The following is a 57,671-nucleotide window of genomic DNA, read 5'->3' on the forward strand; positions in this document are numbered from 1 at the left end:
CGCAATCCTACATGGATTCGGTACCGAACTTTGCCAAGATTGCCGAAGCCTACGGCCATGTGGGCATTGCTATCAGCCATCCTGACGAGCTGGAAAGCAAACTGGCTGAAGCAATGGCGCTGGAAGATCGTCTGGTATTTGTGGATATCAGCGTTGATGAAACCGAACACGTCTACCCGATGCAGATCCGTGGCGGTTCTATGAGTGATATGTGGTTGAGCAAAACGGAGAAATGCTGATGAAACGCCGAATTATTTCTGTATTGATGGAAAACCAACCTGGCGCTTTGTCTCGTGTAGTCGGCTTGTTTTCCCAACGTGGTTATAACATTGACACACTTAATGTAGCACCAACCGATGATGCCACGCTGTCACGTCTAACCGTGACCGTATTTGCCGACGAGTCAATTCTGGAGCAAATAGAGAAACAACTGCATAAGCTGATCGATGTACTCAAGGTGTCTAATATCACTGAATCTGCTTATGTGGAACGTGAATTGGCGATGATCAAAGTGCGGGCTGTTGGTGAGATGCGCGATGAAGTCAAACGCATGGCAGATATCTTCCGTGGACAGATTGTAGACGTTACGTCTAACCTCTATACCATCCAGTTAGCCGGAACATCTGAGAAATTAGACTCATTTATCAGTGCAATGGCAGAAGCCACTAAGGTCATAGAAGTGTCACGTTCAGGTGTTGTTGGCTTGGCGCGTGGCGATAAGGCCATGAAAGCCTAACTGTCATAAACATGTCACACTAACAAGACGCCACTGTGCGTCTTGTTTTATTTTTGATAAATAACAAATAGTTAATAAAAAACTAAAGCTATCTTCCAGCAGTTACCCGCCCCCTTTTCACAAAAAAATCGCAAAATATTTCGTCATATTTCATCTTTGTCACATAGCTGTCATTTAACGGTGACAAACTGCTTCGCGTCAACTAACCAACGACTGGAATGTCAAATTTTAGGATTGATATATGAATAACTTGCTTAAGGGCGCGCTGTTTGGATGTGCCATCGTTTGTTCAACTTCAGCATTCGCTGACACAGTAATCAACGGTGCTGGTGCTACCTTCCCATACCCAGTGTATGCAAAATGGGCAGAGCAGTATAACAAAGAAACTGGCGTCAAACTGAACTATCAAGCTATCGGTTCTGGCGGCGGTATCAAGCAAATTATCGCAAAAACTGTAGATTTCGGTGCATCTGATGCGCCACTGAGCAAAGATCGTCTGGACAAAGAAGGTCTGGTGCAATTTCCTGCAGTTATGGGCTCTATCGTTGCTGTTGTAAACCTGCCAGGTGTTAAAGCGGGTGAACTGAAGCTGTCTGGTGAGCTGTTAGCAGACATCTATTTAGGTAAAGTGAAAAGCTGGGATGACGCAGCAATCGCTGAATTGAACAACGGCGTTAAACTGCCTCACACGCCTATCTACACTGTACACCGCTCTGACGGTTCAGGTACTACTTACAACTTCACTGATTATCTGACTCGCGTTAGCGCTGGTTGGAAGAGCGAAATCGGTGTTGGTAAAGAAGTAGCATGGCCAAAAGCGGCTAACCAATTGGGTGGTAAAGGTAATGCTGGTGTGGCTAACTTCGTAAAACGCACCAAAGGCGCTATCGGTTATGTTGAGTTTGCGTACGCAAAAACCAACAACCTGTCTTACACTCAGCTGCAAAACAAAGCAGGTAAGTTTGTACTGCCAACTATGGGCGCTTTCCAAGCTGCTGCAGCTAACGCTGACTGGGCAAACGCTCCTGGCTTCAAACTGATTCTGAATGACCAACCAGGTGCTGAGTCATGGCCAATGACTGCTGCTACCTTCATCCTGATGCATAAAGAGCAAGCTAACGAAGCAACAGCTAAAGAAGTGCTGAAGTTCTTCGAATGGTCTTACGCAAATGGTGATGACCTAGCTGCTGGCCTGGAATATATCCCAATGCCAGACAACGTTGTGAAAATGGTTGAAACCATGTGGCACAGCGATATCAAAGCAGATGGCAAAGCGATTTACTAAGCCACTGTAATGACCCTAGCCCTCGCGGTAAGTTTGCGAGGGCTAAGCCATTTCTGAAAAGTTGAGATTTATGAGAGCAATTTCAATCGTGGATTTTCCTTGGCAAGGTGACAACCTGTTCCGTCGCGCATGTTTCGTCAGTGCTGGTCTGATATCAGTACTGATGTTTTGTATTATGTTGTCGCTGATACTCGGCGCATGGCCAGCGATGGAAAAATTTGGCCTGTCATTTTTTACCAGTACTGAATGGAACCCTGTGACCGAAGAGTTCGGCGCCCTAAACGCCCTATACGGAACTGTGGTGTCATCCATTATCGCGGTAATGCTCGCCCTCCCTGTTGGGTTAGGCGTTGCCATCTTCCTATCTGAACTCTGCCCCGCCGCAATTTCCAAGCCTTTATTTATCGCTATCGAGCTGTTAGCTGCCGTACCGTCAATTATCTACGGTATGTGGGGCTTGTTTGTGTTTGCACCTTGGTTTGCGGATGGATTTCAGATTTGGGCAAGTGACAATCTCTCAGAAATACCAGTGATCGGTACCATGTTCAGTGGTCCTCCGATGGGCGTTGGTTTGTTGACCTCGGGCATCATCTTAGCCTTTATGATTTTGCCTATTCTGACATCCCTGATTAAAGAAGCCCTGTCAACAGTACCGAAAGTATTGCGCGAAGCCACGTATGGAATCGGTGCAACCCAATTTGAAGTGATTGTGAAAGTGCTACTCCCCGCGATTAAAGGCCCTATTTTTGGCGCTTTGATTCTGGCATTGGGTCGCGCACTCGGTGAAACCATGGCGATTACCTTCGTCATCGGTGGCGCGCAGAGCATCGACACGAGTTTGTTTATGCCAGCGACGTCTATCTCGGCATCGATTGCTAACCAATTCAATGAAGCAACCGGTGATATGCACATCTCCGCCTTGATAGGACTTGGTTTAGTACTATTCATGATCACCTTTATCGTGATGGGCACCGCCCGCGTACTGCTGCGGAGGAAAGCAAAATGATCCGCAAGTTTAAAAATCAGTTATTCAAATTACTGTGCCTCGCTTCTACTGCTATCGGTTTAGGTATTTTGGTGCTCATTCTGTTCACCCTATTCCAAAAAGGGTTAGCGGGTATGAATTGGGCACTATTTACCGAAGTCACTCCAGGCCCTGGCGGTGAAGGTGGTTTGCTCAATGCCATCGTCGGCAGCGTCATCATGACGGGGCTCGGTATTTTAGTCGCTACTCCGATTGGGGTGTTGGCAGGAACCTGGCTGGCAGAGTACGGTCAAAACTCTAAGACTGCAGATACCATTCGCTTTCTGAACGGTATGCTGATGAGTGCGCCGTCAATTTTGATTGGCCTATTCGTCTATGAATTAGTGGTAGTGACTATGGGTCACTTCTCTGGTTGGGCAGGTGCAATTGCGTTAGCTATCATCGCCTTACCTGTGATTATCAGTACTACTGAAGAGATGTTAAAACTGGTACCTACTCAATTACGTGAGGCGGGTGCTGGTTTGGGTACTCCTAAATGGCGCGTGACAATGCAACTTAGCTATCGCGCCGTAGGCACAGGTATTGTGACTGGAATTCTGCTGTCAATTGCCCGTATCAGTGGCGAGACAGCACCGCTACTATTTACAGCGTTAAATTCCAGCTTTATGTCTGTAAACCCGAACGAGCCTATGGCAAACTTGCCGGTGACAATCTATCAATACGCAATGAGCCCGTACGAATCGTGGAACCAACTGGCCTGGTCCGGCGCATTGTTAATTACCATGGCCATTTTGTTCCTCAATGTTCTTTCAAGAGCATTACCACAACTTAAAAAGCGGAGGTCCTGATGAATCAGGTAGCCCAATTGAAAGATTACCAACAACCTAATGTAAACCCGTTGGTTAAGCGTATGGACATCAAAGACTTGAACTTCTTCTACGGAAAAGACAAGCGAGTGTTATTCGATGTCACCATGCCAATCTACGAAAATCACGTTACTGCGATGATCGGTCCGTCTGGTTGTGGTAAATCAACGCTATTACGTTGTTTAAACCGTATTTATGAACTGTATCCAGGCCAATATGCCGAAGGTGATGTGACCCTTGGCAGCGATATCAAAGTGCTGGATAAGAAAGTCGATTTGAATGATCTGCGCGCCAAAATCGGTATGGTGTTCCAAAAGCCAACGCCGTTCCCGATGAGTATCTACGACAACATCGCTTTTGGCATCAAGCTGTACGAAAGCCTGTCACGTAAGCAGATGGATGCGCGTGTTCAAGAAGCGTTGGAAAAAGCGCAACTGTGGAACGAAGTAAAAGACAAACTGCACACTGACGCCTCAGGTTTATCAGGCGGTCAGCAGCAACGTTTGTGTATCGCCCGCACTATCGCATTGAAACCTGATGTGATCTTGATGGACGAACCAACGTCAGCACTGGACCCAATTGCGACCCAAGGTATCGAAAAGCTGATCACTGAACTGCGCCGCGATTACACCATTGTGATTGTGACGCACAATATGCAGCAAGCGGCACGTATCTCGGACTACACCGCCTTTATGTACTTAGGTGAGTTGATTGAATTTGGTGAGACTCAACAGGTGTTTAACCAACCTAAAAATCAACGTACCCAAGACTACGTTAAGGGTACCTTCGGTTAAGTTAAGTTGGCTTGTCGATCGCGTTTTAGAAAAGGGGCTTTACGCCCCTTTTTCATTTTTTAGGCGCAGATAACGCCGATTACAGATACTGCTCATAATTGGCAATCTTTGCCATTAAGCGATTAGCGAGAAATGCATTAGCGTCTCCAAGATGATCGAGAATCATTTGGGCTTCTTGCTGATACGCCTTAATTTTTGCACTATCCCAATGCGCTGGCGGCGCTTGCAGATTAGTAATGCGGTCGGACAGTTTCACCATCCACACCGCTTTAGGCTGTTGTTTGATCCGCGCCAGGCTGTCTTGCATCTGCGTTTCTTTGCTGCCGAGCCTTGTATCTTTGGTTAACGCCAATACGCCATCCGCAATATCTTGGCCAAACTCAGCCAGAATCTGCTCGTAAGTGGTCGGCGTGTCTTCAATAGCATCGTGCAATAAGGCACATATCACCAGAATATTGGGCTGTTCCACACCACCATTCGCCACTGCGGCCATCGCTTCCATGGCGACCAAGCCAAGATGATTGATGTAGGAGATATCACTGCCGGGTAGCGTCTGACCATTGTGAATCCTAGATGCAAAATTCCATGCTTGCTGATATATATCTTGATCCCAAAGGTTCATCAATTTCTCCCTTTTATTAGTGGCATTAGCTGATGCGCAATCGAGGCATACAGCGAGCTAAATTTTCGGCGTTACACAACTGATAATCTGACAAAGTTTATCAAAATATAGCGGCCCCGCCGTGACTTGGGTATCGCGATGAGTCCCTCCTTTTATCACCACTAACTCCAGCAAAGACTCATCGGAAACTGCTCGCTGCAATGGTTGCAGTGGTGTTAGCGCATCTCGGTCACCCTGAAAAATCACGACAGCAACACCTGCTAAGCGCCGGAGCTGATCTGTGAGTTTCGGGTTATACGCGAGCAATTGCGCAATAGGCAGCAGTTGCAGCGGCTTTAACCAGATGTTGCCTTTCAATTTCTGACGTACCGTCGCCGCTAATGAGGGAGAAACACCATCCAGCAGCAACCCTCTTGGCTTATTGTTCAAGGCATTTTCAATCGCAATAGCGGCGCCTAATGAGCGACCGATAAACACTGAATCAGCAATACGGCATGCGCTGTGTTGCTCAATATAGCTAACAGCATGTTGAGTGACCGCCTTAACATTGGCGAAATTTGCCGTCCCTTTAGCCCCCTCATATCCCGGATAAGAGATGGCGTAAACCGAAATACCACGACGAGAGAGATGAGCGAACACGTCATTTTCATAGCGGGCAATATCGCCATGTTGACCAGGGAAAAACAGCACGCAACCTGTTTGAGCTGGCGCAATATACGCCCGAATGAGAGACTCAACCCCGTCCGTTGCGACGACATAACGTTGGGTTTCGTGAGTGTTACTTGAGGGGACCTTGATAAAAATCAGGGCCGATAAAAAATAGTGCAGCACGACGACTGCCATCAGGTAATAGATAGCGGCAATCACTAGCGTGCCGAACAAAAATTTTTTAATCACGACGCGATAGCAACTGCCCTTCTTGCACATGGGACGTTAATTAAATGTTGAGTTAACGCCTTAACATAACGTGCCTAAATCAGCGTACTAAAACTCAAACAGCTTATCCGCGACAAACGGGTTATGTTTGCGTTCTTCGGCAAAGGTCGACATCGGACCATGACCAGGAATAAAGCTCACATCATCCCCCAGTGGCCATAATTTTTTACGGATAGAATCCAGCAACGCCTGATGGTTAGAGCCGGGGAAGTCAGTACGGCCAATTGAACCACGGAACAACACATCTCCCACCCAGGCAAGATGGTCTTCAGAAGAGAAAAATACGATATGTCCCGGTGTGTGCCCCGGACAATGTAGCACTTCTAGCGTGATATTCCCGACGCTCACACTATCGCCCTCTTGCAAGTATTGGCTCGGCGTAAACTTTTCGATGGTGGGGAAACCAAATTTCTGACTTTGCATTGGCAAATTATCCAGCCAGAAAGCATCTTCCTCATGCGGGCCAATAATCTCAACACCGGTGGCAGCGGCAAGTGCGGTTGCGCCACCAACATGATCGATATGCCCATGCGTTAACAAGATTTTATCTAAGGTTAAACCATGCTCGGCAATGGCGGTTTGAATGCGTTCAATATCACCGCCCGGGTCGACTACTGCGGCCTTATTGGTTTGTTCACACCAGATCACACTGCAGTTTTGCTGGAACGGTGTTACAGGAACTATCTGATATTTCATCTTGTTAACTACTCATCTGCTTTCACTTAAACGGTAATCGCTTGGTTACCGCTAGGTTCTGTGCAAGCAGTCTACCGCCTTTCGCCACAAAGATCTGCCTAGCGAATGGCGTTCTGGACTGCATTGCATCACAAAATTCAGGTAACATGCGCCAATATGATGAAATCGTTAAGAGCCTCCCCATGGACAACATGATGCAGATTGCAGGCGCGCTCGCCCGCAAACATTTCTTCGATTTACCGCTTGATTATCAGTCACCTAAAACAACAATTCGGATCTTTGCCCGCGAAATTATCGGCCGTCAGGACGGCGCTGAAAACTTGCCGCTGCTACTGTTTTTTCAAGGAGGCCCAGGCTTTGGCGCGCTACGTCCAGCAGCAAATAGCGGTTGGCTCAAACGTGCCTTAAAGGAATTTAGGGTACTGCTGCTGGACCAACGCGGTACGGGCTTGTCCTCGCCCATCAGCTTTGCCAGCTTGCAACATCTGACGCCTACCGAACAAGCGGAGTACTTGGGTCATTTTCGCGCCGATAATATCGTTCGCGATGCTGAAGCCATTCGCCAGCAGCTATCACCGAATACGCCATGGTCAGTGTTAGGCCAAAGCTTTGGTGGATTTTGTATTCTGCGCTATCTCAGTGCTGCGCCTGAAGGCTTAAAGCAAGCATTTATCACCGGTGGCATTCCATCGCTCAATCGTAGTGCAGAGGAAGTTTATCAAGCCACATTTAAACGTGTCGCCCAAAAAAATGCAGATTTCTTTTGCCGCTTTCCCGATGTGCGCGACATTAGCCAAAGATTGGTAAGCTACATTAATGAGCATGAAGTGTTGCTGGCGAACGGCGATAAACTCAGCGTAGAAATGCTGCAACTACTGGGTATTCACTTAGGCATGGAGCAAGGTGCAGAAAGTCTTTACTACTTGCTCGAACAAGCACTGATTGATACGCCTAGCGGCACTGAGCTTAATCCGCTGTTTTTGTCACACTTCACTGAGATGCTGAGTTACCACACTAACCCGATTTATGCGATTTTGCATGAATCGATATACTGCCAACAGCAAGCATCCCGTTGGGCGGCGCACCGAGTTAGGCAAGCAATGCCTGAATTCGCTAACAATGCAGATGAAGTGATGTTTACCGGTGAAATGGTATTCCCGTGGATGTTTGACCAGATAAAGTGGCTACAGCCGCTCCAGCAAGCAGCCGAACTACTCGCAGCTAAACAAGACTGGCCAGCACTTTACGATCTCGATGTCCTTGCCAACAACAAAGTGCCAGTTGCAGCTGCAGTCTACAGTAACGATATGTATGTGGAACGTGAATTTAGCGAAGAAACGGCCGCAGTAGTGCCCAATATTCGCACGTGGATCACCTCTGAATACGAACACAACGGCCTGCGCATGGATGGCGAACATATTCTGGATCGCTTGATCGCGCTAAACAAAGGCAATTGCATGCGCTAGTCTCACTAAAAATCTGAGGCGCGAGCAGTAAACTCGCGCTTCATTCTAAACGTTTGTTGAAACGTTTCGCCGCCACTAATACGCCAACACAGGTGAACCCCAACAGCCATAGTGCATCCTTGCTGAGCGAAAACACATCAGCATCACGCAATACAATGCCACGCACCATGCGCATAAAGTGGGTCGCTGGCAGCACCTCCGCAATCCACTGCGCTGGAATTGGCATTGCATCGTACGGGAACATAAACCCCGACAATAGAATCGATGGCATTAAAATAAACACTGTCATCTGCATGGCTTGTAACTGATTTTTTGTGAGTGTGCTGATCACCAGCCCTAAGGTTAAGCTAGCAAAAATGAACAACAGTGAAGCAATCAATAGCGAATCGAGGCCTCCCCGCACAGGCACAGCAAAGACCCAATGCCCGACTGACAGAATAATGCTTGCCTGCACTAATCCCACAAACACATAAGGCACAATCTTGCCAACCATAAGCTCAACGGGCTTCACCGGCGTGGCAATCAGAAACTCCATATTGCCCTGCTCGCGCTCTCGAACGATAGCGGCGGAGGTAAACATCACCATGGTCATGGTGAGAATGATCGCCAACAACCCCGGCACTATGTTCACCACTGAACGTTGCTCGGGGTTGAAATACTGCACCACTTCAAAACTCGGCGCTGTCAGCGTGACCCCTTTAGCCGTCAACTCGGTCAGCGGCATATTGCGGAGCGAGCGCATCGCGGCGGCCACCATAGTATCGGCGCCATCTACCAGCCATTGCGCCACAGGTCGCGTTAATGGTGAATATTCTCGGTTGTGGTCAAACGCAGGGTGCAAGACTAAGCGAGATGAAAAATCGGCGGGAATAAGCAGCACCGCTTTGACTTCACCGCGAGTAATAGCCTCGTCAGCCGCTTGGGCGGAATAATAGCGTTGGGTAAAATCTACGACTTGCGTGGCGCTGACCATCTGGAACAACTGACGGCTGTAACTGGTTTGGCTTAAATCGACAATCCCCGCAGGTACGTGGCGCACATCGGTATTGATGGCATAGCCAAACAGCATGAGTTGCATCAGCGGTAACATAACGATCATGCCAAAGGTCATGCGATCGCGCCGTAATTGCTTCAGTTCTTTGGTAACAATCGCCCACAGTCTAGCCCACATGGCGACCTCCGGTGCAACTGACAAACACATCTTCAAGGCTTGGTCGTACTAAGGCTAGGTCGTAGTTATCGCTGAATGGTGTTAACAAGCCGATGGCATCATCCACCGATTTACTGACTAATACTCGCAGATGATTACCGACTTGGGCTGCCGAAATCACGTCAGGCAGCGCCGATAAACGCTGTTTGACTTGTCGTAGTGAATCACCCGAAATCTCGACCACATTGGCCGACATGGATTGCATCAGCTCGCGCGGCGCGCCGTCAGCGCGCTTGATACCGTGCTCCAAAATAGCTAAGCCGTGACACCGCTCCGCTTCATCCATATAGTGAGTTGACACCAAAATGGTGGTTCCTGCAGCACTTAAATCAAATAGACGTTCCCAAAAATCGCGCCGATTTTCAGGGTCAACCGCAGACGTAGGCTCATCTAAAAACAGCAACTCCGGATGATGGATAGTGGCACATGCCAGCGCTAACCGCTGTTTTTGCCCACCACTCATCGTCCCGGCAAGCTGTTGTTGCCTTTCACTCAAACCATAGAGTTGCAGTAGTTCATCAATGCGCTTCTTAGCTTGCACGCCTTTTACGCTGTAAATTGCCGCCACAAAGCGCAGGTTTTCCAATACGGTAAGATTCTCAAACAGCGAGAACTTCTGCGTCATATAACCGATACGGCTTTTCAGCGCTTCTTCATGGCCGGCAAGTGGTTGTCCAAGAACCGTCACCTCGCCTTCATCGGCAATAAGCAGTCCCGTGAGTAAGCGGATAGCAGTAGACTTTCCGCAGCCATTGGGACCAAGAAAGCCATATATTGCGCCGCGCTCAATGGATAATGACAGTTGGTTAACCGCGGTTAACTGACCAAAACGCTTAGTGAGTCTATCTGCTTTTAGCGCTATCTCCGCGTGAGTCATGGCAAAGACACCTCGACAGCAACACCGGCAGGCACGTTGATATTTTGTGGCAAATCAATATCGGTGAGATACATCAACCGCGCCCGATCGCGTTCATTGAGCGCATAAAATGGTGTAAACGCTGGCTGGCTGCGAATATGCCGCACAACGCCGCTGACGACGCCATCACGACCATCAACTTTGACATCAATCGCATCTCCTTGATGTATTTTGCTCAACGCTGTTTCCGGTAAATAGACGCGCGCATAGATACGCTCACTGGCTAACAAACTGACCAGTTGCGCACCTGCTGGCACTCGGTCACCGTTTTTCCACGGCAGGGTGTCGACAATGCCAGCTTTAGGGGCTCGCAAGGTAAGATCATCCAATGATTTTTCAGCAGACTGCAGTGCGGCCTCAGCAACATGCACCTGTTGCTCGGCTTGGGCAATTTCTTCAGGACGATTGCCGTTTTGTAGTTGTAGCCATTGCTGATATAGCTGCTGTTCAGACGCGGCCGTTTGGTCGCGACTCGCCAGCGCGTTATCAAGTTCCGCTTGACCGATCATCTGCTGTTTAAACAGTTGCTGACTGCGCAGATATTGACGCTGTGCTTCAATCGCGTTGGCTTTGGCGGCGAGATAGGCCGAATTTGCCGCCGCAATGGTTTCCTGACGAGCACCTTTTTGCAGCAAGCTAAATTGTGCTTTCGCTTGCAATAACTCAGCTTGACGCTGTGCCACCAAAGCGTTCGCGATACGGTTATCAAGCTGGACTAATACTTGTCCTTGTTTAACCTGTTGCCCTTCTTCAACAGCTAACTCGGTGATTTGAGCATTGACTGGTGCACTGAGTAGCATGCGATCACGCTCGACGGTTCCCATTGCGACTGAGGTTTGCTGCTCGCACCCGCAAAGCCAGCACAGCAGCAAGGTTCCCAAAATAAATCGATTCATTATTTTCGCTCCTGCGTTGTGCTATCTAAGGTATCGCGGCTGAACAAGCCGTTCTGCATCACTTGATGATTATGCTGCAACAGCGTGGCTAACATCTCGTCACTCAAAGTGAACCCAAAATGTTGCATCACCGCCTTGGGGGCTATCAAGGGAAACACCATCAAGCTAATGAAGCTTAATCTCACCAGCTTAGGATCGAGTCCGGTGTTAAGTTGTTGATGCTCAGCTAATTTCTGTACCCAGCTTGTTGAATGCTCGAGGATCTCCAGAAACACACTCGACAAGGCGTCAAATGCCTCATTACTACTTTGATTATTCATGACTTGATAGATAAGACGTGGTAACGCTGGATTGGCCGCCATCATCTGATAATAGGCGTGCATCAGTTCAATCGGCTGGTGCTGATCGTTCATTAGGGTGTTACGTAAAATATCCAGCACGGGCGCCATCGTATCGCGCACCATGGTTTCAAACAGCCCCGCTTTAGAGCCAAAATAGTAGCGGATCATCGCCGCATCTACGTTTGCACGCCGTGCAAGTTCACGAATAGACACCCGCTCGTAGCTATTGTTCAAAAAGCAGGCTCTCGCCGATTCAATGAGCGCCGCTCGCGTTTGCGATTCGCCACTAGGTCGCCCAAGCTTGTTCGTCGTCATACTGCCATCCGATTAATTCCTCTACTGATGAATATAACCAATAGACCGCAAAACATCAGGGAGAATAATTCCGCAAAATGACCTACGACGCTGAATTAGCCCAAATCGCAGGCAAAAAAATCCCCCATGTTGAGATGGGGGAAATTTAACAAACCGAAGAGAATGACGCTTAGGTCGCGCTTTCATATCCTGAGCGAACGGTGACATCGTCCTTGATGGTAATTGTTGTCGTCATAACTTCGGCATTTTTGCTTGATTTGGTGTCTTTATTTTATGAATGCTGCGCTGTTGTGTCCGCAGTGCCGCAATCAATTGAGCCAACCGCCAATACCGATAAAGGGGCAAAACGACATTAGAGGTTTTACTCAACGCGTTTTAGTCTATCAGTATTTGTTCACAGTGGTTACAAAAAACTTTCAGTTATGACCATCCAAATCAAAAAATAAGCAGATTTTTCGCCATTTTCTGAAAGAAAACCTGTAAGCCTTTCAGTTGTAATCGAGTTAGACTGTTTTTTCGGCTTAACTTAATTGATATCTACGCGATTCACTGGCTTGCCAATAAAAATCCTTAACCTAAGCCTATTGATTGTTAGCAGAATATTTTTTATAAAAGTCAGTAAGTTGAAAAACATATGGCCAATACGCGCAGAATGACTGTATCTCTCGTCGTGTTTGATCTGGATTTTACATTGTGGGACTGTGGTGGAACTTGGTGTGATCATACCCGCCCACCATATCGTCGGCGTCAGCACCACATAGTGGATGCAGATGGCCTGATCATCCGCCTCTATGACGATGTGCAACAGATACTGTCCGTGGTTAAAACCCAGCAATTGCCCGTCGCAATAGCATCAAGGACATATGAGCCAGGTTGGGCAAAAATGTTGCTACAGTTATTTGAGATTAACGATGTTTTTGTAGAGCAACAGATATTCCCTGACAGCAAAGTACATCACTTCAAACTCTTGCAAGAGGCAACGGGTGTCCGCTACGAAGAGATGGTGTTTTTTGACGATGAAATGCGCAATATTCGAGATATCAGTGCGCTTGGCGTAACCGCCGTGCATGTAAAAAACGGCATTAATTGGCAATTATTTCAACAATATGTATTGCATGCTCAGCAAGGAAGTGAAATTCAATATGCGTAAATTACTCCACGGGATCGCTTATAGTCTGTTGTTATGTACGACGGTACAGGCAAACGATATTACTCAACTCGACAGCAGCATAGATTTTCGCGCTGTTTATTGGCACGGAAATCAAGTGTGGGCATCAGGTACTGCAGGAAGTGTTTACATGTCGGCCGACAATGGCAAACATTGGCAACAGATAACCGCCCCACAGAATACTGAGCAACTCGAATTCCGTGACATCCAGCCTCTGGGTGATGGCAAAGTGTTGTTGATGAGCGCAGGCCCTGCCGATGCTTCTCGCATTTACGCTACCGACAATAATGGCACCGACTGGCGTCAAGTGAGTAGTGGTGCCAACCCGCAACAGTTTTATGACTGTTTGCAAATGATCGACAGTCAAACAGGTTATTTGTACGGTGATGCGGATGAACAGGGTCTCTTTGTGTTGCAAACTCAGGACGGTGGTAATCGTTGGCAGCGTGTCGACCTACCAATGCAGGCGCAAGCCGCAGAAGGCGGGTTCGCATCCAGTGGCACCTGTGTCAATCGCGGCAACAGCAATATAAAAGTCGTGATAGGTACAGGTAATGCGACAACGGCACGATTACTGTTACGCGATGCATCTGGCTGGATGGCGATTGATACGCCGTTTTCTGGCGGTCCATCCGCAGGCGTGTTCTCGGTACAACTTAGCGGTGATGATATCTATGTTGTTGGTGGTTCATTGAAAGCCCTCGATAAACCAGCAACGGCCTGGCGCTATAATCTCACACATAAACGATGGATAGCATTGCCGACAGTGCCGCTTAAGGGTGCAGTCTACGGCTCGGCAATCTATCGTAACGGTGAAGATGAGCAACTGTGGATTGCCAACCCCAACGGTGTCGCCTCGCTCGACATCAAGCAAGCTGATAAGCCTGACCACTACCTCTGGCAAATGCGCAGTAAATTAAATATTTGGAGTATCGCCTGCCGCGAAGGACAAGGATGTATCGGCGTCGGACAACAAGGCACCATTCAACGCTTTAACAATAAGCCAGCACCTTCACCTAGCCATTAGTGTCCACATAGCATCAATTAAAGCGCAGCTCGATGGCATCTTGCCTCGAGCTGCCAGCTCTCTCTTGGCTTAACCCGCTTTATCTACGCTGATATCCGCCGCCTGATAGCGATACACCAACACTTTTAGTGCGCGCTCGACATCGACATCGGCAAACACCGCGGGATTGGCGATTTGCTCAATAAACGTTAATTGCGGTGCCGCGTCAGCCACCTGCTGCATCAAGAACTCACGGCCGAGTTCCGGTGCATTTAAACACAGTAGCACCTTGGCGCCATCGTTCAGCAACTCAGGTAAGCGTCGTAACAGTCGCACATAATCTTTGGTCGCAACAAAACTGCCTTTTTGATTACTGGGAGGATCTGCGATTAATAAATCGTAAGGTCCCAGCTTTTTGAGTTTGCCCCACGACTTAAAAATATCATGCCCCAGAAAACGGGCGCCTGAAGCCAATTCATTCAACATATGGTTCTGCTTGCCAATCGACAGTGCGCCTTTTGCCATATCGATATTAACCACCTCATCAGCACCACCACTCAGCGCCGCCACTGAGAATGCGCAGGTATAGGCAAACATGTTCAACACTTTTTGATATTGAGCGTTGTCTGCCACCCACTGGCGCCCATTACGCATATCGAGAAACAGACCATGGTTTTGACCGCGCATTAAATGCACATAAAACTGGCGACCATTTTCGCTAACGACATGCGCATCTGGCAGTTCACCTTGCAGCAATTCGGTTTTAGTCTGGCCGCCAGCGCGATATTGATACACCAGATTAAGCGGCAGTCCTAAGGTTGCAAATCGCTGCGCCAAACCTTGCTGCAAAGTGCTGAGGTCATCGGCGCTCAATTCGCGAAACGAGGTCAATAACAAGGCTGGCGGAAACCAATCTAAGCACAGATGCTCGCAACCGGGCAGTAAGCCACCACGACCATGAATGAGACGTTCTGCATCTGTCGCAGGGAGAATTGCGTCAATTGCCGTAAGAAAAGGTTGCAGTGAGTCTTGCATAGAATTACGAGTTCTCTTCCTCAGAAGCAGCAGTACGCTGCTGCGCATTTTGATGAATATCTTCAGCACTGGCATCATCAGCCAGTAAAATTGCCAGCTTGCGCGAACCTTCGTTAGCCTCTAACGCGATTTTGACAATCATCGTCAGCGGCACAGATAGCAGCATACCGACCGAGCCCAATAACCAGCCCCAGAAAATCAATGAGAGGAACACCACCAGCGTTGATAATCCCAACCCACGCCCCATAAAGCGTGGTTCAACCACATTGCCCATCACCATATTGATAGCGACATACAAAATGGCAACGCCACCAGCGCCTGAAGGGCCAAACTGCACAAACGCCAGCAATACCGGCGGCAGTGCTGCGATAACGGAACCTATGTTCGGAATGTAATTAAACAGAAAGGCGACCACAGCCCATAGCAGCGGATAATCCACCCCCATCAACCACAGCCCCAAACCAGCAATTGCCCCGGTCGCTAAACTCACTAAGGTTTTGATCACCATGTAGCGGTTAACTGACTTCATAAAGCGGTCGATCTGCGACAAACGCATATCGGGGTCATCTAAGGCTAAATGTAATTTGCGTGGCAATGACTCTGCTTCAAACAACATGAACACGATGGTTAAAATAATCAGGAACAGGTTAGCCATGACATTACCCACCCCCGATAAGGTATTGGTGGTCATCGACAACGCCATGCCTGGATCGAAATAGGCCAGCACTTTATCTTTAGAAATCTGAATGTTAAATTCACGCAGCTTATCGAGGATCCAAGAAAATTGATCCACTAACTGAGCACGATAGAGCGGCAAATGTTTAGTAAAGTCATTGATCGAACTGCCGACCACAGACGCCAGCCACAGTCCTGCCAGTAAAATCAGTCCCATTAATAAAAATACTGCTAACCAACGCGGTACTCGGTAACGGACAAAGGTACTGATCGCCGGACTACAGATCATCGCAATAAACACCGACAACACGAATGGCACCACGATTGCGCTCGCTGCCTTAATACCAGCAAGCACAATCACCACAAATGCCATTACTGCAAATCCGCGCACAGTCATAGAGGGACGATAGCTTTGCTGCATCAACAAATTTCCTTCTGGTTCTTAGACAAAATTGCTAATCTTAAAGAATAAATTCCCAGCTCAAACAATAAGTAAGCTTATGATTAATCCAGAACTGGCTATTATACGCATTAAAAATCTTAGATTGCGCACTTTTATCGGTATTAAAGAGGAAGAAATCAACAATCGGCAAGATGTCATTATTAACGTGGTAATTCACTATGCTGCCGACAGAGCCTACCAAACCGACGAGATGGAACATGCACTCAACTACCGTACTATCACTAAAGCGATCATCGCGTTAGTGGAAGATAATCGTTTCTCTCTGCTTGAGCATCTTACCGGCAAAATTTTGGAGATTGCCAGCGAACACTCTTGGGTAGAATTTGCTTCAGTCGAAGTCGATAAACCTCATGCGCTGCGCTTTGCAGATTCGGTGTCGCTACAACTGAGCTGGCAAAAACCGCAGTGATCCTTGCCCCCGTTTTGTTACGTATAAGCTGTTATCTTCTATAGTTAATTTATGTTCAACTCACAACGGTTGCCGTTATGAAAATTCTGCTTACTGGTGCAACAGGTCTGGTCGGAAGCGCGTTAGTTACCTTACTGGCGCCCGAGCATGAATTAATGATTGTTAGCCGTGATCCAAGCCGTGCACGGCAACAGCTCGGCCATGAGCATCAGTATTTAGCTTCTCTCGACCAATTACATAATCTCAATGAAGTCGACGCTGTCATCAATCTCGCCGGGGAGCCAATAGTCGCCAAGCGTTGGAGTGAAGCCCAAAAGCAGAAAATCTGTCACAGCCGTTGGGATATTACCGAAAAACTCAGTAGCCTTATTGCCGCATCAAGCACGCCTCCCCACACCTTTCTGAGTGCTTCCGCCGTTGGTTATTATGGACGTCAGTCAAGTAACCCGATTGATGAGCAAGGTGTTCCACACGACGAATTCAGCCATCAAATCTGTAAGGTATGGGAAGAAAAAGCTCTCGCGGTTGCTGATAAGACGAGAGTCTGTATCTTTCGTATCGGTATTGTGCTGGCAGCTCATGGTGGCGCGCTCGCTAAAATGCTGCCAGCTTTTAAATTGGGTTTAGGCGGCCCGATTAGTGATGGGCAACAGGGCATGAGCTGGATCCATCTGCAGGATTTACTCAGGTTACTAAATTTTCTGCTGACTCATGCAGAATGTCGTGGCATCTATAACGCAACCGCCCCAAATCCGGTCAGTAATGCGATTTTCACTAAAGCGCTGGCGCATGCATTACATCGTCCTGCGTGCTTACCTGCCCCCGCTTTTGCGCTTAAAGTTGCGCTAGGAGAGATGGCGGAACTGTTAACCGAAGGGCAATTTGTGCTGCCTAAGCACGCGCAATCCGATGGTTTTGAATTTCGCTTTACCGACATCAATGATGCAATGGACGACCTGTTCAACCGTTGAAATCTGCGGCTAACTCAGATAGCAAAAAGCCCACTACAGTGGGCTTTTATCTGCAACTAGAAAATTACATCTTGGCCATAATCCAGTAGTTGAGGCGTTCTTGAGGATTACTGAGGATCTGCTGACATTTGTCTTTATATTGGCGCATTAATGCCCCCATCCCCTGCCCGCCCGTCGAGGCCATCATCTGCTCTTTCGCCTTTTCAATAGCGCTCGCAGCCACCTCTTTTGCCTCATATTTATCAGCTAACTGTTGCGCTTCGCTGGCCGATTTTTGCAGACGTTCGCCCACGGCCGCCATTTGTGGTGCGTTCATTGCGGCCACCATCTGCGAGCCCAATTCGTAATAAGCGGCACACTGATGTAACTCGTCGGCAAACGCGTTTTCCGCTTCGCCCGCTGACGCGTTAATACTCACCAACAAAACCGGCGCACCCAGCCAAAATCCTATCTTCTTCATTCGTCACTGTTTCCCCTGTGCTTGAATGGCTTAAAACTACTTTAGCCATTTCTTAATTTCAAGCAGCAGGATAAACAAATAAGGCAGCCGCAGCTGCCTTAACACTATGTTTACTGACTCACGTGTCAGCATATTGCGACAACATGCGCTTGAGGTTGGCTTTCACCTCAGGCCACTCACTGTCGATAATCGAATACACCACTGTGTCGCGTACCGTACCATCTTTTAAAATGCGATGGTTGCGAAGAATGCCATCTTGCTTGGCGCCCAAACGCATAATCGCTTGCCGGCTGGCTTCATTATTAAAATGGGTCCGAAACTCCACCGCGATAACATCCAGAGTGCTAAAAGCATAGTTGAGTAATAACAACTTACATTCTGTGTTAACCGCACTACGTTGCACGCTCTTGCTATACCAAGTGTAACCAATCTCGATATGGCGATTGGGTTGATCCCAGTGACATAAGCGCGTACACCCCACTATCGTACCGCTAGCACGATGGCGCACGGCAAAGGCTAAGCTCTCACCGCGTTTTTCCTCAGCCATTGCGGTCAAGATATAATCCTTCATCTCTTCAGGACGCGGTACGCTGGTGTACCATAAATTCCACAATTCACCGTCCGCCACAGCAATCGATAGTGCTGCCAAATGGTCCAATGTTAGGGGTTCGAGAATGACGTATTCTCCGGACAAACTACCATCCATTTGCACGAAGCCTCTCCTTTTCAACGTTCCAATCTTATTAACCCCAACAACAACTTATAGGTTTGTTAAAACCACAAGGGTCTATCGAACTATCGCGAAAATAGCGGCAAAGCGCAAGCAACTGAGTGGATTTATTTAGTGCTTGGTGAAGCGGCGGCAAGCCAGCATGAGCAACGGTTTAGAAACCATAATTGCTGTTGCTGACACGAAACCACCCAGCAATACTGCCGCGACCGCGGGCTGTGGGGCGAACCTCATGTGGGAAACGCTCACTGAGAAAAATCACTAATGTGCCAAACTCAGGCAATACTGTTTCCAGCAGATTATCGGCTTCATCGTAAATGATCAGCTCACCGCCCTGCTGCTGTTGCCAGTCTGGGTTGAGAAAAAATACTGTGGTGAGAATACGGTTTTGACTGCCTCGCAGCGCGTCCAAGTGCTTTTTATAGAAAGCCCCCGGCCGATACCAAGCATAATGACTTTCATAGTCGAATAAGCCCATGAATAGCCGCTGATTAAGCCCTTCGCGTAATGATGACATAAAGCTTAAGTAGCGCATATCTGGCTCACTGTCAGGTGTTAGCCATCGAATTCGGTCAGAACGGATTTCGTGATTCAGTTGCTGCTCACTACCGCGGCCGATAGCGGCAAAACGAAAATCTTCCACTGGCGCATCTTCAACGCGATGCCGCAAAGCCTCTGTGAGCTCTGTCGGCAAAACGTCTCGCAGAATCAAATAGCCATCGTCCACTAATTTATCAGCAATGGTATCAAGCAAGTGTGAATCGAAGACGTGAGGCATTAATGTTCCGGCGCAATAGGCCAAAGCGAAAGTCTTGAATGACTGACAACTTTGGGAAATATCCACTAAAAAAGGCCTTCGCAAAATAATGCAAAGGCCTTTATCTACATGCGCGGATTCTAGGGTTGGAAATCAGCAACAACAATGAGTTTCGATTCGTATACAAATCATTAGCATACAAATTATTTCATTGGCAAATAAAGAAATCGGTTTTAGCTTTTATTTGAACGAGTTACGTTCGCATGATGGGCGGTTGCGTTTTCGTGGAATATGTCAGCTAAGTAGCTGGCTAAATCCTTGTCAGACAGTTCTGCGGGGATCACAACCTCATAAACTCTCGCCCGCAAGCCCGTTCCTGAGTCCCGAAATAGTAACCACTCGCCGTTTTGACGTAGCACAGACATTGGAGTACCAAACACATCAAATTTTAACCACATGCTGTAACTCCAAAGTTGCTACTTACTTATGTAAAAACACCACGAATAGATTTTTTGCTTGGCCCCCTGTTCTTGCGATAAACAGGCACAGAAAGAGAGTAAATCATCGCGGTTTCAAATAGCCAATCAATCACTTAGCCAACCCATGTCGACCGCATATTCCAGTTTAACCATGAACCATGCAAAAATTTCCGGGCTTTCGTGCTCAATGAACTTATGCATTTTTAACACCTGGCTTTTACGTATACTGTTCTCCTGCCAAGCCCGTCCTTGACTGGCAATATTGTGAAGAAAAGGAAGTAAGCGGTCGATCACCTTCAGCAATTTTGCTTCCTTACTGGCACCAGACTCCTGCTCTTCCCAGAGTTCAACCATGTTGTGAATTGAATTGCCGTGATGAGATGCCAGCAGTTTGACGCTAGCGCGCTCTTTAATGTGAGCTGAGTTTCGTTCATCGCTGTAAAGAAAGGTATCACCTGCACCTATCTCACCAATATCATGCAACAGCGCCAACTTTATCAGCTTGGCAACATCATAATCATCTTGTAAAAGCTCAGCGAACGCCCAACATGCCATTGCCAAATGCCATGAATGTTCCGCCGAATTTTCAAGTCGCTCTCCGCCGTTGATGTAGGTACGCCGATTCACTGATTTCAATGCGTCTAGTTGAAGCATAAACTCTGATATCGCTGCAAACTTATCGCTCACGTAACACTCCTATAGCAATCGTCATCCCTCAAAATACTGTGTCGCATTACCCAAGTTTGATCAACATGAAGTCACGAGAAGTTCAAAAACATGAATATGGCGCAAGACACAAAAAAGCCACTGCAACTCAATGACAGTGGCTTTTTTGAAAGCGCATTAATTACAGATAGCGGGCGAACTGACTGCCATCTTTTTGTGGTTTCAGCGGCATATCAATTGCTGGAGTGCCGATGTAGAGGAATCCTACGATCTGGTCGTCAATTTCCAAGCCTAATTCTTTATTGACAGTTTCATCAAAGGCAAAGCTGCCGGTACGCCATATTGCCCCAAGCCCTTGCGCAAACGCAGCCTGCTGCATAGCCATCGCTGCACATCCTGCGGCAAGTTGCTGTTCTAACTCAGGTACCTTTTTAATATCACTACGGGTTTTGGCCACCACGGTGATGATCATCGGTGCACGCTTGGGCATATTAGCGGCTTTCTCAATAAAGTCGTCATCTGCGCCTTGTTGGCTGGCGGCAGCTTCAAAGATGTCAGCTAACTTACTCAAGCCATCGCCTTCCGCGATGATAAATTCCCACGGGGTAAGACCGCCGTGATCTGGAACTCGGGCCGCTGCATCTAAAATCACCTTCATTTGGTCGGCGTTAGGTGCAGGCTTAGTTAATCGAGGGCAGGATTGGCGAGTTAGCAGCAGTGTTAATGCATCCACAATGTTGTCCTTAATCTTGTTGGCCGATGGCTAACAGCATAACAAAGTCAGCCAATCGGAAAACCTGTTTTTGTTGCTAATAATTAATCACTCTCGGCCGCCAGCTCGTCAAGATCCTCAATCAGATCATCAAGCTTTTTCAGCAGATGATAACGTTGTTTGGCGGTTAAGGTGGGCCGCAATTGCACTAAGAACTCACCGAATTTCTGTGTGTTACGCTCAAGTTTTTGACGGTAGTCTTCACTGCGTAACTGTTGTGGTGAGGTCAGTAACATACGCAACTGTTGTTTCAGCTGTGGGGTATTGTCGCGCTGCTCAAGGGTTTGTTTAAACTGTTGATACCAAGCGTGACGATATTCCAGCCACATATCCGTAGTGAATTCTCGCTCGCTATTATACTGGTGTACAAGCTGTTTTTGCGCTTTGGTGACACTGCCAAGCCACTCATCTAACCGATCGCTTAAACGTTCGTCAGCTTCCGTTAACTGTTGCTCAGCCGTCTTATCGGCGAACTCGTCATCGAGTTCTTGTTGCTCTTCAGTGAGCTTTTGGTTGATTTTCGCGACTTGCTCATCGGTCAACGATAGTACTAATGGCCACATCTCATCAAAATACTGCTCAAAGATATGAAACCAATGGCCACGCAACTGTTCAACAAACGTTTGCCAGGTTTGGGGAGATAGGCTGCCATCATCAATCTGGTGACGGAATTGGCGCAGATCAGCGCTGTATTTAGGCAGTTCACTTTGACGATGCCACTTGAGAAAGCTGTTGAGCAAATTATCAAACTGCGCTTCCTGCTCATCATTGAGGCTAACGTAATCATCCAAGCCCCACTCAATGGCCCAATCCATAAAGTGATAACTCATCTTGGTGGAACAGGCTGTTAGGCCGAACATCAGTATCGCGATCGCTAGCAGTCGTTTCATCCTTTCTGGCTTCCTTGTCGAAAATTAACGGCATTCGGTGAGTATTGGAGCGCACAATTCGGGCAAAAGTTCAGTGCAGCATTATGTGAGACAGCTCACTAAACCATCACTTTCCGACAAGTTGCAGATAGTTGTCAAACCAAGCAAACAACTCTCGGCCATCTTTACATTGGCCATCGGCCATCTGCAATGCCCAGGCACAGGAATACAACCAGAAGATATCGAATGCTGCCGGCATAGCACGGATAGCATCAGCGGTAACACATGGATGCTGTTCTAAGTAACGCCACATGAGCTGTTGTCTAGCGACTGGAGAGAAACGATGAGTCGCCACTACCCCGGCGAGTTCAAATAGCGGATGCGAACTACAACAATACTCAAAGTCGATACAGAACAGTTGCTTATCGCGTAATAATAGGTTGGTAGCGCTTAAATCACGGTGACAATATTGATGCTGCAGCAGTACCCGATTGAGCGCGTCAAAAATGGGCTGCACCTTAAATTGCTGCAAGGTTCGCAGTCGTGCTAACCACTCTGCGGCATCCGCTTGGACAAAGTTTTGTTCCGTCGCCATTTGTTCTAAGCGTGCCAAATAAATATGCCACTGCAATTCAATGCTGATATCGAGCGCGGGTGCTGGTAGTTGTCTGAGGCCAAACAGCAAATCGAGCAACATATCAACCGCAGCCTGTTCGGTAGGCTCTACTGCTGCGAGAGATACAGCGCTATTATTGGCGCGTTTGGTTAATGCGGCGATTTCGTCACTGCTAACCCGTTCACCGTTGGATGCAAACTGTTGCCACGGCTGCAGTTGCGAATACGCAGCGCAGTCTTCATCAATCCATTCTGCCAGATAAAAACGTTTGTTCTCATCAATCCAATACAGTTTAGGGGCAAGCCCTGCACCTTCCGCGGCGCGCCAACAGGCAATTTCATTGTCGCGGTTGCAGATAACATCGGTCACAGGGGAATTGATCCGCAACAGGTAGTCACATTGAACATCTTGGTTGTTCAACGTGGTCAGCTTAACGCTATGATTACTAAGCCCCTGCTCGATCTCAGTGACAGCAACAAGGGTAAGCTGCTGTTGTGTTAGTGTATTTTCTAATCGTGCCAATTCATCCTGACGGCAAAATGCTAATAACTGGGATAACATTAACGGCTCTCAACCTCAGCCAATTGCTGCGCGCGCCAGTCGGAACGCCATAACAGATAGCCGCCGATCGCCATGCCAACATACAACACAGATAACAGTGATGTCAGCATAAGTCCTTTGCTGAAATAAAGATAAATAGAGACAAAATCAATCACCACCCAATACAACCAATTTTCTAACACCTTTTGCGCAACTAAATAGGTCGTCAGGACCGCAAAACACGTGGTTGCTGCATCAAGATAGGGAAAGGCAGCTTGGGTGTTATTTGCCATCAAATAACCGACTGCAACGGAGATAGCAGTGGTCAATGCGATTACCCGAGCATGTTTGTAAAGCGGCCAAGTACACACGGATAATCCTTGCTGATCATCTCCGCCACGGCGCCACATCCAATAACCGTATACCGCCATCGCCATGTAATAGACATTAAGCACCGATTCCATCAGTAACGAAACTTTCCAGAACAACACGGTATAAATGGCGGTACTGGCGAGTGCGGCGCCCCAACACCAGGCGTTGGCTTTCATTGCCAATAGCAGATAGGCCAATGCCAGCAAGACAGCCAAGCCTTCCCACAGGTTCATACCCTGCATTTCAGAGGACGCTTGTGTCAGTACCTGCCACAGTTCAGTCATACTTGAATACTCTTATACGTTAACAACAGGCTTAAGTGCGGCGGTTTAAATCAAGTTCACCTTCGACAAACTTGCAAACGAACATTGCCTTGCCCCATTTTTCATCGGTGGCTTTCATTTCTGTTGCCAGAATCTGCATAATTTCATCACAATCACCGCTAATTTGGGTTGCTAGCGAATGGGTCACCCGCTGGATATTTGGGTAACTATCAAGGCGTTTAATCAACCAACGGATCGGCTCTTTGTAATCGCTTTCGGTTAGCGGATACATGCTAATTTCGGCAGTTAATTTCATGGTTAATCTCCTGTTCAGCCCCGTTTTCACAGGGCTATTTTGTCTCGACGTCAGCCTCTGTCAATTACAGAAAGCGTAATTGAAACGTCACCCCTAACTGGCGCGGATCGCCGTAACGAATATATTGTTTGTCAGCCCAGCTTTGATCGGGTTCGTTGCCAAAGTAGAAGCCTCGCACGCCATATTGTTTATCCGTGAGGTTACGTCCCCACAGATACAGCGCCCAACTGTCTGCATCATAGCCCACTTTGGCGTTGACGATAGAATAAGGTTTTGACTGTGAGTCATTGCTGTCGGAGTAGTAGAACTTGCTTTTGCCGCTACCATTAATGTTAACAAACCAGCCCGTGTCGCTATGCCAAGTGCCGCCTAAGCTGTAGGTCCAGTGAGGAGAATGAGCCAAATCTCGGCCACTTAAGTCCACCGTGGAACCATATTTGTCCTGATACTGATAATCACCATATTCAGCCTGCAGATAACCAACACTGGTATAGAGTTGCACACTTTCGGTTGGATACCAGTTACCTTCAAATTCAGCACCATAGTTGTTTGAGCTGCCCGCATTTTCGGTGAATAGAATAAAACGTTGTGGATCGTCGGGATTCTGTAATGAAGCTGCAACCTGCTGCTTCTGTCTGTCCATATAGAACAGTGATAGACGGCTGTCAGCAGCTCCATCAAACCAATGCGACTTCAGACCAATTTCGTAGTTATACAAAATTTCAGTATCAAATTCTTTTTTATCAGACATGGTCGCTGGCAGTGTCATATTAAAGCCACCCGCTTTATAACCGCGCGCCACTCGAGCGTAGGCTTCTTGGGTATCACTCAAACTTTTGGTAAGCGCGATATGCCCCCCCCACATGGTTTCACTGGGGCTGAAATTATCTTGGTTGGTATCGCTGTAATCGCTACTGCGGCGCTCAATACGAGCCCCAACTGACAACTTATACCCCCCGCTAAATTCGGTATCTAATTGGCCAAACACCGCATAGTTATCGGCATCATAGTTTGACACCAACACTTCATCAGGCCAGCCGTTATATTCAGAATAGAGATCATTGTCTTCGCTTAAATCCATCAAATAGAGGCCAACCAACCAATCGGTTGAGCCAGCAAAGATTTTCCCGGCGTCCTTTGAGCTGAGTCGTAGTTCTTGTGACAGGGTTTTGCGCTTACCTTGCTGATCCCAGAAGTAATTGTATTCACAGGCGGCACCGTCACAATCACGGCTGGCCCAATAGTCTGGGTTTGCCCAATCACCATCAAAACTATAAAGATGATCGGAATTAGCAAAGCTGATCAGTGACACCAATTTCGCTTGCGCAAAACCATCATAAGTGAGTTTGACGCTGGCGCCTGTGGTCTTCTGGGAGTCCTTACCTGGCTGATCGCTCAGGCTAGTTTCGCCGTTATTATCCAACGTCCACGCATCGTATCCATTGTCAAAATCAGCAAACATTAACGTGGTATCGATCTGCAGATTATCGGTCGCAAACCAACGCAGTTTGAGGCGAGCGCTCAACTCATCCCGTTGATTCGTATCATCACGCTTAAGGTAGCTGTTATCCATGTAGCCGTTTTGCTGGTGTTTTTGCAGTGCAACTCGATACAACAATTTATCGCTCAACGGGCCAGAACTAAAACCGCTAATGGTGCGCAGGTTATCGTCACCCAATGACAGCTCAAGACCATGCTCAGGGGTATCGGTAGGGTCATTACTTTTGAGGTAAATCAACCCCGCCAATGCGTTGGCACCATACCGTGTTCCTTGCGGTCCGCGCAGTACTTCAAACTGCTGCAGATCGTACATACTCGACACCATGCCAAGCCCAGAAAGGTCAATATCATCAATGATAAAGCCCACTGATGAGTTAGGTGCACCTTTGTATTCTTCTTGCTCTCCTACCCCACGAATTTGGAAATAACGCGGCCGCGAACTGCCACCAGACCAGTTAAAATTGGCAATATTATTGAGCATATCTTCAAAATGCTCAGCTCCTTGGTCTTCAATACGTTGCTGGCCGATTACAGTGACACTAGCGGGCAGTTGGTCAACACTCGTCTCACGAAAGTCTGAGCTAACGACCAAGTGCTCCATAGGCGCAGCATCAGGTGTACTGATGTGTGTTGGTGTAGCGTCATCGGCTAAAACAGGTGTAACAACAGCCTGCGCTATCGCGCTGGCAAGCAAGGTAGGTAGAAAAACTTTGTTCATTTGGACCTCAAATTTATACGTTTGAGATCCGGCATGCTGATTAGCGAGTGGATAATGTGCGAATTGTGGCCCATTCCTACGCCGGTACTAGCCGGATCAGGTTCTAAGGGTTCGCAATTAAGCGTCTCAGTTGGCTGAATCATTCAGCGAACACCCCTTGGCGCGCTCAAGTATACATAATTTTACGAGCAAGAAAATAGAGAAGACTTTATTTGTAATATAAATCACGCATCACCCGTGTGCTCTGTCACTCTCGCATTTCTCCATGTTGACAGCCAAAACAGTTGTTAGGTACAGGGTTAGCGGATAAGCATTCTTAGGACGATTTAGTTCGTTATTGTGTTCGCTAAATCATCAAATGATACAAAGTGACGAGACTAATCTTTCCCCATCACTTCAGTGTATTTACTCGCAAAAATACCATTATCGATTCGTAAGCAAGGAATATTGCCCACAATAGGGTAAACGGTTAACGCTTCAGGACTAAATAACATGCCTTCAATATCTTCCAACGGCGTTTTAAATTGAGGGCAAGCAAGTACGTGTGTAGGTGGGATAAAATCAGTTTGTTTCTCAATAATGGTGATGGCTGTTGGATTGAGTGAATTCGCGGCTAACGGGAATAACGCGTGCTTTAACACACGATATCCCAGTTGTTCTGCTATTCCCTTTAAATTTTTGCAATAGCCGTGAGAATCCATTCTTTGTTGCGCTTCTGCTGACGCCAATTCATATCCTGGCTCCAGCAATATGAGAAAGCGACCTGCGACCCGATATAGCTCCTCTAAAATCTGTTTTTCTTTCCCACCATTAGGTTCAACAGAATGCGCTGTATATACAACATCAATCGAATTGTCCGCAAAAGGCATATTGAGCAGATCGCCAGTGCAAATCGTTGTGGAATGAATGGCTTGAGAATCCAACCAGCGTTTTGCATAAGCCGCTCGAGACCAGCTCAAATCAAAGCCATAGCTGTCGATATCAGCGCCTAGATGTTGAAGAACTCCTGATAGCGTTGTCGCCTCCCCTACACCTGCTTCTAAAATCGATTGGGGATTACAAAGCTTAAGGATGGTGTTTGCCAGTTCAGTCGAAAACGCTGTTCTACGAGCTTTCCACTCGGCATTTCCCATTGCCCGAACATAGCTTCCAGTTTGCAAATCGTAAGCGATTTCTATAATTTCTTTGGTGTTGTGTTGTAGCCCAAGGTCACTTCTTAATGTTTGACTGATATTTTCGCCCTGATGATACAGCGCTTGAAGCTCACGGGGAGTTCGCATGTTATTTACTGTCCTTTAAAGCGAATAATCCAACGACTACACAACTCAAACTTACGTACATCTTTCAATGTTATTCAATATGTTAGATGAATTTTACTGCGCTGTCATTTTGCAATTTCGAACATTAGTTCGCATCTAGGCTCAACTGTGCTTGTGCTTCCGCTTTATTCAGTTGCGTTTTGCTATCGAGTAAAAATACGCGTTCTGGCGCAACGGCGGCGCTATCGACCAAATACGCTTTAACCGCTTGGCTGCGTTCTTGAGCTAGGCTACCCAAGTCATTATCGGTGACGGATTCCGCGTTCAACAGCTGGTTATACAGGCCGATATGCCACAAGGTCGTTAATGTCGCCTCATCCAGCTTACCTTGGTCATTGGTTGCCGCCTTCTCGGAATGCACTTTTTGAGTTGCTGGGTCTACCTTGAACTGCTGCTGATATAGGGCGAGCAATGCATCGGTCAACTTACCAGTAGCAGGAATTTGGCTGGCGCTAAAATCTTGTGGCAGACCATCTAAACCACTTTGCTGCAAAAGTTGCCCGTGCAATTTACGCTCTGCGAGGGCCTGGCTATCTTGCTGAGCATTTACTGACGCCTCAATACTCAAGGTTAACTTAGGACGATCTGCTAGCGCCTTAGCCAAGGTTTGTAGCTTCTCCTTTTCAGCACTGCTTAGCTTGGCTGACCCCGCATCGAACGCCACCAGATTGAGTTCTTCGTCACTACTAATTAAGCCAGCTAAAAATGAAAACGGCGCAGTAACCGCTTTAGTAATCACGTTGGAAAACGCCGTCCAGATAATGCCCCCAATGCTGAAATCTGGATTATCGAGATCGCCAGACACAGGCAAACCTAAATCAATCACACCATGGCGGTCTTGCAACAACGCAATCGCCAAGGTAACCGGTAAGCTAGTCGCAAGCTCAGAATCCGTCGCATTACCTAGTTTAAGTTGGTCAATCACCACATGGTTATTGCCATTGAGTTTGTTATTTTCAAGTTGGTAATTCAGCGCTAATGTGAGCTGACCTTTATCGATGTAATAGCCCGCATATGTTCCCGAGTATGGGTTAACACTGGTCAACTCGACACTCTTGAACAACAAATCTAAGTCGAGATAAGGCTGCGGTAACAGTGGGTTAATTTCGCCCTTGAGCGACATCGGTGCATAGCGATCGATCTTGCCCGCAATATCAACCGTCGCTTTAGTGCCTGGCACTGAAGAGAGACTGCTAATTTTGCCGTGCAACTCTTCAATTCCGGTAGCGAAATTAGGCGTTAACGAATTGTCGGCAAAGAACGCTGAGCTGTCGTTAATGGTAATACTTGCCACACTGACCTTAAATGGCGAGGCGGATGTCACCTCGTCTTGAGCCTCAGGTTTAGCTGCTGCAGACACTGCAACATCGGCACTGTTATCACTGTTCTTGGTCACCACAAGTTCACCAATATTGGTGCTACGATCTTGATTAATCGTTACTTTGGCAAAAAGTTTATCCAGCGTGACATTGCCAAGTAATAGTTGCTGCTTAGCGAGATCAAAATCGACGCTATCAACCGCAAGTTGTTGCCACTTCAGGAGTGGTCGATGCTGCTTGGCATCTTTAATTTCCAAATCAGCTAACGCGACATCCCCTTGGTAAATGGCATGACCATTGGCATCAGCGCTGAACTTGCCACCCGTGCTCAGCAATCCTTTGGGCAATTCAATGTTTAAATATTGGCTAAGATAGGGTTGAAACTGTGGCAGCAATAAATCACTGAGTTGCAATGAGCCACTCGCCTGTTTAGCCGCAATATCGATGCTACCATCACTGCTCAATGTGCCACCTGACTGGGCACCTGATTGTGATACTGCGAGTGACACCTGATAAGCTAACGGCGCAGATAACTGACTATCAATACTGCCAGTGGCAATATTGAGTGGATAAACGCGCCAATCTACCCCTTGAGTTAACTGCTGTTCGCGTAGGTTAATGTCTGCCTTATTCAGTTGAAATTTACTCAGTTTCACCTGCCATTGAGGAGCCGTTTGCGCGGGTTCTGTCGCTGTATTCGTCGCGGCCGTTGTCGCATTGTCAGTTGCAGTAGCGTTAGCAGCATCTGTCGCCGCGGCAGTTTTCGGAGTAAACAATGCAGCCAAAGACAAACCCTGTTGGTCGAATTGGCTGCTCAGCCAAAGATCATCAACCGCCACGGAGGCGATAGCGACTTGCTGCGACGCACTACTGAGCGACACACCGGACACACTGAGCTTAGGCAATTTGACGACTGGGTTAGCTTCGTCGGCAAATTGCACGTTATTCAGGGTAAGGTCACTATCTTTGATGGCATAAACTAATGGTTGCTGTGGCGCTTGCGTCATTGTGTATTGCGTATCAAGCGACAGCGCACCGTCTGTAAGTTTGGCTTCCAGCATTGGCGCCACATAGCCCCAGAATGGCAGCAAGGTGATGTTATTCAGTTGCAGTGAGCCGGAAACATCCAGCGGCGCCAGTAACACTTGCCCCGCCGCGGTTAAGTTACCCTTATCTTGTCCGGTCAAACTGAGGTGATATTGGTTTGGCGTTACATCTGCACTTGGCGGGTTGTTAGTCGACTCAGCATCGACGGCAACACTGCGAGTAGCAAAATTTTCCAAGGCAAAATTGATGTCATGGTAAGCCAGTTGGACATTAGCGGTGTCATCATTGAACGCAAATTCAGTCGCATTAATATGAACGCTGCCAACACGGATATCCGCTAACTGAGTATCCGTTGCTGCTGTATTACTCTCGCCGCTGGTCGGTGTTTGCAAACGTGTTATTACGTCATCAAAGTTAAACGCCACGTTCCCGTTTGCATCCGTCAGACGAGTGACCTGGCTTTGCAGGCCATTCAATGTCAGGTGATCCACACACCAAGCTTGATTAAAAAGCGACTGCCACAGGTTAAACTCGGTTTCTAAATGCTGAAATGCCAGCAGCGGCTTTTCACCCTTATTACCCGCAACTGCAACATCATTCATTCGCACCCGCAGCAAAAAGGGGTTAATGCTGAATTGCTGCAACGATACTTGCCGACCGAGTAAATTGGTCAGCTTCTCAGGTGCGACAGACCGCACAATCGCAGGGGCGAGCAAGCCTAATAGCACGGCGTACAATAAATAGCTGCTGAGCAACCAAAAGGAGACTTTTAGCAAGCGGGGTAAATTGCGATACGCGGTGAGTATTCCTTTAAGCTTGGCAGCAAACATTCTGGTTCCCTGAATTAACAAAATCTGAAAAGATAACCGGTGCATTCTACTGCGTTTGCCTAGCAAAAGGTATGTAACATATTTTAAATCAAGGTAAATAGCGGCGATATTGGCTACGAAGCTACACAACTTAAGTTGCATTGCCCTGTTAAAGCTTATGCAACTTGACACTTGTGCTGGCAATTACCTTAACCATAGTTGCTGAAACTCAGCAGTACAAACTTGGAGCGTATATGCCTAAAATCGTGCTCTCTGGCTTTATTTTGGTGCCCGAAGAAGAGCTAGAAAACATCAAACAAGCCTTGCAGATTCACACCGACTTAACTCGTGCAGAAGCGGGATGTTTGCGTTTTGATGTCACTCAAAATACACAGCAACCGCTGCGCTTCGATGTGTATGAGGAATTTGCCGATAAGGCGTCATTTGACCGTCACCAACAAAGAGTAAAGACATCGGTTTGGGGTCAGGTTACCGTTAACGTCACGCGCCACTATCAAATATGCGAAGTCTGATACCGAAAGCTGCTGGCATTGTCTTAAGCTGTGGCAACACCTAGTATCTAAGCTCTATCACCACAAAACCGCGGAACGTTAGCACCATGCAATCAAGCGTAAGGTACATACAACAGCAATTTTGGCACAGTGCAAAGGCGCCGCATCTCACTATCCGCACCACGCATAAAAGCCTTCAAGCCTATAAAGCGCATAGCCATGAGTCGCTCTCGATCGGCGCTATTGTTGAAGGAATGACTTGCCTGTCGTATGACGCCAAGCAACTTAAATTGTCAGCTGGCGACATCGTGCTTATACCACCAAACCAGGTGCATGCATGTAATCCGGTTGCGCAACACACGCGTAGCTATCACATGTTGTATGTCGATTATGACTGGTGCTGTCTACAGCTAAGCAAGTTGCACGCTAAATCGGTAACCCAGTTTGATTGCAATGTTGAATACTTGGCAGACGCGCATGCCACACAGCCATTTTTTGATGCGCTGGAGGCATTGCGTACGCTGGCGTCCTCCTCGGCCATTGCTACCATGGAGCAGCAAATACACGCGCTTTTACAAGCGTACTGTGTGCCGCAAAATACCGTGGAACAAACATCAAGCAAGAAGCAGCAAGTTCAACACATCAAGCAGTTGCTATTGGCAGACATTTGTCATCCACCTTCACTGCAACAACTAGCAACAGATTTGAGGCTAACGCCAGAGTCTATCATTCGCCAATTTAAACGACTGGAAGGGATCACCCCAAACGCTTACCTGCACAACAAACGCATTGAAAAAGCGAAATGGCTGTTAGCCAATGGACTCGATATCGTCGCCACCGCGCATGAAGTCGGTTACGCAGATCAAAGTCAGTTACATCGTGCGTTTGTGAATTACACCGCTGCAACGCCGCGACAATACCAACAGCAAAGGTCAATTTTCGACAATAATTAACCCTGCTCGCTACCTATAGTGCCAGCATCATTCACTATAGGTATTGTTTATGTTCGATAGTCAATTATTTCCTGCCGCTTTTCCTGCACTCGCGTTAGCCCATTTTGTTGCATTACTCAGCCCTGGTCAGGACTTTTTTCTGATCGTCGCGCACGCCATTCGCCACCGTTTGCCTGGTGCTCGCTTTATCTGCCTTGGTATTGCGCTGGGGAACGGCATCTACATTGCAATTGCCATTATAGGTTGGAGTGGCATTCGCGATAATCCGCAGTTGTTTTCGTTGGTGGAGATCTTAGGCGCCCTGTATCTGATGTGGGTTGGATTCAAGCTGTTACAAAGCAAGCCGAACAACCAAGCATTAGCCGCAGCGATGGGAAATGCTCCGGCGACCTATCAGCAATTGCTGCTGGGATTCAATTCGGCACTACTGAACCCAAAGAATGCACTATTTTACATGAGCTTGATGACAGTTATCTTGGGGAGAGACGTAACAACACTGCAGCAAATTAGCTGCGGTGTGTGGATGTTCTTCGCGGTATTGCTCTGGGATCTGCTGATTGCGGCGATTATTGGGCAGCAAAAGATACAAGGCTATCTTCAGCACTATGTGCATCGTATTGAACATGGCGCCGGCGTCATCCTGCTGCTGTTTGCGGTTGCGTTGTTCGCCCGAGTGCAATGAGCCCTAGCCGCCAGTTTTCCGACTGGCGAATTGAGCTTTAGCACATGTAAATCGCGGTTAGCACCAGACGTCATCATTTGGAATTTGCAGGACACCAATCACACTGATTACTTGCCAAAACCATTACGTTTTGGCGCTGCGATCCCCGTTTTATGCCATGAAGTCTGTTCTTCGCAGAAGATCTGCGCATCCACCGTCTTTGATGGTTCATCATGTAAGCTGCCAGCAGGTACTATCAGATACTGGCCATTCTTAATCACAAAGGGCATTCCAGAGCCACATTCACTACAAAATACTTTAGTAAACGCGCGTGTCGGATGGTCATAGCGTTTGAGCTTTTCCTCGCCGCTAAGCCAAGTGATATTGTCTGGGGCGGTGAACAGATTAGCGGCATGTGCTGAGCCAGTAAGCTTGCGGCACTGCTCGCAGTAACAAAAATAAAAGCGCCGAAAATCATCTTGAACACTAAAACTCACACTGCCGCAGCAACAACTTCCTGTCAGTAATCTCGTCATATCGCGCCCTTTTTATCTTGCCTTGGTGCCAGACTAAAGGGATGGGAGCACGAACACAATGCAACTAATGGGTTAAATTTTGCTTTCTGATAACCATTAGAAAGTACTAGCTGACGGCGATTAACAATAATTCACCGGCAGCCTCACTCGACCACAAAATACATAGTAACCCATTGATTATATGTATTTACCACCTAATACAATTATCAAGCACAACGCTAAATCACCCGCAAAACAGCCACAATTTTTCGCGCTATGCTTGAACTAAGAGATTGCGCCCACATACCAATTACTAGGGTGGCAAAGCCATGATATATGCCAAGGGCCACTTACTCATACAATTAGCGACGTTAGCTAATAAAGGAACGAGGAGAAACGTATGATTTTGGAACAACACTATACGCTAGCAAACGGCGTACAAATTCCTAAGCTCGCACTCGGTACATGGATGATCAGCGATAAAGACGTTGGCGCCGCCGTTACTGCCGCTCTCAATATGGGCTACCGCCATATTGATACCGCGCAAGCCTATGGCAACGAAGCCGGAGTCGGTGCCGCCATTAACGCAGCAGATGTCAAACGCGAAGATATTTTTCTTACCACCAAATTAGCCGCTGAAGTGAAAAGCTATGATGAAGCCGTCGTCTCGATTGAAGAATCACTGGCGCGTTTAAACTTGGATTACATCGACTTGATGATTATCCACAGTCCACAACCATGGGCAAAGTTTGGCGCAGAAGATCGTTATTTTGAGGGCAATCGAGAAGCTTGGCGGGCGCTAGAAGACGCCCATAAAGCAGGTAAAATTCGTGCGATTGGTCTATCCAACTTCCAACAGCAGGATATCGATAACATAGTTGACGCTTGCAGCGTAAAACCTGTTGTAAATCAGATCCTCGCGCATGTGACCAACGTGCCTAGCGAGCTGATTACATACTCACAAGCCAAAGGCATGCTGGTGGAAGCCTACTCGCCAGTTGGCCACGGCGAGTTATTTAAAAACGATGCAATTAAAGCGATGGCAGATAAGTATCAGGTGTCTATTCCGCAGCTGTGTATTCGTTATGTACTGCAATTAGGTCTGTTGCCACTGCCTAAAACGGCAAACCCAGCCCATATGCAAAACAATGCTGATGTCGACTTCACCATCTCTGACGCCGATATGACGACACTCAACAACATGGAACGTATCAAAGATTACGGCGATGCCAGCGGCTTCCCCGTTTACCGACAAGATTAATTAGCGGCTTTAGCACTGACATAGCGGCCCACATGTTGCTCACTCAACTCGCTATGTGAGTGCCCAATACTCATAGGACTATTGCAACAGCGCAGCCTGTTGTAAGGCGTCGATGTCAGCCGCTACGATCAACGGCAAATGCTGACTAATCTTAGCAATCGGCCAATTCCACCAAGCGATTTGTTCCAGCTGAGCAATCTGTTGTTCGTTAAAACGTTGCTTTATCGGCTTAGCCGGATTTCCTCCCACAACCGTGTATGCAGGGACATCATTCACCACTACCGAACGTGAAGAGATAATGGCACCGTTGCCAATCCTAACGCCGGGCATAATTAATGCGTCGTAACCAATCCATACGTCATTGCCGATAACAGTATCGCCTTTATAGGGTAAATCAGACATCTGCGGCATCACCTGCTCCCAACCATTGGCAAAAATCTGGAACGGATAGGTCGAGATCCCCGACAGCTTATGGTTAGCGCCGTTCATGATAAATTTCACGCCTCTTGCCAGCGCACAAAACTTACCGATCACTAACTTGTCGCCGATAAAAGGAAAGTGATACAACACATTACGCTCGAAGTTTTCCGAGTCTTCTGGGTCGTCGTAATAGGTGTAGTCGCCGATTTCAATATTTGGGTTGTTCACCGTATTTTTGATGAAACAAATCTGCGGGAATCCGGCCATTGGGTGCTTATTTTTCGGGTCTGGTCCTTGCACGCTAACTCCTTCTATTGTGTCGCTCAGTGTCAGAGCATGTAGGCCACCGACGATTACGCTTATGCACAGTTCAATCTGCTGATGAGGTTGCGCAATGCGTGATATATCCGCCGTGCTCACAAACATGCCATGCTATTAAAACTTATTTTATCAAATAGTTTCAAGCAGTTAAAAAATCTGATATAACAAACTGCGCCATTCATCCGCTTGAACTCGGCGAAAGTGTAAACGTTGCACCGCAACAAAGATAAGCCATTACGGAATCGTAGTTAATAAGATAAGGATATTGATATGAAACATAGCTGCACATTGTTGCTCGTTGCCGCCGCCTCTCTTTTTTCATCGCTGCCCCTAGTTGCCGCTGAGCAATCAGATAAACCTTCGAGTGATTTTTATCTCGCCGCAAATCTTGGTTATGGCATCAATATAAATGATGTCTATGACAGCAAAGGGATCTACGGCATCACCGCTGGTTGGCAAATGTCAGATGTTTGGTCGATTGAGACCGATATCAATTATTGGCACGGCAGCTTTGACGGTGAAGAAGTCTACGCGACAGAATCCGGCGATATTTCCAACGATATCTCATTGAAAAGAGATACCTATGCCATTGATGTGGCAGCGAAAGCTCGCTACATATTTACCCCAACGATGCAAGCGTTTATGAAACTGGGCTATAGCTTTGTGAGTAGCAAAGTAAAATACGACTATCAATATTCCGATGGCTCATTTTCTGCTACTGGGTCACTTTCAGATAATACGTTTCGCCCCATGATCGCGGTTGGTTTACAAGCAGATTACGGCCGTTACTTCAGTACACTGACGCTCAATAAATACTTTGTTGACGATCAATATGATGTCAGTGCTGTAATGCTGGGTTTTGGCTATCGCTTCTAACATTACACCGACATAAAACCGAAAAAGGCAGCCAATTCAGCTGCCTTTTTAATAAAATAATTTCTATTACAATAGGTTAAGCTGCTTTATCGCGTCATTGATACGTTGCATACGCTGCTCAGATACCGACTTGGAACAGATCACGTGGCGCGTAGTCGGCTTGGCGTTAATTGAGGGGTAGCGAATGATGGTCACTTTATCAGCCAACTCAGGAAAACGTTGTACAAAACCTTCCAACTCCTGCTGTTCAAAAAAGCCAATATCAGCCCGATTCTCCGCTAACAACTGAAAGTTACGCTGCTGATCGGCGCGTAAATCTATCTTCTGCGCCTGCATTTGCGCAAATTTATGTTCCAACACCGTACTATAGGCATACCCCGCTTTAATCAATACCGCCACTGTCTTATCTTGCAGAATTTGGTCTACATCTCGGTGATAAAAACGTTCCGCACTGTCATTTGGCATTACGGCAAGATAGTCCTGCTCCACGTAGGTAGGCAACGAAATACGTCCTAACTGTTGCCGTTCGTCGGTGTAAATCCAATTCACTAAACAGAGTGGGTGTTTATCCGTACTGAAATAATGCTGCACCCTCGCCGACGGCGCTTGCTGCCAATGATAAGGAATATGAGCTAAACGAAACACGCGTTCGCCAATTTCATAGCTAATGCCATGCATTTGGCCTTGTTCGTCTTTCCAAATGAACGGAGGACGTCCGGTAAAATAGAGAATGACATCATCGGCTGTAACGGCCACGCTGGAGCTGCTCACAGACATCAATGCCAGACTGACTAGAATCCATTGCCGCATCTATCCTCTCCGCCAACTCCTGCTTATTAACATCATAACCTTGTTACAGTTTAGCGGAGTGACGCTTAACCTGTGATTAATCACAATTATGAACATTAACAATCACTCACATTGCATGACAGGCAAAACGCTGCTGACAACAAGCACGTGCTATTGCTTCATGCGATGCTTTTTAAAAATCTCATCAATTTCTCCACGCATGATCATCATTTCAAACTGGTATTGAAGTTTGGCGGCAAACTCTGATGCTGTTGAAGCCCGAGAAAAGCCATAGTAGATCGGCATTCGATTGGGATAACTGAAGGTTGCGTATTGATATTCTGTATAGCCAATATCACGAAAAGCCTTCTCAATGCTGCGTTTATCGATGACCGCAATGTAATCAAATCTGCGGGCCGCAAACATTTTCACCAAGTTCTCATCATCGGCGGCCGTTGTTCGTGACAACCTGTTATCGTGATTGATAAATTCAGAATAATAGGTGCCGAGTTTCACGCCGATTTGCGAGTGAAACAGCACCTGTTCTTCGAGCAAATCCGTGCCTTTGTGACACACAAACACTATGGGTTTGGACTCAACCGCTATCGGGCCAAGAAAGGTCGCGATTTGGGTGCGCGTATCGTTAAATATCAGCCGCGGCACTATATCTACTCGTCCAAGGCGAAGGTCACGCATACTGCGCGGAAAAGGCTTATCCTGCCATTCAATGCGACAACCAGCGCGCTCACAGGCCAGTTCAAGCACATCGATTAAAGAACCAGCAAAAGTGCCCGGAGTGTCACCGTAACGCATTTCGGGCGGTCGTGGACGAAAATCGGCGTGCAGCACTACGGGCTCTGCGGCCAGCAAAGGCATGGCCACAAAACATCCGCAATATAACCATCGCAACACACAGCGCATCATCAGGCAAATCACTAAGGGAACCTGAGTTCACTCTAGTCAAGTCCCCTACAACTCGCCATTAATCTTTGGTATGCCGCATTGTGCTAGGATTAATACCTATTTTTAATAAGGTTAATAGTGATAACTCAGGCTCACCCGTAGCATCCTCGGCTCAACCGGATGGAAGTGCAGATCTTCAATGCCGTTGGCAGATTCGCCGCTTAAACGTGATTCGTACCAATAATCGATATCATGATCATGGCGATCAAACAGATTCAACACTTCCGCTCTTAGATCCCATTCATGCCAACGATATCCCATTGACAGATTAACCAAGGTGGATGCATCAGCCTCATCTGCTTTAAAACTGTCTAACACTCGCTTGCCGAGATAGCGTAACCGCAATGCGGCATAAATGCCCTGCTCCGCGGGTTGATAGGTGATACCGGCGCTGCCGACCCAAGGCACTGTGCCATCCACATACTTTCCTTCTGCCGTTTGCTGCTCGGTAAAGCGAGCACGGGTGTAGGCGAGTTCCGCATCCAGACTTAATACCTCATTGAGCCAGTAATAAGCCGTTAATTCTGTACCATAGCGTTCAGAGGCACGGCTGGGTTCAGTGGTGCCGGCGTCGCCGACGTATAGCAGTTCAGAATCAAGACCGAGATACCAAACTGCGGCCGAGAAGTTAACCCGTTCGGCATCGTAGTAACGAATCCCAACTTCAGCACCTTCCGAGCGCACCAGCAGGTTTACCTTGTCCAATGCTTCGCCAGATAGCGGATCCACCTTGATGGTTGCGCCACGAGCATCGTTGGAGTGAAAACCTTGGCCAGCACTGGCATAAAGTTCACTATTTGCAGTTAAGCGATAAGCCAACCCCGCCTTGAGACTCCAGATATCATCATTGGCGCTGCCACTATTGCGCACATTATCACTTGCTACATCCGCATCGTAGTAGTCGTATCGACCGCCTAAACGCAACGTAAGGTCGTCACTAAGATGCGTTTCGATTTTGGTAAAGAGACCGGTCGAGAGCTCGTCAATTGCATCGTCTCGTACCGTTGCCAACCGCTGACGCGCGCGGGTATGGTACAAACCAACATTGCCGATATCGTCATAACGAATATCCGCACCGACGCTGATATCGGTTAGCAATCCCGCCCAGGTGATGTTCCAATCACGAGCCAATTTACCGCCCCAGATAACGCGATTATCGAGCTGCTCAAACTGGTCACCAGCAACAGGATGATCGAGCAAATAGGTAAAATTGGAGTAAAGATTCAGGCGCGAGCGAATAACGTAAGCGCTAGCACGCCAGTCCGCATCAGTGTAGTTAGCAGATAAGCTATAGCGCGATGACTTACCGCCTAATGTCGTATCGAGTGAACCGTATTCGCCGATCAAGCCGCTAGTTACGGCTCGCTGAGGGATTTGATCGGCAGAGTTCCATTGATTGTCATAGGCCATCAAGCTGACGGAGAGTTGTCCGCTACCAATATCGGTGAGATAGCGCGCCATGCCATTTAACTTTTTTATATCTTCATCGAGATCACGCCACGGGCCAGCATAACGCTGCACTTCACCGCCGAAGATGAGTTTATTGTTATGCCACTGTTGTTCGCCAGTGACTAAATAGCGTTGATAGCCATATTCGCCGAAAGTGACGCTGGCTTGGCGATAAGGTAATTGATCGAGCAATCCAATCTCTGCTGCGCCTGCGCCGGAAAAGTCTCCCACTTCAGGGTAGTAGGCGCCTTTGCGGTAATGGATTGAGCCAATCAGCTCTGGCAGTAAAAAATTAAGATCGGTATAGCCTTGCCCATGACCATGACTACGCATATTGATTGGCATGCCATCGACCGTCGTCGCAAAATCAGTGCCGTGATCTAAATTAAAGCCACGCAGAAAATACTGATTTGCCTTACCAGAACCACTGTGCTGGGTCACCATCATGCCGGGCACAAACTCTAACACTTCACCGGTTCGCAGCAGCGGTCGCGTTTCAATCTCTCCAGCACCAATCACACCCTCTGACGCTGAGCTGGTTTGCCCAAGTAGATTCTGCTGACGACCATAAATCACCAATCGCTCTAGGTCACTGCTTTGCGGCGTCTCATCCGCCATCACCGTAGGAATAACACCTGACGCTGCACAGACTAACAGCGACAACTGCATCAACTTCATACTAATCTTCCATTTTTATTACTGTGCGCTGCAGTATACGGATCGGTACACCAAGAAAATTGATTCTGGTCAAAATCGGTATTACGAATTTTATTTTAGTATTACTTGCATAAGAAATGCATAATTACAAAATACAATAAAGACATTAAAATCAATATTTTAAAAAATATTAACACCTTTATCATCATACTAAATTTATATTTAGTATTATTTTTCAATAAACAGGGCGATTGATGTGTTAAGACTGTTGCGGCAAAAAGGTAAGATGCGTGTAGCCAAATCAGGTGATTTGCAGAGCGCTAATAGGTGGTTGGCAAGCGAAAATCGCTGACCTGCAGCTTAGCGATAAAATACTAGTGCCGCGTAGGCGTGTATTTTTGCAATTTGCGCTGCAGAGTACGACGGTGAAGTCCTAAGGCTTTGGCCGTGGCGGACACATTTCCGTTATGAGCAAGCAACACCCGTTGAATATGCTCCCACTCCACTTGTGCTGGCGTCATCGGTGACGGTGTTATTGTGGTGACATCGGCTGTGTTTTGCAGACGTTGCACTAATTCAGCGAGGCCAACAGGCTTGGCCAGATAATCTGTTGCACCGCGCTTCATGGCTTCTACCGTCGTCGCAATACTGGCATAGCCCGTCAGCATAATGAGATGTTGGGGATGAAACTTTTGCTTCAGCGAACCTATGCCTTCGAGCCCTGACTCGTGTTCCAGCATCATGTCCAACAAAATGCCGTGTACATGCTGCAAATCTAAGCTGAGTGCTTGCTGCACGGAAGTACAGCTAATCACGTCAAAATGGGTTGCTTGCTGCAAGCGACGCTGTAACACCGCTAAGTACGTCTCATCATCGTCGATCAATAATATGACGCTGTTCGGTTGCTCAGACATTGGCGACCACCGGCAATGAAATCACGGTTAATACTTCGGAATTTTGCTGTTGCCAATGCACGCTGCCGCCAAATTTTTCGATAGTCGCATTGCTCAGTACCGCGCCAATCCCATGGCCAGCTTTACTCTCGACAAAAGCGAGTCCCAGCTTCTGTATCGCCAGTGGTGACAGCGGCTCTGCCAAATTGATCACTTCTAGTAACCATTCCCCTTGATGCAATTGACTGCGAACGGTCACTTGCGGTTGTCCGGTTTGTTCAGCGGCCTCACTGGCATTGATAACGATATTGGTCAACGCGGGCAGCAAGGTGCCGTCCGCCTTAATCAGTGCCGTATCATCAGTTGCTAACCATTGCCATTGCAATAACGCTTCTGGGCGCGCTACTAACAACAAATGTTGTAAAGAACGCCATATTTTACGCACATCCATCACCACATTCCGTTGCTCGCGCACATCGTCGGCCACACTACGCCATTGTGCCAACTGCTGCTCTATGCGGTGAAATTGTGTGGCGATCTCTTTTATCAACGGCGTGGTTGTAGGCGACTCCAACGCTTCTTCCAATAGCAGATGAATCGACTGCACCGGGGTTGCCACATCGTGCGTCAATTGCGCGGCAGCTGTACCAATCGCCAATAACTGCTCGTTGCGCAACTGGCGCTCGCGCAAACTGCGGATAGCATCCTCTCGCTGTTGAAGCTGCTGGCGAAAATAGGTCACAACGGCGGCCACAATCAAACTGGTCAGCACGAAGCCAAACACCATTCCATAATAATGGTGCAACATTTGCCCATGTTCGCTAAGTTGCAAAATCAGCAGTTGAATCAGCTGCGCACTAATACTGGTGGCTAAAATGGACGCGGCAGGCCACCAAGGTAAGACCATAAAGGCCATCACCACAGGCACCAGCAATACCGCGCTGAACGGATTACTCGCTGCACCATTGAGTGCAATGATGCCATTGAGCAGCACGACCTCTAGCAGTAACAAAGTTAGCATCACGCCGATGGCGCAGCGACGTCCTCTACGCAACGCCAGCAATAACAGCAGCAACATAAGTCAGATTCCCCAACATCAATGCGGTTAGCTTACCGCATATTGCCGCTGTAAACGGTCGCTTTCTCGGTCAAAACTGATAACTGAGTCCCACATTAAACGAACGTCCCGGTCCTGCAAGCTGCTGGAAACCTTGGCTGGCATCGGCACGATACTCGGCCAAACTAACGCCGCCAAGCGGTTGTTGGTAATAGCGATCAAGCAAGTTTTCGACGGCCAGACTAATCGTAAAATCAGCGACATTGAATTGGGTGCTGACATTGACCAGATGGTAGCTATGCGTCGGGTTTTCGAGACGATTGCCATCCACTCGCGACTTGCTGCCGACAAACTGCCAATTCAGTTGGCTTTGCCAACGACCAAGTTGATGTTCCAGTGCCAATTCCGTTTTTAACGGACTTATCTGATAGAGCGGCTGATTATCAGTATCGCGTTCCCCGTGGCTGCTGCTCAGCTTGCCGCGTAATGACCACTCGCCCGCGTTACCGTCAGACAACAACGCCGCCGCACTAAGATTAGCGCCATAAAGCGTCGCATCGACATTGGTAAATTGCAGCAAATTACGCACGCCATTATCTAAACCACTGCGGTTAAAGCTGCCGATGACCTTAGTATCTATATAGTCGTCGACTTTGCTATACCACAACGAGCTGCTGAACTGCCAACGGCTGAAATTAGCGCTGTACTCTAAGCTGCTGGTATAGGCGGTTTCCGGTTTCAGTTGAATATCACCAACGTAACCATTGCCATCACCAAACCAACCAATCATAGTGCTGGCCATAACACCGCGGCCCCAACTGTAGCGTTCATAGAGATTAGGCGCGCGATTTTTTACCGCAAAGCCGAACTCGATTTGCTGCATCTCATTGATTTGATAACGTAACTGCAGTACTGCATCCCATAAATTATCACTGGCCTTTCGCTCTGCCGCGTTAAATGCCAGCGCGGCCTGATAATCCACATTGGGCATGCCCATCATCGTCATACTGTTATAAGACTGTACCGGATCGGCATTGGTCACCACATGTTCAAAACGAGCCCCAAGTGACATCCACCACGTTGGCGTCAAAGGTTTTGCCAGTTCAGCAAAAGCCGCTATCCGTTGACGCTTACCATTGTTGATGTTGATGTAATCATTGGGTCCCATCATGGCGGAACCCGCCACTGCGGGCCAACTGTCGTCAATACGAAACTCGTGATACTCCTGCCCAAGCCGCAGTTCAGCATTTTCCCACACCGTTTGCGTCCAGCGCAGATCATAACTGTAGTCATCGGCATCTGTGTTCATGGGCATGACGCCAAGCTTTTCTTCAGTGAAAAAGCCCATCTCATGGCTAACGCCATGCCAGTTAACGCGTGCTTGCAATTCACCAGTGTCAAACTGGCGCTGATAATTCAGATTCACGCCAGAGCTGCGATTATTCGTCATATCCATGTATTGATTCGCAAAACCCTGAAACGGAATATATTGATGACTCAGCTTCAGCGTCACCGTTTGTACTTGATCGCGCCACGCTGTGCTGAGCACATGGTTTTGACTGCGATAAAGCGTGTCTAACACCTTGTCGCCATGACCGTCTTGATAGCTGTTGGCATCCTCATAGCTGCCTCGATAATCAAATGCCCACGATTTACTCGCCACCGTTGCACCTGCACCGACAACCACAGCATCACTGCCACTGCGATATTGGCTCGACAGATAGCCGCCCTGCCAACGGAGGCTGGTATCATCACTGAACATGGGGGCGGAAGCCGCTACGCTGATAACGCCGGCAATGTTGTCTCCCCCAGCACTCACGGGAGAAACGCCCGCCACCACTTGCGCCGCGCTCAGCTGACTTGCTGAGATATAAGACAAAGGCGGATTCATCTGATTAGCACAGGCGGCGGTAATATCCATGCCATCAATCAGCACTTTGATGCGATCTCCCATCATGCCGTTCATCACCGGCAGCGCCGACACACCTCCCGCCGCAGAAAAATCGACGCCCATCTGCTGCAATAGTTGATTCATGGATTGGGCTGTATTGTGATGAGAGTGTTGCTCACCGACCACTTCAAACCGTTCAATGCTGTCATCGGCTAGTATCGGAAAGCTTAGTGTGACACTCAGGGCTAGATAGAGAGGGCTATGTGGGTGTATTGCTGAAAGTCGTGAGTAATTCAAACGTAACTCGGGCTAACTCTGTGAAATTTGGCGCTAATTATAGAGAGACTTGAGCCCGCAATAACTGCGGCAAATTGTCGCAGCCACCAACGAAGCAAGAAACATCGTACTCATTCACAGAATTTATTGACGACATTTGTTAAACACTCTGTATCTCTTTGGTTAAAAATCAGTATGAAATAGCGCTGCGACAAGGGTTAGCGATAACTTTAGTAACTAATAATCTTGCTTGCCAAGCTAACGCTTTACGGGCATAGTGCGGGGCGGCTTTAACAGCCGCGCAATATCAAAAATTATTCTTAAAATGAGGTATGACGCCATGGCAGCTGCACCGCTAATGGGCACACCACAAAAAACCAGCAAGAATAATCATCAATCAAGCTACTTTTTCGCTTTGGTTATATTATCTTCGCTGTTTTTTGTCTGGGGATTTATTACGAATCTCAACGATACGTTGATCCCTCATCTGAAAAACGCCTTTTCACTTAACTATTTCGAAGCACTGTTAATTCAATTCTGTTTCTTTGGCGCCTACTTTGTCATGTCTTTACCAGCTGGGGCTCTGGTAAAACGCATCGGCTATAAGTGGGGCTTGGTGGTTGGATTAATCGTGGCAGCTGTAGGATGTTTGTTATTCATCCCTGCGGCAATGTCAAAATTATATCCACTGTTCTTAGGTGCGTTATTTATTTTGGCGTCGGGTATCACCGTCTTGCAGGTCGCCGCGAATCCCTATGTGACGATTCTCGGTAAACCTGAAACTGCATCATTCAGATTAACACTGACTCAAGCGTTAAATTCCTTGGGGGGAACGTTAGCGCCTTGGGCTGGTAGTTTATTAATCCTGAGTACTGCAGCTTATTCTGTGACTGATTTGTCTGCCGCTGAGCAAGCTGCTATGCGTCTGCAAGAAGCAGATGCGGTTAAGTTCCCTTATCTGTTGCTCGCTATCGCCCTTGGGTTGTTGGCGGCAATTTTCGCCGCATTGAAATTGCCTGATATGCGCGAAGAAGAGGAACAACAAGCCCTCGACCATGAGCAAGGTGGCTCGGCATGGAAATACCGCCATCTGGTACTGGGCGCAGTAGGCTTATTCGCCTATGTTGGCGCCGAAGTGACCATTGGTTCGACCATGATCAACTTCCTCGAACTGCCAAATATTGGTGGTTTTACAGCAACTGACGCGGCCAAATATGTCAGTTACTACTGGGGTGGTGCACTGATCGGACGATTTATCGGTTCTGCCGTCATGTACTATATCAGTGCATCAAAAGTTCTCGCCTTCAACGCTGTGGTCAACGTAGCATTGCTCGCCATCGCAGTGTCGACCAGCGGTTCAACCGCCATGTGGTCTATCATTGCGATTGGGTTGTTCAACTCCATCATGTTCCCCACCATTTTCAGCTTAGCGCTGACAGGGTTAGGACATCACACATCGCAAGGTTCTGGCATTCTTTGTCAGGCAATTGTAGGTGGCGCCATTGTGCCGGTCATTACCGGTAAATTGGCCGACGCATTTGGTCTGCACGCCGCGCTGGCGCTGCCAATTATCTGCTACGTGTATATTGCTTGGTATGGTCTACAAGGCTACAAGCCTAAGCACTAACACCCCTGCTTAAAACGGTGCTGGCAACGCCCCTTATGACGCCAGCACCGTTTATCTCTCCGCCGTCCACGAGTTAACAGTCCCCCGCTAAGCTGATAAGCTACTCATCCATAAGAAAATGTTTCATGATGAGTGTCAGCATGTCCCGCAATCGACAAAACGATTTTCTTAACCAACTCTACAACCGCGTCACGGGTGAAGAGGATGCCCGCGTTTGTAAAGATATTCCCGCCGCAGCCTGTGATGACCAACCGCGTAATTTCTTCGCTTATCTGGGCGCTAACAGTCTTGGCAAAATCGCAGATGAAATCGGCTCAGCAAAACTCCTGCTACCGTGGATGTTTGGTGCCCTTGGCGTTCCGGCGCTGTTTACTGGTTTTTTAGTCCCAATCCGCGAAGCTGGTGTATTAGTGCCGCAATTAATGGTGGCCGCCTTGGTGCGCCGAATGCCCATACGAAAATATGTTTGGTTAATGGGCGCGATCTTATCGGCATTGAGCCTGTTCGGCATGGCGTGGGCAGCACTCTCTTTTGAAGGCGCAGCCGCTGGCAGCGCCATGCTGATCATGCTGGTTATTTTTAGTGTTGCCCGTGGTTTTTGCTCGGTGTCAGCAAAAGATGTGCTGGGCAAAACTGTATCCAAAAGCCGGCGTGGTCGCTTGATGGGCTGGAGCAGCGCAATCTCGGGCATTGTGGTTTTGATTATTGGTTTAGCGCTTGGCACGTTCAGTCTTGCTGACACCGATGTAACCGTATTTGCCTGGCTGTTAGCCACGGGAGGAATATTGTGGTTAGTCGCCTGTTTGCTGTTTTATCAGATTGTTGAACAACCGGGGGCCACCCAAGGCGGGGGAAACGCACTCAGTGTGGCGCTTAACCAGATGTCACTGCTGAAATCAGACGTCATGTTGCGCCACTTTATTATTGCCCGCTCACTGCTGTTATCGGTCGCGCTGGTTATTCCCTTCTATGTGCTGTTAGCGCAGCAACATGTCAGCAGCGAGTTCGCAGGATTGGGAGCTCTGATTGTTGCCAACGGATTGGGCACCAGCATTTCATCGCCTTTTTGGGGCTATCTTGGTGATCGCTCAAGCAAACAGGTAATGATGCTCGGCGCCAGTGGTGCAGCGCTGCTCGGAATTTTTACCTTTATCGGCATTCGCGCCGAATGGTCCTGGTTACTCAATGAATACGGTTTTGCGCTGTTGTTTATGTTGCTTAATATCATGCATAGCGGCGTACGGCTCGGGCGCAAAGTCTATTTAGTGGACATGGCGACCAGCGAAACACGAGCCGCTTATGTGGCAGTGTCCAACACCAGCATAGGGATATTGATGCTATTCGGCGGTCTGATTGGCGTGCTAGGTGATTGGCTCGGCGCTGCCACTATTGTGTTACTGCTGAGCTTGTTGGCCATGCTAGCGGTGATTTATATCCGTAGCCTTGAGGATGTCAGTGAACCTTAGGCACAAGATATCTTACATATTGACCATCGCGTTCCAAGCGCAAGATTTCATTTTTGGCGGCAAGCGTGTGCCGATTATCGCGCTTCCGACGAGCCCCACCATTGACTGACGTAGCGAGTGCCGACAACTAAGGTTTAACACGCATTACCCGCCTCAAATTTAACACTTCTGTTTTTAAACCTTACATTTTATAAATATTACACAGTTATACTTGCTTTTTATTGCGGATATCTCACAACAATCCACTGTAATGATGTTAATGAGACGTTAGCTATTTTCAATCAAATGTAAATCAAAGTAGAGTAAGGGCGCTGATTTTCTCATTTCGCGCCAACAGTCACCTTGGTCATTTGTAGTGAGTTCAGCGTTCAGTTTCTCGATAACAATAAGCGTGACATATAAATATAAAAATTTTTTAGCCATAGATAACAACAACATTGATAACGAAATGCGATGGCAAAGGGTCCCCTACTTGGCGTAACTCACGTGTAAGCGCTTGATTGCGCCATCCCCGCGACGAGCACCGTTATCTTAAGAAGTTGGCTGTTTGATACTTTTTAAGGTTTCTGATGACAATGACAATTAGAAAAGGCCACCAAGGTCATAAGCCCCCATCCTGCTTTACACCCCGATTAATATGTCAAGCTGTCGCGGCAGCGCTGTGTGTACTTACCCTCCCAAGTCTACACGCTCAGGAAGCCGCGAAATCTAAGTCTACCGAAGACGCCACCAACCAAAGTTCACGTGAACGTGATCGCATCCTGCTAAAACGTAATCCCATCGCCTCAGAGTATCAATTGCTGGAAGCCCCAGGCGGCGTTTACGGCGCTACGTTTGATGCTGAAGGTGTCGATTTTCGCTCTCAATTTAGTTTGCCGACGGGGAAAGCTGATGCGGCGAGCATGCGCCTTGAAGGTAATCTCAACTATCAGGAATATGCCGAAGAAGTGGTACCGGGTGGTAGCCTAAATCTCGCCAAGAGCTTTGGCCCGCTGAGTCTGCAATTTAGTGCGCAGCGCAATGCCTCTGAACGCATCGTCGAACTCTATCAGGCACGCTGGTTATCGATTTCTCAACCACAGCTTGCCGATAACGATGTGCTGTTGATGGGCTTTCCGCGTTACAGCCAAGATACCTTTGATACCACCAGCATCAACATGCGCTGGCGTGCCGACTACCGCCTGTCGGACGATATGCTGCTGACCTACGAAGGTTTGTCAGTGAACTATGACGACTTGGCCACCCGCAATCGTTTAGAGTTTCAAAACGGCGTCGGAACCTTGTCCGATCTGCAACTTGGCAGCGATGGCTCCACGATTACCGCCGCCACCATCGATAACAGCCAGATCCGGCGCTACTATCATCAAACCAAAACCGCGCGTGATATTAATCGTCACCGACTCGGCTTTACGTTAGAGCAAGACACAGGCTCTACTGAAGTGGGGTTCTATTACAGTCGTTGGCAAAACAGTTCCGCATGGCTGCCATGGAACTTCTTTGACAGAGGGGTATCATCGCAATACAACATCGATGATCCTTATCTGCCAGACGAGCAAACCAGCATCGATTTATACGATGTCAGTAACGCAACATTTGCAAACTATCGCCCGTCTTACACCACGACCACCGACACTGACTACGCCGTATTGCTCGACTGGGATCGTAAACTCACGCTCGCGGGGAACGATCTTTGGCTGGGTGCGGGTGTTGCCTGGCGCAACAAAACTCGCGATAACACCAACGAGACGCAAGTCTATAACGCCACCTCAGACAGCTTTACGCTGCAACAGCTCACTGGCAATAACACCAGCAACTCGGTGATTGATGGCCAATATCAGCTGCCTGTGGGGATGGATACATCTTTGGGTGAAGACTATTTCGCCGCACATCGCAATGAGCAGTTTGCGATCAATCTGGCGCAGTCATTTTTAGAGTCGATTCAAAACCTCTACACTAGTGAAGAAACCGTCAGCTCTGCATACATTAATGCCTATCAGCAGTTAGACAGCTGGTTCTGGCGTGCAGGCCTTAGGTTGGAGAAAACCAAAACCAAAACCCATGGTGCCGTAAGTGGTCCATCAGAGGCTGATATCTGGTCACAAGGTGAGCCGATCACCCAATTTGAGATTGATGGCGAACAGATTGCTGAGACCTTTGACAGTTTTGATGCCGCGTTTGTGGAAGGCCACAACAGCTATCAGCATCTGCTACCGTCGATGGAACTGCGCTACAAACTCACGCCGGATTTCAAACTAAAAGTGGCCTACTTTGAGCAGTTAATGCGGCCACAATACTTTGATACTGTGCGTTATCGTCGTATTAACCCACCGATGCGCACGATTTCTGAGGGTTCTCCAGATCTGGAAGCTACCTCGATTCATAACCTTTACGCTGGCTTTGACTATCAGTACAGCGATGATGGTCGCTTGTCGGCGGGTCTCTACTACAACAAGGTTGCCAATTTCTTTTATGACTCCGTTACCACTGAGCCATTAGACGGCATTATTTATGATGTTAGCCGTGTCGAAAATGGTAAGGATGGGTATATTCAGGGGCTGCAAGCTTATTGGTCTCAGGAAGTGGCCTTCCCTGCCGTTGATAGTGCCAAACTGCAACTGGCATATATCTACTCAGACTCGGAAGCCAACCTGCAAGATCGTAAGATTACCATGCCTGAACGTGCCGAGCATCGATTGGCGTTAAGCCTGACATTAGCCGATGAGTATTGGCAGTATGCCTCACAGTTCAGCTGGCAGAGCAAAGCCTTAGATGATGTGGGTCAGACGGCGGCGCAGGATACGATTCGCGAAGCAGTACTGGTCTGGAATCAAGCCTTTACCTGGCGATTTGATAAGCAATGGAGCACCAAACTTAGCCTGAATAATGTGCTCAATACACCAGACAGATCTTATCAAGGCGAAAAGAGCCGCGTGGTGAATAACCTATATAGCGGCAGCAGTGCCCGACTGAGTGTGATCTTCAATTACTAAGCGCTCAACACCACGTCCCTCTCCAATAAGGCAAACTCAAACGAGTTTGCCTTATTTTTTAACGGCAGCTTATGACATATTTCGATGCAAAATTCCGGTGACACACAGCTTAAAAAGCCAATTGTTACCACGTATCATGAACCTCATTAAAATCGTATACATAATAACAATATGCGGCTAAGGCACGCGATAAGCTCAGCCTAGCTCAGGAACTCATCATGAAAAAACTCTTACTCATTGGCTGCTTACTAAGCAATTTTCCATTGTTGGCTGACACGCCGAAAAGCCCGGATGCAACACCATCACTCGACATTCCGCAGCTGCAATCCTTTGCCACTCAGCACAAGGGCAAATTTCATGGCGAAACCATCAACTACACGGCAACCGTGAGTAATATGCATCTGACTAACGACAAAGGTGAAGTGATTGGCGATGCCGTCACGACTGCCTATGTTGCTGACAGCAGCAAAAATCGTCCGGTGACGTTTGTGTTTAATGGTGGGCCGGGTTCGGCGTCAATTTGGCTGCATATGGGGTTATTTGGCCCGAAAATCGTCCAAGTACCTAGTGATGCCAAAGATGCCGGGAATGCGCCTTTTAAGTTAATTGATAATCCACTAAGTCCGCTCGATAAAACCGACTTGGTATTTATCGATCCTATCGGCACTGGCTTCAGTCAGTTGGCAGGCAAAGGCAAAGCGGAAGATGTTTGGGGCATGGCTGAGGATGCGAAATCCGTCAGTCAAATAGTGAAAAACTGGGTAGCGCAAAACAATCGTTGGAACTCGGCAAAATATATTGCCGGTGAAAGCTATGGCACCACCCGTGCAGCGGCAATGCAACCTTACTTGGACGACAGCAGCAATCCAATCCGAATGAATGGGCTTATCCTCATTAGCCAGGCATTGGATTACCAAGGCAGCACGCCTACCAATGACAATTTGATTTCCTTTGTCACCTATTTGCCAACCGAGGCCGCGACGGCTTGGTATCACCACAAAATTGACCAAAGCACAATCAGCCTGCCAACACTGATAGCGCAAGCCAAAAGCTTTGCGGTCGATACCTATCTGCCGGCACTATTTAAAGGCAGCGCATTGCCTAAAGCTGAGTTTGACGCTGTTGCCGAAAAGCTGGCGTATTTCACCGGTCTGCCGCTGCCACTCATCAAGAAAGCCAACTTACGTGTACCAGCCAATCGCCACGTAAAATTGTTGCTCGCCGATGAAGGTTTAACTGTTGGGCGTCTCGATTCACGCTATCAAAACGATGAGTTGGACGATTTAGAGGTTAAACCCCGTTATGATGCGGCCAGCGTGGCAATTTCGGCAGCCTATAACGCAGCGCTGAACCACTATTTTGCCAGCGACCTAGCGGTTAAATGGTCCCGCCAATACGTGGTAAGTTCGCGCGAAGTGACTAAAAACTGGGTTTACGACCGCCGCCTTGGTAAAGAGCCTATGTATGTCAACAGCGCTCATGCGTTGTCAGAGGAAATGCGCAAGAATCCCAGCATGAAAATTCTGCTCGCCAGTGGCTACTTTGATTACTCGACCCCGTTTTTTGACGGCGAGTATACCTTTGGTCGTTACGGAATCGATCTGTCACGCGTGACCCGCACCTACTATCAGGCGGGCCATATGATGTATCTGCATCAACCAGATTTTGAACAGCTGGCACAAGATATTCATCAGTTCTACCAGCAACCATAATATAGCGATGGCAGCACGACGAGCTTTACATGCGCGTCGTGCCGCCAACCTAAAGCAGCAACTACTCGATAAAATTCCTTCGGTTTACCCACCAAGATCAAAGTTTTACTTTGTCGTTCAGCCGATAATGACGTCTCTTTCAGCGCGGCTGTAGTCTTCTGCCGTTATTCGCCTTGCTAACCACTTAGCACACAGCAATTACGCAACACTCTTCGATTACGCACGTTTAGTTGTCGCTGCATACCACAGACAAACGCCTCTCGTTTGCTGCGCATACTGCGCTGAAATAACACGACTTAGGTTGTTACCCCAATAACACTCATCGCGCTATGAGCGTCGGGACGTTATTGCTGTTCAGTCAATTCATTCACACAAACGTGAACATGGATTGCGGTTGTCGAACACACAGATGTAGAAAAGGGAGGATCATGAAAAGTATTTCACGCCACCATTTGGCTAACAAAATTACCCTGTTTATTATCGGCTTATTTATCATGGCGCTGGGTGTAGCGTTGTCGATTAAAGCCGATTTAGGCGTTTCCCCGATCTCCTGTGTGCCCTATGTCTTAAGTTTGCATTTTTCACTAACAGTCGGTGAGCTGACGATTATTTTTAATGCGTTTATCGTGTTGCTGCAGATTATTTTACTCAGACGCCGTTACCGCCTTTTGCAATTACTACAACTGGTGGCGGCATCATTTTTCGGCTACTTCATCGACTTTTCGTTAGGTTTCATGCAGGCATTTACACCTAGCCTGTATATAAGCCAATTCCTGACATGTCTCGCGAGCTGCGTAGTGATTGCCTTTGGCGTGTTCTTGATTGTGAAGGCTAACCTCACCTATCTGCCAGGTGAAGGCTTAGCGGTGACGATCACCGATTTACTGCAAACCGAATTTGGCAAAATTAAAGTCAGTATTGATAGTTCGATGGTGATTTGTGGTGTTGCCGCCTCACTGCTGATTTTCGGCGAATTGATGGGTATTCGCGAAGGCACAATTATCGCGGCCCTGTTGGTCGGCTATCTGGTGAAACAGTTTGTCATCCGTTTCAATTTCATCGACCGCTACTTTCCAGTTGTCGATGAAATACCAGCACAACCAGCCACTCAAGTAGAGCTGTCAGAAAGCACGCAACAGTCATAATATCCAGTGTGGCAATGAGGTTAGAGTAAAAAGTATGTTCATATATCACTGAGTGATAAGCCTTACCCAATTTATGCTCAAAAGATATTACGAAGCAATCGTCCATAACTCAGTTATGGACGATTCCGAGCTAAAGCCTTAACTTCAACTTGTCAGTTTCTGATGAAAATTTCTATGGCTTGACGCCTGCCACACAGGCGAGCAACTTGTTGCGAGTCCAGCGCCGTAGGCGCGGTGTGCTGGCGATTGTTATATGCCCCATTCAACATCGCTAACGCTCTTGATTTTGCTAATAATGGTTTCAAGCTCACTTTTCACACGTGTTTCAGCAGACTTATCGGCATTACCAAATATTCTCTTGAACAATGAGATACGTTGTTCAGGCCAGATTTGCCAAAGTGGTATGTCTGTTTCTTCATCGTTCTTACCCAAATAAATATCAAGTTTTACCCCGTCAATCTCGATTTCAATTGAAAACATATAATCGGAATCTATTGGATTTTTCGCGGCATAATTTAGTTTTTGAAGTTCTGAGTGAACATATGATGCGAGTTCTTTAGCCGAACCAAATTCATTTGTCTTGAAATAAAGATTCTGATTCATTCGCTGTCCTCAAGGGCATATAACGTCTTACTAATGGGCGCATAAATGCTTTGCTAAAATTTACGACGACGGAGCACAAGCCAAGCGTTTTGCGTCCTTTTGAGTAACTTGTTAGGAGTACCTTATTGACCGTACTTTAATTTTCCTAGTTCTTTTGCTTCAGTAACCGCTTCAACGCCATCATCCAAAAGTATTTTACCTAATATTTCCTCACTTCTTTCCGCCGCCATTTTTGAAAATTTGTTGCCAATTTTTTCAGCAACATAACACCAAGAATAAGCTTCTTTTAAATCTAAAATTTCTTTTGTAGTTGATAAGGAAATACACAACCCGAAAGGGGCATGCTCATATTTGAATCTTGCCGATTCAAGCATGAACTCTAGTCCCAATTTAGGATTAAACTCTTTTCTTTCTGCTTTGAATAATTCAGTGCCAATCACAAACAATTGTTCAGGTGTGTATTGACTCTTATCTATTGCAAATACATTCAACGATGCGATGCACAAAGCTAGAAATATGCACGGTCTCATTGGTACTCCTAACGCTCAAAGCAAGCGCGCGGTACGCGTCGCCTTGCCTTTGCTTGTTATATGCGATTGCATTAAATTTTGAACCTCTGAAACGTTTTTTTGGCGATGAATAGCATCAAGCCAAAAAGCGCTAACATGACAAGGCCAAAGCTACCAAAAAACAGTGTTATTTCTATACCTGATAACTCACTGCTGCGAATAGGTTCATTGATATCAAAATTCATCAAGTCAACTAATACATAGATCATTCCTGCGCTTAATCCGGTAAACAATGGCAATAAGACAAGATAAACGCATACCCTAAAAAAACGTTTCTTTTCGCTAAATGGAGCATCAATTCGGTAGTTGAAATTTGAGCTCAATATCTACTCCCATACGAGCATATAACATTTTATTAGTGCGCATGCGCATTTACCTCGTTGGACCAGTGAAAACGCGCACAGTTAACTATTTGTATGTAATGAACTTATCAGCATTTTGCTAAATTCACCATCCGGAAAAACGCGCATGCGCGTTCCCCAAACCTATTATCTACCCCATAGGTTTTATAATCTTATGATTTTAATTATATTTATTCATATTGGAATGTAAAAACGCGCAAGAAGTTGGAATAAAAACAGTTATAATTTCAAAATGCCTGTCCAGCTTTTAGACATTTCAAAGAAGGACAACATTTGAGTGAAATGGATTAAAATTTGTAGGCGAGAAAGTCAGGATTTGACTGCACCACAGACAACGAGTTAAGTCGTTTTGGGGCATTTCTGTCCGTCTAAGGTTAAAAAATTTAAAAGTCACTTTTTACGCATTGAAACCGTATATGCAACAATTACAACGATAAAGACGACTAGAACACCGCCTATTACTGAGCCACTCATAATGATTTCCAATGGTGAGTTATTTTTTGAGTATGTCTTGCTCAATAGACTTTTGGCAAGTACACCATACTGTTCTTCAATTAACGTAGGCCGTCTAGCCCACCTTAACGGCGTTAGGGAAAATACAAGTTCCTAGGATTTTCTCTGAATCACCAGTGTTAGAGTAGACGCTCTGTTGTATTACAAGACGTTGGTCAAAATTTACGCATTTTGTCGCCGTCCCATTTTGGCCTGAAACGCTTCGAGGGGAATTAGCAGTTCAACCCAACGTTGAGGTAGGTGGAATTCTATTTTTCCTGAATCGGCACCGCTTTTCAGATGGCCAAATTCACGATGTTGCTGTACGTTGCGGCATAAAAAAGCCCTTCATGATGAAGGGCATTTTCGTCGTCTGGACAGAGATAGATTAAATCAGCCCTTCCGCTTTCATTGCCGCTTGCACGGCAGGACGTGAGGCTACACGACCACAATACGCTTGCAACGCAGGCCATGGCGCCAAATCGAATTTCACCAGACTTGCCCAACCAAGCACTGTAAACAGATAGGCATCAGCGACGGTAAAGTCGTCACCTTGCAGATAAGTGTTGTCACCCAATTCTGCCACAATCCAATCCAAGCGCTTGCTCAGCAATGCTTGTGTAGATTCGCGGGTCACATCAGCCATGTTGGGGTTGAACATGGACCCCATTGGCTTGTGAATTTCGGTTGAAATGTACACCAGCAGGCTTTGCAACTGATAACGTCCCATGCCCGCTGTAGGCATAAGCCGCGCTTCAGGTTTTAAATCCGCCAGAAACTGGGAAATGACAATACCTTCGGTTAGTACAGTACCGTCTTGGGTACGTAAGGCGGGAATATAACCTTTGGAGTTAATTTGCAGATAATCTTCACCGCTAGCCGTTTTGCGGGTTTTTAAATCAACTTGTTCCAAGCTGTGAGGCAAGCCCAGCTCTTCGAGCACAATATGCGGCGCCAGTGAACAGGCACCCGGAGTATAGTAAAGTTTCATCTAGCACACTTCTTCGATTATAAGAAAAGTCAGTCTATGCAACTGCTCAGCTAAAGGAAGTACTTACCTAGAGGTAAGTATCGAATTAACAATAGCATCTGCTTAACTAATCGTTGCCCACAGCCGCAAGGTAAAATTCAGTATTGGCACGTTATACTGGTGCGGCTAAAAATTCTTAAAACATAAGGACAGCATGATGAAACAATGGAAAAAATGGGCGCTTTTGTTTGCAGTAAGCGGCATTGGACTTCCGGCAATGGCGCAAGGCCAAGTCGGTGTTGGCGGTGCCATTGGTTATTCGCAATACGTCTATAAAGACTATGACCATCTGGTGTTGCCAATCCCGATGATCAGTTACGAAAGCGACACTTTCTATTTCCGCGGTTTGTCTGCCGGATATTATTTGTGGAAGCAACCACAGCAACAATTGGCATTGGATGTCACCTACTCACCACGCAATTTTGATCCTGACGACACCAGTGATCAGCAACTAAAACAACTGGACAAACGTCATAGCACAGTGCTGTTAGGTGCGCGCTACCAATGGCGCACTGATGTCGGCCAGATTAATGCTTCGTTCCACTTCGATGCCGCTGATGAAACTGATGGCGGTCTGCTGGCGAATGTCAGTTACGGCTATCCCCTGCCCGTCTCGCAGCAATTAACCCTAACCCCAAGTATTGGTGCCGACTGGCACAACGGTAAATTCAATCAATACTACTATGGCGTCAATAATCGCGAGGCTCTTGCGGCAAACCTGTCAGCGTATAATGCCGACGCCAGTGTCTCGCCCTACCTCAATTTGGGTCTGCGCTACCGCGTTAACAAGTCACTGATGACCACGGCAGCGGTACGTTATACCTGGCTATCCAGTGAA

Annotated in this window: 56 protein-coding genes and 1 riboswitch (2 of these 57 cut by a window edge); of the genes, 22 read left to right on the forward strand and 34 right to left on the reverse strand. The window is 47.4% G+C overall.

Features of this window, described 5'->3' with window-relative positions; genetic code table 11:
* From HR45_RS04610 to pstB, 6 genes are all read left to right on the forward strand, one after another.
* Window positions 1–239: the 3' portion of an acetolactate synthase 3 large subunit gene (locus HR45_RS04610; protein WP_037440095.1), read on the forward strand. 1,483 nt of this gene lie to the left of the window's left edge; only the last 239 of its 1,722 coding nucleotides appear in the window; its start codon lies beyond the left edge, outside the window; it ends in the stop codon at window positions 237–239.
* A complete protein-coding gene (gene ilvN, locus HR45_RS04615; RefSeq protein ID WP_037440097.1) occupies window positions 239–736 on the forward strand; it encodes an acetolactate synthase small subunit in 498 nt (165 codons plus the stop codon). The genes HR45_RS04610 and ilvN overlap by 1 nt, the downstream gene beginning before the upstream one ends.
* 241 nt (window positions 737–977) lie before the next feature.
* Window positions 978–2,021 carry a phosphate ABC transporter substrate-binding protein PstS gene (gene pstS, locus HR45_RS04620; RefSeq protein ID WP_081933378.1) on the forward strand — a complete coding sequence of 348 codons (1,044 nt, stop codon included), beginning with the start codon at window positions 978–980 and terminating at the stop codon, window positions 2,019–2,021.
* Window positions 2,022–2,091: 70 nt separating this feature from the next.
* Window positions 2,092–3,027, forward strand: a complete 936-nt coding sequence (gene pstC, locus HR45_RS04625) for a phosphate ABC transporter permease subunit PstC (RefSeq protein WP_037440099.1) — start codon at window positions 2,092–2,094, stop codon at window positions 3,025–3,027.
* Entirely contained in the window at window positions 3,024–3,854 is an 831-nt protein-coding gene (gene pstA / locus HR45_RS04630; RefSeq protein ID WP_037440100.1) for a phosphate ABC transporter permease PstA, read from the forward strand. Before pstC ends, pstA begins: the two co-directional genes overlap by 4 nt.
* The gene (gene pstB, locus HR45_RS04635; RefSeq protein ID WP_037440102.1) at window positions 3,854–4,666 is read left to right on the forward strand and encodes a phosphate ABC transporter ATP-binding protein PstB; all 813 of its coding nucleotides are present in this window, start codon (window positions 3,854–3,856) and stop codon (window positions 4,664–4,666) included. The genes pstA and pstB overlap by 1 nt, the downstream gene beginning before the upstream one ends.
* A gap of 79 nt (window positions 4,667–4,745) precedes the next feature.
* Here the strand turns inward: pstB and HR45_RS04640 are convergent, their stop codons facing one another.
* The 3 genes from HR45_RS04640 to HR45_RS04650 all read right to left on the reverse strand — a co-directional run bounded on the left by HR45_RS04640 (window position 4,746) and on the right by HR45_RS04650 (window position 6,920).
* Window positions 4,746–5,288, reverse strand: coding sequence for an HD domain-containing protein (locus HR45_RS04640; RefSeq protein ID WP_037440104.1), 543 nt, complete (start codon window positions 5,286–5,288; stop codon window positions 4,746–4,748).
* Between the two features lie 57 nt (window positions 5,289–5,345).
* Complete coding sequence (locus HR45_RS04645; protein WP_162180642.1) at window positions 5,346–6,185, reverse strand: alpha/beta hydrolase; 840 nt, start codon at window positions 6,183–6,185, stop codon at window positions 5,346–5,348.
* Between the two features lie 87 nt (window positions 6,186–6,272).
* The gene (locus HR45_RS04650; RefSeq protein ID WP_037440108.1) at window positions 6,273–6,920 is read right to left on the reverse strand and encodes an MBL fold metallo-hydrolase; all 648 of its coding nucleotides are present in this window, start codon (window positions 6,918–6,920) and stop codon (window positions 6,273–6,275) included.
* A 182-nt stretch (window positions 6,921–7,102) separates the two neighbouring features.
* Between HR45_RS04650 and HR45_RS04655 the strand changes: the two genes are divergently transcribed.
* Window positions 7,103–8,386 (forward strand): alpha/beta fold hydrolase, encoded by a 1,284-nt coding sequence (locus HR45_RS04655; protein WP_037440110.1) that lies wholly within the window; start codon window positions 7,103–7,105, stop codon window positions 8,384–8,386.
* A 40-nt stretch (window positions 8,387–8,426) separates the two neighbouring features.
* Here the strand turns inward: HR45_RS04655 and HR45_RS04660 are convergent, their stop codons facing one another.
* The 4 genes from HR45_RS04660 to HR45_RS04675 are packed head-to-tail and all read right to left on the reverse strand — an operon-like array spanning window position 8,427 to window position 12,064.
* Window positions 8,427–9,557, reverse strand: coding sequence for an ABC transporter permease (locus HR45_RS04660; protein ID WP_037440112.1), 1,131 nt, complete (start codon window positions 9,555–9,557; stop codon window positions 8,427–8,429).
* A complete protein-coding gene (locus HR45_RS04665; RefSeq protein WP_037440114.1) occupies window positions 9,547–10,473 on the reverse strand; it encodes an ABC transporter ATP-binding protein in 927 nt (308 codons plus the stop codon). The genes HR45_RS04660 and HR45_RS04665 overlap by 11 nt, the downstream gene beginning before the upstream one ends.
* Window positions 10,470–11,408 (reverse strand): HlyD family secretion protein, encoded by a 939-nt coding sequence (locus tag HR45_RS04670; protein ID WP_037440116.1) that lies wholly within the window; start codon window positions 11,406–11,408, stop codon window positions 10,470–10,472. Before HR45_RS04670 ends, HR45_RS04665 begins: the two co-directional genes overlap by 4 nt.
* On the reverse strand, window positions 11,408–12,064 hold the full coding sequence (locus HR45_RS04675) for a TetR/AcrR family transcriptional regulator (RefSeq protein WP_037440119.1): 657 nt from the start codon (window positions 12,062–12,064) through the stop codon (window positions 11,408–11,410). The genes HR45_RS04670 and HR45_RS04675 overlap by 1 nt, the downstream gene beginning before the upstream one ends.
* 652 nt (window positions 12,065–12,716) lie before the next feature.
* On the opposite strand from HR45_RS04675, the gene HR45_RS04680 reads away from it, so the two are divergent.
* Entirely contained in the window at window positions 12,717–13,214 is a 498-nt protein-coding gene (locus tag HR45_RS04680; RefSeq protein WP_081933394.1) for a magnesium-dependent phosphatase-1, read from the forward strand.
* The gene (locus tag HR45_RS04685; RefSeq protein WP_037440121.1) at window positions 13,207–14,259 is read left to right on the forward strand and encodes a hypothetical protein; all 1,053 of its coding nucleotides are present in this window, start codon (window positions 13,207–13,209) and stop codon (window positions 14,257–14,259) included. Before HR45_RS04680 ends, HR45_RS04685 begins: the two co-directional genes overlap by 8 nt.
* A 69-nt stretch (window positions 14,260–14,328) precedes the next feature.
* Here the strand turns inward: HR45_RS04685 and HR45_RS04690 are convergent, their stop codons facing one another.
* Both HR45_RS04690 and HR45_RS04695 read right to left on the reverse strand, forming a co-directional pair.
* Window positions 14,329–15,261, reverse strand: a complete 933-nt coding sequence (locus HR45_RS04690) for a class I SAM-dependent methyltransferase (RefSeq protein WP_037440410.1) — start codon at window positions 15,259–15,261, stop codon at window positions 14,329–14,331.
* A gap of 16 nt (window positions 15,262–15,277) precedes the next feature.
* On the reverse strand, window positions 15,278–16,369 hold the full coding sequence (locus HR45_RS04695) for an AI-2E family transporter (protein WP_052074504.1): 1,092 nt from the start codon (window positions 16,367–16,369) through the stop codon (window positions 15,278–15,280).
* Window positions 16,370–16,451: 82 nt separating this feature from the next.
* On the opposite strand from HR45_RS04695, the gene folX reads away from it, so the two are divergent.
* Together folX and HR45_RS04705 are read left to right on the forward strand one after the other, a co-directional pair.
* On the forward strand, window positions 16,452–16,820 hold the full coding sequence (gene folX / locus HR45_RS04700) for a dihydroneopterin triphosphate 2'-epimerase (protein ID WP_037440414.1): 369 nt from the start codon (window positions 16,452–16,454) through the stop codon (window positions 16,818–16,820).
* Window positions 16,821–16,897: 77 nt separating this feature from the next.
* Complete coding sequence (locus HR45_RS04705) at window positions 16,898–17,791, forward strand: TIGR01777 family oxidoreductase (RefSeq protein WP_037440123.1); 894 nt, start codon at window positions 16,898–16,900, stop codon at window positions 17,789–17,791.
* Between the two features lie 64 nt (window positions 17,792–17,855).
* Here the strand turns inward: HR45_RS04705 and HR45_RS04710 are convergent, their stop codons facing one another.
* The 13 genes from HR45_RS04710 to HR45_RS04770 form a co-directional block, all read right to left on the reverse strand.
* A complete protein-coding gene (locus HR45_RS04710) occupies window positions 17,856–18,251 on the reverse strand; it encodes a hypothetical protein (RefSeq protein ID WP_037440125.1) in 396 nt (131 codons plus the stop codon).
* A 118-nt stretch (window positions 18,252–18,369) separates the two neighbouring features.
* Window positions 18,370–18,957 (reverse strand): GNAT family N-acetyltransferase, encoded by a 588-nt coding sequence (locus HR45_RS04715; RefSeq protein ID WP_037440127.1) that lies wholly within the window; start codon window positions 18,955–18,957, stop codon window positions 18,370–18,372.
* Window positions 18,958–19,135: 178 nt separating this feature from the next.
* Complete coding sequence (locus HR45_RS04720) at window positions 19,136–19,759, reverse strand: 2OG-Fe(II) oxygenase (protein ID WP_037440129.1); 624 nt, start codon at window positions 19,757–19,759, stop codon at window positions 19,136–19,138.
* Between the two features lie 212 nt (window positions 19,760–19,971).
* Entirely contained in the window at window positions 19,972–20,196 is a 225-nt protein-coding gene (locus HR45_RS04725) for a DUF7661 family protein (RefSeq protein ID WP_037440131.1), read from the reverse strand.
* A gap of 126 nt (window positions 20,197–20,322) precedes the next feature.
* The gene (locus HR45_RS04730) at window positions 20,323–20,904 is read right to left on the reverse strand and encodes an HD domain-containing protein (protein ID WP_037440133.1); all 582 of its coding nucleotides are present in this window, start codon (window positions 20,902–20,904) and stop codon (window positions 20,323–20,325) included.
* Window positions 20,905–21,064: 160 nt separating this feature from the next.
* Entirely contained in the window at window positions 21,065–21,616 is a 552-nt protein-coding gene (locus tag HR45_RS04735) for an NAD(P)H nitroreductase (RefSeq protein WP_037440135.1), read from the reverse strand.
* A gap of 83 nt (window positions 21,617–21,699) precedes the next feature.
* On the reverse strand, window positions 21,700–22,545 hold the full coding sequence (locus HR45_RS04740) for a DUF6279 family lipoprotein (protein ID WP_037440137.1): 846 nt from the start codon (window positions 22,543–22,545) through the stop codon (window positions 21,700–21,702).
* A gap of 106 nt (window positions 22,546–22,651) precedes the next feature.
* On the reverse strand, window positions 22,652–23,701 hold the full coding sequence (locus tag HR45_RS04745) for a phosphotransferase (protein ID WP_037440139.1): 1,050 nt from the start codon (window positions 23,699–23,701) through the stop codon (window positions 22,652–22,654).
* On the reverse strand, window positions 23,701–24,336 hold the full coding sequence (gene pnuC / locus HR45_RS04750) for a nicotinamide riboside transporter PnuC (RefSeq protein WP_037440141.1): 636 nt from the start codon (window positions 24,334–24,336) through the stop codon (window positions 23,701–23,703). The genes HR45_RS04745 and pnuC overlap by 1 nt, the downstream gene beginning before the upstream one ends.
* A 31-nt stretch (window positions 24,337–24,367) precedes the next feature.
* Window positions 24,368–24,631 carry a YkoF family thiamine/hydroxymethylpyrimidine-binding protein gene (locus tag HR45_RS04755; protein ID WP_037440143.1) on the reverse strand — a complete coding sequence of 88 codons (264 nt, stop codon included), beginning with the start codon at window positions 24,629–24,631 and terminating at the stop codon, window positions 24,368–24,370.
* Between the two features lie 64 nt (window positions 24,632–24,695).
* Window positions 24,696–26,849, reverse strand: a complete 2,154-nt coding sequence (locus tag HR45_RS04760) for a TonB-dependent receptor (RefSeq protein WP_037440146.1) — start codon at window positions 26,847–26,849, stop codon at window positions 24,696–24,698.
* Window positions 26,850–26,905: 56 nt separating this feature from the next.
* Window positions 26,906–27,017, reverse strand: a riboswitch (TPP riboswitch).
* 209 nt (window positions 27,018–27,226) lie between these two features.
* The gene (locus HR45_RS04765; protein ID WP_037440148.1) at window positions 27,227–28,129 is read right to left on the reverse strand and encodes a class I SAM-dependent methyltransferase; all 903 of its coding nucleotides are present in this window, start codon (window positions 28,127–28,129) and stop codon (window positions 27,227–27,229) included.
* A 124-nt stretch (window positions 28,130–28,253) separates the two neighbouring features.
* A complete protein-coding gene (locus tag HR45_RS04770) occupies window positions 28,254–31,364 on the reverse strand; it encodes a DUF748 domain-containing protein (protein ID WP_037440150.1) in 3,111 nt (1,036 codons plus the stop codon).
* Window positions 31,365–31,597: 233 nt separating this feature from the next.
* On the opposite strand from HR45_RS04770, the gene HR45_RS04775 reads away from it, so the two are divergent.
* The 3 genes from HR45_RS04775 to HR45_RS04785 all read left to right on the forward strand — a co-directional run bounded on the left by HR45_RS04775 (window position 31,598) and on the right by HR45_RS04785 (window position 33,490).
* Complete coding sequence (locus tag HR45_RS04775) at window positions 31,598–31,876, forward strand: putative quinol monooxygenase (protein ID WP_037440152.1); 279 nt, start codon at window positions 31,598–31,600, stop codon at window positions 31,874–31,876.
* An 86-nt stretch (window positions 31,877–31,962) separates the two neighbouring features.
* The gene (locus HR45_RS04780) at window positions 31,963–32,808 is read left to right on the forward strand and encodes an AraC family transcriptional regulator (RefSeq protein ID WP_037440154.1); all 846 of its coding nucleotides are present in this window, start codon (window positions 31,963–31,965) and stop codon (window positions 32,806–32,808) included.
* A gap of 49 nt (window positions 32,809–32,857) precedes the next feature.
* Entirely contained in the window at window positions 32,858–33,490 is a 633-nt protein-coding gene (locus HR45_RS04785) for a LysE family translocator (protein ID WP_037440156.1), read from the forward strand.
* Window positions 33,491–33,597: 107 nt separating this feature from the next.
* On the opposite strand, the gene HR45_RS04790 is transcribed toward HR45_RS04785, so the two are convergent.
* Complete coding sequence (locus HR45_RS04790) at window positions 33,598–34,005, reverse strand: GFA family protein (protein WP_037440159.1); 408 nt, start codon at window positions 34,003–34,005, stop codon at window positions 33,598–33,600.
* A gap of 379 nt (window positions 34,006–34,384) precedes the next feature.
* Here HR45_RS04790 and HR45_RS04795 point away from each other — a divergent pair, with 379 nt between their 5' ends.
* Window positions 34,385–35,245, forward strand: a complete 861-nt coding sequence (locus HR45_RS04795; RefSeq protein WP_081933380.1) for an aldo/keto reductase — start codon at window positions 34,385–34,387, stop codon at window positions 35,243–35,245.
* Window positions 35,246–35,323: 78 nt separating this feature from the next.
* On the opposite strand, the gene HR45_RS04800 is transcribed toward HR45_RS04795, so the two are convergent.
* Window positions 35,324–35,980: a Vat family streptogramin A O-acetyltransferase gene (locus HR45_RS04800; protein WP_430742018.1), complete on the reverse strand. Its 657-nt coding sequence runs from the start codon at window positions 35,978–35,980 to the stop codon at window positions 35,324–35,326.
* A gap of 276 nt (window positions 35,981–36,256) precedes the next feature.
* Between HR45_RS04800 and HR45_RS04805 the strand changes: the two genes are divergently transcribed.
* Window positions 36,257–36,862 carry an outer membrane beta-barrel protein gene (locus HR45_RS04805; protein WP_037440163.1) on the forward strand — a complete coding sequence of 202 codons (606 nt, stop codon included), beginning with the start codon at window positions 36,257–36,259 and terminating at the stop codon, window positions 36,860–36,862.
* Between the two features lie 66 nt (window positions 36,863–36,928).
* Here HR45_RS04805 and HR45_RS04810 read toward each other — a convergent pair whose 3' ends face one another.
* From HR45_RS04810 to HR45_RS04835, 6 genes are all read right to left on the reverse strand, one after another.
* Window positions 36,929–37,672 (reverse strand): substrate-binding periplasmic protein, encoded by a 744-nt coding sequence (locus tag HR45_RS04810; protein ID WP_037440164.1) that lies wholly within the window; start codon window positions 37,670–37,672, stop codon window positions 36,929–36,931.
* Between the two features lie 150 nt (window positions 37,673–37,822).
* Entirely contained in the window at window positions 37,823–38,527 is a 705-nt protein-coding gene (locus tag HR45_RS04815) for a substrate-binding periplasmic protein (protein ID WP_241461063.1), read from the reverse strand.
* Between the two features lie 159 nt (window positions 38,528–38,686).
* Window positions 38,687–40,732, reverse strand: a complete 2,046-nt coding sequence (locus HR45_RS04820) for a TonB-dependent receptor (RefSeq protein WP_037440420.1) — start codon at window positions 40,730–40,732, stop codon at window positions 38,687–38,689.
* Window positions 40,733–41,094: 362 nt separating this feature from the next.
* The gene (locus HR45_RS04825) at window positions 41,095–41,634 is read right to left on the reverse strand and encodes a response regulator transcription factor (RefSeq protein ID WP_037440166.1); all 540 of its coding nucleotides are present in this window, start codon (window positions 41,632–41,634) and stop codon (window positions 41,095–41,097) included.
* Window positions 41,627–42,691 carry an ATP-binding protein gene (locus tag HR45_RS04830; RefSeq protein WP_052074506.1) on the reverse strand — a complete coding sequence of 355 codons (1,065 nt, stop codon included), beginning with the start codon at window positions 42,689–42,691 and terminating at the stop codon, window positions 41,627–41,629. The genes HR45_RS04825 and HR45_RS04830 overlap by 8 nt, the downstream gene beginning before the upstream one ends.
* 70 nt (window positions 42,692–42,761) lie before the next feature.
* Window positions 42,762–44,858, reverse strand: a complete 2,097-nt coding sequence (locus tag HR45_RS04835) for a TonB-dependent receptor (RefSeq protein WP_037440167.1) — start codon at window positions 44,856–44,858, stop codon at window positions 42,762–42,764.
* A 319-nt stretch (window positions 44,859–45,177) separates the two neighbouring features.
* Between HR45_RS04835 and HR45_RS04840 the strand changes: the two genes are divergently transcribed.
* The 5 genes from HR45_RS04840 to HR45_RS04860 all read left to right on the forward strand — a co-directional run bounded on the left by HR45_RS04840 (window position 45,178) and on the right by HR45_RS04860 (window position 53,777).
* On the forward strand, window positions 45,178–46,464 hold the full coding sequence (locus HR45_RS04840; protein WP_081933383.1) for a sugar MFS transporter: 1,287 nt from the start codon (window positions 45,178–45,180) through the stop codon (window positions 46,462–46,464).
* 140 nt (window positions 46,465–46,604) lie between these two features.
* A complete protein-coding gene (locus tag HR45_RS04845; protein WP_052074528.1) occupies window positions 46,605–47,930 on the forward strand; it encodes an MFS transporter in 1,326 nt (441 codons plus the stop codon).
* 575 nt (window positions 47,931–48,505) lie between these two features.
* Entirely contained in the window at window positions 48,506–50,920 is a 2,415-nt protein-coding gene (locus HR45_RS04850; protein ID WP_037440169.1) for a TonB-dependent receptor domain-containing protein, read from the forward strand.
* Window positions 50,921–51,138: 218 nt separating this feature from the next.
* A complete protein-coding gene (locus tag HR45_RS04855) occupies window positions 51,139–52,632 on the forward strand; it encodes a S10 family peptidase (protein ID WP_037440170.1) in 1,494 nt (497 codons plus the stop codon).
* A gap of 428 nt (window positions 52,633–53,060) precedes the next feature.
* On the forward strand, window positions 53,061–53,777 hold the full coding sequence (locus tag HR45_RS04860) for a YczE/YyaS/YitT family protein (protein WP_063355089.1): 717 nt from the start codon (window positions 53,061–53,063) through the stop codon (window positions 53,775–53,777).
* A 249-nt stretch (window positions 53,778–54,026) separates the two neighbouring features.
* Here the strand turns inward: HR45_RS04860 and HR45_RS04865 are convergent, their stop codons facing one another.
* The 4 genes from HR45_RS04865 to gstA all read right to left on the reverse strand — a co-directional run bounded on the left by HR45_RS04865 (window position 54,027) and on the right by gstA (window position 56,794).
* The gene (locus HR45_RS04865; RefSeq protein WP_037440172.1) at window positions 54,027–54,380 is read right to left on the reverse strand and encodes a hypothetical protein; all 354 of its coding nucleotides are present in this window, start codon (window positions 54,378–54,380) and stop codon (window positions 54,027–54,029) included.
* 122 nt (window positions 54,381–54,502) lie between these two features.
* Window positions 54,503–54,910, reverse strand: a complete 408-nt coding sequence (locus HR45_RS04870) for a hypothetical protein (RefSeq protein ID WP_037440174.1) — start codon at window positions 54,908–54,910, stop codon at window positions 54,503–54,505.
* A 71-nt stretch (window positions 54,911–54,981) separates the two neighbouring features.
* Window positions 54,982–55,272: a hypothetical protein gene (locus tag HR45_RS19375; RefSeq protein ID WP_037440176.1), complete on the reverse strand. Its 291-nt coding sequence runs from the start codon at window positions 55,270–55,272 to the stop codon at window positions 54,982–54,984.
* Window positions 55,273–56,191: 919 nt separating this feature from the next.
* On the reverse strand, window positions 56,192–56,794 hold the full coding sequence (gene gstA / locus HR45_RS04880; protein WP_037440178.1) for a glutathione transferase GstA: 603 nt from the start codon (window positions 56,792–56,794) through the stop codon (window positions 56,192–56,194).
* 196 nt (window positions 56,795–56,990) lie between these two features.
* Between gstA and HR45_RS04885 the strand changes: the two genes are divergently transcribed.
* Window positions 56,991–57,671, forward strand: partial view of a MipA/OmpV family protein gene (locus HR45_RS04885; RefSeq protein WP_052074507.1) — the 5' portion only. The gene runs 72 nt beyond the window's last position; only the first 681 of its 753 coding nucleotides appear in the window; it begins with the start codon at window positions 56,991–56,993; its stop codon lies off the right edge, out of view.

This window comes from Shewanella mangrovi, assembly GCF_000753795.1.
GTDB lineage: Bacteria > Pseudomonadota > Gammaproteobacteria > Enterobacterales > Shewanellaceae > Shewanella > Shewanella mangrovi.

Excerpts from the sequence above, each read along its gene's own strand:
- HR45_RS04815 (WP_241461063.1), bottom strand. The coding sequence starts at position 38,527 with ATGCCTTTGCTGGCCGCAGAGCCCGTAGTGCTGCACGCCGATTTTCGT.
- pstC (WP_037440099.1), top strand. The coding sequence starts at position 2,092 with ATGAGAGCAATTTCAATCGTGGATTTTCCTTGGCAAGGTGACAACCTG.
- HR45_RS04685 (WP_037440121.1), top strand. The coding sequence starts at position 13,207 with ATGCGTAAATTACTCCACGGGATCGCTTATAGTCTGTTGTTATGTACG.
- pnuC (WP_037440141.1), bottom strand. The coding sequence starts at position 24,336 with ATGACTGAACTGTGGCAGGTACTGACACAAGCGTCCTCTGAAATGCAG.
- HR45_RS04665 (WP_037440114.1), bottom strand. The coding sequence starts at position 10,473 with ATGACTCACGCGGAGATAGCGCTAAAAGCAGATAGACTCACTAAGCGT.
- HR45_RS04745 (WP_037440139.1), bottom strand. The coding sequence starts at position 23,701 with ATGTTATCCCAGTTATTAGCATTTTGCCGTCAGGATGAATTGGCACGA.
- HR45_RS04795 (WP_081933380.1), top strand. The coding sequence starts at position 34,385 with ATGATTTTGGAACAACACTATACGCTAGCAAACGGCGTACAAATTCCT.
- HR45_RS04855 (WP_037440170.1), top strand. The coding sequence starts at position 51,139 with ATGAAAAAACTCTTACTCATTGGCTGCTTACTAAGCAATTTTCCATTG.
- ilvN (WP_037440097.1), top strand. The coding sequence starts at position 239 with ATGAAACGCCGAATTATTTCTGTATTGATGGAAAACCAACCTGGCGCT.
- HR45_RS04725 (WP_037440131.1), bottom strand. The coding sequence starts at position 20,196 with ATGTGGTTAAAATTTGATGTGTTTGGTACTCCAATGTCTGTGCTACGT.
- HR45_RS04770 (WP_037440150.1), bottom strand. The coding sequence starts at position 31,364 with ATGTTTGCTGCCAAGCTTAAAGGAATACTCACCGCGTATCGCAATTTA.
- pstA (WP_037440100.1), top strand. The coding sequence starts at position 3,024 with ATGATCCGCAAGTTTAAAAATCAGTTATTCAAATTACTGTGCCTCGCT.
- HR45_RS04660 (WP_037440112.1), bottom strand. The coding sequence starts at position 9,557 with ATGTGGGCTAGACTGTGGGCGATTGTTACCAAAGAACTGAAGCAATTA.
- HR45_RS04695 (WP_052074504.1), bottom strand. The coding sequence starts at position 16,369 with ATGCAGCAAAGCTATCGTCCCTCTATGACTGTGCGCGGATTTGCAGTA.
- HR45_RS04640 (WP_037440104.1), bottom strand. The coding sequence starts at position 5,288 with ATGAACCTTTGGGATCAAGATATATATCAGCAAGCATGGAATTTTGCA.
- HR45_RS04845 (WP_052074528.1), top strand. The coding sequence starts at position 46,605 with ATGTCCCGCAATCGACAAAACGATTTTCTTAACCAACTCTACAACCGC.
- HR45_RS04680 (WP_081933394.1), top strand. The coding sequence starts at position 12,717 with ATGACTGTATCTCTCGTCGTGTTTGATCTGGATTTTACATTGTGGGAC.
- HR45_RS04740 (WP_037440137.1), bottom strand. The coding sequence starts at position 22,545 with ATGAAACGACTGCTAGCGATCGCGATACTGATGTTCGGCCTAACAGCC.
- HR45_RS04670 (WP_037440116.1), bottom strand. The coding sequence starts at position 11,408 with ATGAATCGATTTATTTTGGGAACCTTGCTGCTGTGCTGGCTTTGCGGG.
- HR45_RS04830 (WP_052074506.1), bottom strand. The coding sequence starts at position 42,691 with ATGTTGCTGCTGTTATTGCTGGCGTTGCGTAGAGGACGTCGCTGCGCC.
- HR45_RS04650 (WP_037440108.1), bottom strand. The coding sequence starts at position 6,920 with ATGAAATATCAGATAGTTCCTGTAACACCGTTCCAGCAAAACTGCAGT.
- HR45_RS04865 (WP_037440172.1), bottom strand. The coding sequence starts at position 54,380 with ATGAATCAGAATCTTTATTTCAAGACAAATGAATTTGGTTCGGCTAAA.
- HR45_RS04780 (WP_037440154.1), top strand. The coding sequence starts at position 31,963 with ATGCAATCAAGCGTAAGGTACATACAACAGCAATTTTGGCACAGTGCA.
- HR45_RS04840 (WP_081933383.1), top strand. The coding sequence starts at position 45,178 with ATGGCAGCTGCACCGCTAATGGGCACACCACAAAAAACCAGCAAGAAT.
- HR45_RS04710 (WP_037440125.1), bottom strand. The coding sequence starts at position 18,251 with ATGAAGAAGATAGGATTTTGGCTGGGTGCGCCGGTTTTGTTGGTGAGT.
- HR45_RS04705 (WP_037440123.1), top strand. The coding sequence starts at position 16,898 with ATGAAAATTCTGCTTACTGGTGCAACAGGTCTGGTCGGAAGCGCGTTA.
- HR45_RS04850 (WP_037440169.1), top strand. The coding sequence starts at position 48,506 with ATGACAATTAGAAAAGGCCACCAAGGTCATAAGCCCCCATCCTGCTTT.
- HR45_RS04825 (WP_037440166.1), bottom strand. The coding sequence starts at position 41,634 with ATGTCTGAGCAACCGAACAGCGTCATATTATTGATCGACGATGATGAG.
- HR45_RS04805 (WP_037440163.1), top strand. The coding sequence starts at position 36,257 with ATGAAACATAGCTGCACATTGTTGCTCGTTGCCGCCGCCTCTCTTTTT.
- HR45_RS04760 (WP_037440146.1), bottom strand. The coding sequence starts at position 26,849 with ATGAACAAAGTTTTTCTACCTACCTTGCTTGCCAGCGCGATAGCGCAG.
- HR45_RS04820 (WP_037440420.1), bottom strand. The coding sequence starts at position 40,732 with ATGCAGTTGTCGCTGTTAGTCTGTGCAGCGTCAGGTGTTATTCCTACG.
- HR45_RS04790 (WP_037440159.1), bottom strand. The coding sequence starts at position 34,005 with ATGACGAGATTACTGACAGGAAGTTGTTGCTGCGGCAGTGTGAGTTTT.
- HR45_RS04785 (WP_037440156.1), top strand. The coding sequence starts at position 32,858 with ATGTTCGATAGTCAATTATTTCCTGCCGCTTTTCCTGCACTCGCGTTA.
- HR45_RS04810 (WP_037440164.1), bottom strand. The coding sequence starts at position 37,672 with ATGCGGCAATGGATTCTAGTCAGTCTGGCATTGATGTCTGTGAGCAGC.
- gstA (WP_037440178.1), bottom strand. The coding sequence starts at position 56,794 with ATGAAACTTTACTATACTCCGGGTGCCTGTTCACTGGCGCCGCATATT.
- pstS (WP_081933378.1), top strand. The coding sequence starts at position 978 with ATGAATAACTTGCTTAAGGGCGCGCTGTTTGGATGTGCCATCGTTTGT.
- HR45_RS04860 (WP_063355089.1), top strand. The coding sequence starts at position 53,061 with ATGAAAAGTATTTCACGCCACCATTTGGCTAACAAAATTACCCTGTTT.
- HR45_RS04765 (WP_037440148.1), bottom strand. The coding sequence starts at position 28,129 with ATGCGAACTCCCCGTGAGCTTCAAGCGCTGTATCATCAGGGCGAAAAT.
- HR45_RS04715 (WP_037440127.1), bottom strand. The coding sequence starts at position 18,957 with ATGGATGGTAGTTTGTCCGGAGAATACGTCATTCTCGAACCCCTAACA.
- HR45_RS04755 (WP_037440143.1), bottom strand. The coding sequence starts at position 24,631 with ATGAAATTAACTGCCGAAATTAGCATGTATCCGCTAACCGAAAGCGAT.
- HR45_RS04720 (WP_037440129.1), bottom strand. The coding sequence starts at position 19,759 with ATGCCTCACGTCTTCGATTCACACTTGCTTGATACCATTGCTGATAAA.
- HR45_RS04655 (WP_037440110.1), top strand. The coding sequence starts at position 7,103 with ATGGACAACATGATGCAGATTGCAGGCGCGCTCGCCCGCAAACATTTC.
- HR45_RS04675 (WP_037440119.1), bottom strand. The coding sequence starts at position 12,064 with ATGACGACGAACAAGCTTGGGCGACCTAGTGGCGAATCGCAAACGCGA.
- HR45_RS04775 (WP_037440152.1), top strand. The coding sequence starts at position 31,598 with ATGCCTAAAATCGTGCTCTCTGGCTTTATTTTGGTGCCCGAAGAAGAG.
- HR45_RS04870 (WP_037440174.1), bottom strand. The coding sequence starts at position 54,910 with ATGAGACCGTGCATATTTCTAGCTTTGTGCATCGCATCGTTGAATGTA.
- pstB (WP_037440102.1), top strand. The coding sequence starts at position 3,854 with ATGAATCAGGTAGCCCAATTGAAAGATTACCAACAACCTAATGTAAAC.